The 56,570-nt window shown below is 56.8% G+C and carries 57 protein-coding genes (2 of these 57 cut by a window edge); 45 read left to right on the plus strand and 12 right to left on the minus strand.

Features of this window, described 5'->3' with window-relative positions; all coding sequences use genetic code 11:
* Positions 1-628, minus strand: partial view of a flagella biosynthesis regulator Flk gene (flk, locus tag HWQ14_RS11900; protein ID WP_148419956.1) — the 5' portion only. The gene continues 377 nt to the left of window position 1, outside the view; 628 of the gene's 1,005 nt are visible here — the first part of the coding sequence; it begins with the start codon at positions 626-628; its stop codon lies beyond the left edge, outside the window.
* Positions 629-739: 111 nt separating this feature from the next.
* Between flk and pdxB the strand changes: the two genes are divergently transcribed.
* The 15 genes from pdxB to hisP all read left to right on the plus strand — a co-directional run bounded on the left by pdxB (position 740) and on the right by hisP (position 14,818).
* Positions 740-1,876 (plus strand): 4-phosphoerythronate dehydrogenase PdxB, encoded by a 1,137-nt coding sequence (gene pdxB, locus HWQ14_RS11905; RefSeq protein WP_176609828.1) that lies wholly within the window; start codon positions 740-742, stop codon positions 1,874-1,876.
* 64 nt (positions 1,877-1,940) lie between these two features.
* Positions 1,941-2,954 (plus strand): aspartate-semialdehyde dehydrogenase, encoded by a 1,014-nt coding sequence (locus HWQ14_RS11910; protein ID WP_176609829.1) that lies wholly within the window; start codon positions 1,941-1,943, stop codon positions 2,952-2,954.
* Positions 2,954-3,766, plus strand: coding sequence for a tRNA pseudouridine(38-40) synthase TruA (gene truA, locus HWQ14_RS11915; protein ID WP_148419953.1), 813 nt, complete (start codon positions 2,954-2,956; stop codon positions 3,764-3,766). Before HWQ14_RS11910 ends, truA begins: the two co-directional genes overlap by 1 nt.
* Positions 3,767-3,794: 28 nt before the next feature.
* On the plus strand, positions 3,795-4,454 hold the full coding sequence (locus HWQ14_RS11920) for a DedA family protein (RefSeq protein ID WP_148419952.1): 660 nt from the start codon (positions 3,795-3,797) through the stop codon (positions 4,452-4,454).
* Between the two features lie 154 nt (positions 4,455-4,608).
* On the plus strand, positions 4,609-5,514 hold the full coding sequence (accD, locus tag HWQ14_RS11925) for an acetyl-CoA carboxylase, carboxyltransferase subunit beta (RefSeq protein ID WP_148419951.1): 906 nt from the start codon (positions 4,609-4,611) through the stop codon (positions 5,512-5,514).
* Between the two features lie 70 nt (positions 5,515-5,584).
* Entirely contained in the window at positions 5,585-6,853 is a 1,269-nt protein-coding gene (gene folC, locus HWQ14_RS11930; RefSeq protein WP_148419950.1) for a bifunctional tetrahydrofolate synthase/dihydrofolate synthase, read from the plus strand.
* A complete protein-coding gene (dedD, locus tag HWQ14_RS11935; RefSeq protein WP_148419949.1) occupies positions 6,843-7,538 on the plus strand; it encodes a cell division protein DedD in 696 nt (231 codons plus the stop codon). The genes folC and dedD overlap by 11 nt, the downstream gene beginning before the upstream one ends.
* A 231-nt stretch (positions 7,539-7,769) precedes the next feature.
* Complete coding sequence (gene cvpA, locus HWQ14_RS11940) at positions 7,770-8,258, plus strand: colicin V production protein (RefSeq protein WP_045327894.1); 489 nt, start codon at positions 7,770-7,772, stop codon at positions 8,256-8,258.
* Positions 8,259-8,291: 33 nt separating this feature from the next.
* On the plus strand, positions 8,292-9,809 hold the full coding sequence (gene purF, locus HWQ14_RS11945; RefSeq protein WP_148419948.1) for an amidophosphoribosyltransferase: 1,518 nt from the start codon (positions 8,292-8,294) through the stop codon (positions 9,807-9,809).
* Between the two features lie 89 nt (positions 9,810-9,898).
* Positions 9,899-10,468 (plus strand): UbiX family flavin prenyltransferase, encoded by a 570-nt coding sequence (locus tag HWQ14_RS11950; RefSeq protein WP_148419947.1) that lies wholly within the window; start codon positions 9,899-9,901, stop codon positions 10,466-10,468.
* Positions 10,469-10,759: 291 nt separating this feature from the next.
* Positions 10,760-11,542, plus strand: coding sequence for a lysine/arginine/ornithine ABC transporter substrate-binding protein ArgT (gene argT / locus HWQ14_RS11955; RefSeq protein ID WP_148419946.1), 783 nt, complete (start codon positions 10,760-10,762; stop codon positions 11,540-11,542).
* A 225-nt stretch (positions 11,543-11,767) separates the two neighbouring features.
* Complete coding sequence (hisJ, locus tag HWQ14_RS11960; protein ID WP_148419945.1) at positions 11,768-12,550, plus strand: histidine ABC transporter substrate-binding protein HisJ; 783 nt, start codon at positions 11,768-11,770, stop codon at positions 12,548-12,550.
* 88 nt (positions 12,551-12,638) lie between these two features.
* Positions 12,639-13,325, plus strand: coding sequence for a histidine ABC transporter permease HisQ (locus HWQ14_RS11965; protein WP_148419944.1), 687 nt, complete (start codon positions 12,639-12,641; stop codon positions 13,323-13,325).
* Entirely contained in the window at positions 13,322-14,035 is a 714-nt protein-coding gene (gene hisM / locus HWQ14_RS11970) for a histidine ABC transporter permease HisM (RefSeq protein ID WP_148419943.1), read from the plus strand. The genes HWQ14_RS11965 and hisM overlap by 4 nt, the downstream gene beginning before the upstream one ends.
* A gap of 9 nt (positions 14,036-14,044) precedes the next feature.
* Complete coding sequence (gene hisP / locus HWQ14_RS11975; protein WP_148420012.1) at positions 14,045-14,818, plus strand: histidine ABC transporter ATP-binding protein HisP; 774 nt, start codon at positions 14,045-14,047, stop codon at positions 14,816-14,818.
* 72 nt (positions 14,819-14,890) lie between these two features.
* Here the strand turns inward: hisP and HWQ14_RS11980 are convergent, their stop codons facing one another.
* From HWQ14_RS11980 to yfcG, 4 genes are all read right to left on the minus strand, one after another.
* A complete protein-coding gene (locus HWQ14_RS11980; RefSeq protein WP_176609830.1) occupies positions 14,891-15,400 on the minus strand; it encodes a GNAT family N-acetyltransferase in 510 nt (169 codons plus the stop codon).
* A gap of 44 nt (positions 15,401-15,444) precedes the next feature.
* The gene (locus HWQ14_RS11985) at positions 15,445-16,338 is read right to left on the minus strand and encodes a TIGR01777 family oxidoreductase (RefSeq protein ID WP_176609831.1); all 894 of its coding nucleotides are present in this window, start codon (positions 16,336-16,338) and stop codon (positions 15,445-15,447) included.
* 13 nt (positions 16,339-16,351) lie between these two features.
* Positions 16,352-16,720 carry a dihydroneopterin triphosphate 2'-epimerase gene (gene folX, locus HWQ14_RS11990; protein ID WP_003861432.1) on the minus strand — a complete coding sequence of 123 codons (369 nt, stop codon included), beginning with the start codon at positions 16,718-16,720 and terminating at the stop codon, positions 16,352-16,354.
* Between the two features lie 75 nt (positions 16,721-16,795).
* On the minus strand, positions 16,796-17,425 hold the full coding sequence (yfcG, locus tag HWQ14_RS11995; RefSeq protein WP_176609832.1) for a GSH-dependent disulfide bond oxidoreductase: 630 nt from the start codon (positions 17,423-17,425) through the stop codon (positions 16,796-16,798).
* Positions 17,426-17,565: 140 nt separating this feature from the next.
* Here yfcG and yfcF point away from each other — a divergent pair, with 140 nt between their 5' ends.
* The 3 genes from yfcF to yfcD are packed head-to-tail and all read left to right on the plus strand — an operon-like array spanning position 17,566 to position 19,440.
* Positions 17,566-18,210: a glutathione transferase gene (yfcF, locus tag HWQ14_RS12000; RefSeq protein WP_148419938.1), complete on the plus strand. Its 645-nt coding sequence runs from the start codon at positions 17,566-17,568 to the stop codon at positions 18,208-18,210.
* Between the two features lie 56 nt (positions 18,211-18,266).
* A complete protein-coding gene (yfcE, locus tag HWQ14_RS12005) occupies positions 18,267-18,818 on the plus strand; it encodes a phosphodiesterase (RefSeq protein WP_148419937.1) in 552 nt (183 codons plus the stop codon).
* A 55-nt stretch (positions 18,819-18,873) separates the two neighbouring features.
* Positions 18,874-19,440, plus strand: a complete 567-nt coding sequence (gene yfcD / locus HWQ14_RS12010; protein WP_003861439.1) for an NUDIX hydrolase YfcD — start codon at positions 18,874-18,876, stop codon at positions 19,438-19,440.
* Positions 19,441-19,443: 3 nt separating this feature from the next.
* Here the strand turns inward: yfcD and HWQ14_RS12015 are convergent, their stop codons facing one another.
* Positions 19,444-20,463, minus strand: coding sequence for a LacI family DNA-binding transcriptional regulator (locus tag HWQ14_RS12015; protein ID WP_176609833.1), 1,020 nt, complete (start codon positions 20,461-20,463; stop codon positions 19,444-19,446).
* A gap of 236 nt (positions 20,464-20,699) precedes the next feature.
* Between HWQ14_RS12015 and HWQ14_RS12020 the strand changes: the two genes are divergently transcribed.
* The 5 genes from HWQ14_RS12020 to HWQ14_RS12040 all read left to right on the plus strand — a co-directional run bounded on the left by HWQ14_RS12020 (position 20,700) and on the right by HWQ14_RS12040 (position 24,681).
* A complete protein-coding gene (locus HWQ14_RS12020; protein WP_176609834.1) occupies positions 20,700-21,143 on the plus strand; it encodes a PTS sugar transporter subunit IIA in 444 nt (147 codons plus the stop codon).
* Positions 21,144-21,222: 79 nt separating this feature from the next.
* Entirely contained in the window at positions 21,223-21,495 is a 273-nt protein-coding gene (locus HWQ14_RS12025) for a PTS sugar transporter subunit IIB (protein ID WP_003861447.1), read from the plus strand.
* A gap of 21 nt (positions 21,496-21,516) precedes the next feature.
* Positions 21,517-22,905 carry a PTS ascorbate transporter subunit IIC gene (locus HWQ14_RS12030; protein ID WP_148419933.1) on the plus strand — a complete coding sequence of 463 codons (1,389 nt, stop codon included), beginning with the start codon at positions 21,517-21,519 and terminating at the stop codon, positions 22,903-22,905.
* Entirely contained in the window at positions 22,905-23,735 is an 831-nt protein-coding gene (locus HWQ14_RS12035) for a transketolase (RefSeq protein ID WP_176611188.1), read from the plus strand. The genes HWQ14_RS12030 and HWQ14_RS12035 overlap by 1 nt, the downstream gene beginning before the upstream one ends.
* A complete protein-coding gene (locus HWQ14_RS12040) occupies positions 23,728-24,681 on the plus strand; it encodes a transketolase family protein (RefSeq protein WP_148419932.1) in 954 nt (317 codons plus the stop codon). The genes HWQ14_RS12035 and HWQ14_RS12040 overlap by 8 nt, the downstream gene beginning before the upstream one ends.
* 44 nt (positions 24,682-24,725) lie before the next feature.
* Here the strand turns inward: HWQ14_RS12040 and pta are convergent, their stop codons facing one another.
* The gene (pta, locus tag HWQ14_RS12045; protein ID WP_148419931.1) at positions 24,726-26,867 is read right to left on the minus strand and encodes a phosphate acetyltransferase; all 2,142 of its coding nucleotides are present in this window, start codon (positions 26,865-26,867) and stop codon (positions 24,726-24,728) included.
* Positions 26,868-26,942: 75 nt separating this feature from the next.
* Positions 26,943-28,145, minus strand: coding sequence for an acetate kinase (ackA, locus tag HWQ14_RS12050; protein ID WP_148419930.1), 1,203 nt, complete (start codon positions 28,143-28,145; stop codon positions 26,943-26,945).
* A 337-nt stretch (positions 28,146-28,482) separates the two neighbouring features.
* On the opposite strand from ackA, the gene yfbV reads away from it, so the two are divergent.
* The 4 genes from yfbV to HWQ14_RS12070 all read left to right on the plus strand — a co-directional run bounded on the left by yfbV (position 28,483) and on the right by HWQ14_RS12070 (position 32,103).
* On the plus strand, positions 28,483-28,938 hold the full coding sequence (yfbV, locus tag HWQ14_RS12055; protein ID WP_148419929.1) for a terminus macrodomain insulation protein YfbV: 456 nt from the start codon (positions 28,483-28,485) through the stop codon (positions 28,936-28,938).
* 91 nt (positions 28,939-29,029) lie between these two features.
* The gene (locus tag HWQ14_RS12060) at positions 29,030-29,524 is read left to right on the plus strand and encodes a YfbU family protein (RefSeq protein WP_148419928.1); all 495 of its coding nucleotides are present in this window, start codon (positions 29,030-29,032) and stop codon (positions 29,522-29,524) included.
* Between the two features lie 11 nt (positions 29,525-29,535).
* Positions 29,536-30,195, plus strand: coding sequence for a sugar phosphatase (locus HWQ14_RS12065; protein WP_176609835.1), 660 nt, complete (start codon positions 29,536-29,538; stop codon positions 30,193-30,195).
* A gap of 75 nt (positions 30,196-30,270) precedes the next feature.
* Positions 30,271-32,103 carry an SLC13 family permease gene (locus tag HWQ14_RS12070; RefSeq protein WP_176609836.1) on the plus strand — a complete coding sequence of 611 codons (1,833 nt, stop codon included), beginning with the start codon at positions 30,271-30,273 and terminating at the stop codon, positions 32,101-32,103.
* A gap of 51 nt (positions 32,104-32,154) precedes the next feature.
* Here the strand turns inward: HWQ14_RS12070 and yfbR are convergent, their stop codons facing one another.
* Entirely contained in the window at positions 32,155-32,754 is a 600-nt protein-coding gene (yfbR, locus tag HWQ14_RS12075) for a 5'-deoxynucleotidase (protein ID WP_148419925.1), read from the minus strand.
* A gap of 117 nt (positions 32,755-32,871) precedes the next feature.
* Complete coding sequence (gene alaA / locus HWQ14_RS12080) at positions 32,872-34,086, minus strand: alanine transaminase AlaA (protein WP_176609837.1); 1,215 nt, start codon at positions 34,084-34,086, stop codon at positions 32,872-32,874.
* A 938-nt stretch (positions 34,087-35,024) separates the two neighbouring features.
* Here alaA and lrhA point away from each other — a divergent pair.
* The 14 genes from lrhA to nuoN all read left to right on the plus strand — a co-directional run bounded on the left by lrhA (position 35,025) and on the right by nuoN (position 51,532).
* Entirely contained in the window at positions 35,025-35,963 is a 939-nt protein-coding gene (gene lrhA, locus HWQ14_RS12085; RefSeq protein ID WP_148419924.1) for a transcriptional regulator LrhA, read from the plus strand.
* A gap of 629 nt (positions 35,964-36,592) precedes the next feature.
* The gene (nuoA, locus tag HWQ14_RS12090; protein ID WP_003861475.1) at positions 36,593-37,033 is read left to right on the plus strand and encodes an NADH-quinone oxidoreductase subunit NuoA; all 441 of its coding nucleotides are present in this window, start codon (positions 36,593-36,595) and stop codon (positions 37,031-37,033) included.
* Between the two features lie 15 nt (positions 37,034-37,048).
* Positions 37,049-37,723 (plus strand): NADH-quinone oxidoreductase subunit NuoB, encoded by a 675-nt coding sequence (gene nuoB, locus HWQ14_RS12095; RefSeq protein WP_003861482.1) that lies wholly within the window; start codon positions 37,049-37,051, stop codon positions 37,721-37,723.
* A gap of 89 nt (positions 37,724-37,812) precedes the next feature.
* Positions 37,813-39,615: an NADH-quinone oxidoreductase subunit C/D gene (nuoC, locus tag HWQ14_RS12100; protein ID WP_176609838.1), complete on the plus strand. Its 1,803-nt coding sequence runs from the start codon at positions 37,813-37,815 to the stop codon at positions 39,613-39,615.
* Positions 39,616-39,617: 2 nt separating this feature from the next.
* On the plus strand, positions 39,618-40,118 hold the full coding sequence (gene nuoE, locus HWQ14_RS12105) for an NADH-quinone oxidoreductase subunit NuoE (protein WP_006176513.1): 501 nt from the start codon (positions 39,618-39,620) through the stop codon (positions 40,116-40,118).
* Positions 40,115-41,452: an NADH-quinone oxidoreductase subunit NuoF gene (gene nuoF / locus HWQ14_RS12110; protein ID WP_148419922.1), complete on the plus strand. Its 1,338-nt coding sequence runs from the start codon at positions 40,115-40,117 to the stop codon at positions 41,450-41,452. Before nuoE ends, nuoF begins: the two co-directional genes overlap by 4 nt.
* 54 nt (positions 41,453-41,506) lie before the next feature.
* Positions 41,507-44,230, plus strand: coding sequence for an NADH-quinone oxidoreductase subunit NuoG (nuoG, locus tag HWQ14_RS12115; protein ID WP_176609839.1), 2,724 nt, complete (start codon positions 41,507-41,509; stop codon positions 44,228-44,230).
* Positions 44,227-45,204, plus strand: coding sequence for an NADH-quinone oxidoreductase subunit NuoH (gene nuoH / locus HWQ14_RS12120; RefSeq protein WP_003861490.1), 978 nt, complete (start codon positions 44,227-44,229; stop codon positions 45,202-45,204). The genes nuoG and nuoH overlap by 4 nt, the downstream gene beginning before the upstream one ends.
* Before the next feature lie 13 nt (positions 45,205-45,217).
* Entirely contained in the window at positions 45,218-45,760 is a 543-nt protein-coding gene (gene nuoI / locus HWQ14_RS12125) for an NADH-quinone oxidoreductase subunit NuoI (protein ID WP_003861491.1), read from the plus strand.
* 10 nt (positions 45,761-45,770) lie between these two features.
* Positions 45,771-46,325, plus strand: coding sequence for an NADH-quinone oxidoreductase subunit J (nuoJ, locus tag HWQ14_RS12130; RefSeq protein WP_176609840.1), 555 nt, complete (start codon positions 45,771-45,773; stop codon positions 46,323-46,325).
* On the plus strand, positions 46,322-46,624 hold the full coding sequence (nuoK, locus tag HWQ14_RS12135) for an NADH-quinone oxidoreductase subunit NuoK (protein ID WP_003861496.1): 303 nt from the start codon (positions 46,322-46,324) through the stop codon (positions 46,622-46,624). Before nuoJ ends, nuoK begins: the two co-directional genes overlap by 4 nt.
* Complete coding sequence (nuoL, locus tag HWQ14_RS12140) at positions 46,621-48,462, plus strand: NADH-quinone oxidoreductase subunit L (protein ID WP_176609841.1); 1,842 nt, start codon at positions 46,621-46,623, stop codon at positions 48,460-48,462. Before nuoK ends, nuoL begins: the two co-directional genes overlap by 4 nt.
* 76 nt (positions 48,463-48,538) lie before the next feature.
* On the plus strand, positions 48,539-50,068 hold the full coding sequence (nuoM, locus tag HWQ14_RS12145; RefSeq protein ID WP_148419917.1) for an NADH-quinone oxidoreductase subunit M: 1,530 nt from the start codon (positions 48,539-48,541) through the stop codon (positions 50,066-50,068).
* Positions 50,069-50,074: 6 nt separating this feature from the next.
* Positions 50,075-51,532 carry an NADH-quinone oxidoreductase subunit NuoN gene (gene nuoN / locus HWQ14_RS12150; RefSeq protein ID WP_176609842.1) on the plus strand — a complete coding sequence of 486 codons (1,458 nt, stop codon included), beginning with the start codon at positions 50,075-50,077 and terminating at the stop codon, positions 51,530-51,532.
* A gap of 92 nt (positions 51,533-51,624) precedes the next feature.
* Here nuoN and HWQ14_RS12155 read toward each other — a convergent pair whose 3' ends face one another.
* Positions 51,625-52,629, minus strand: a complete 1,005-nt coding sequence (locus tag HWQ14_RS12155) for a chemotaxis protein (RefSeq protein WP_176609843.1) — start codon at positions 52,627-52,629, stop codon at positions 51,625-51,627.
* A 64-nt stretch (positions 52,630-52,693) separates the two neighbouring features.
* Positions 52,694-53,611, minus strand: coding sequence for a ribonuclease BN (rbn, locus tag HWQ14_RS12160; protein ID WP_176609844.1), 918 nt, complete (start codon positions 53,609-53,611; stop codon positions 52,694-52,696).
* A gap of 71 nt (positions 53,612-53,682) precedes the next feature.
* On the opposite strand from rbn, the gene HWQ14_RS12165 reads away from it, so the two are divergent.
* The 4 genes from HWQ14_RS12165 to menD form a co-directional block, all read left to right on the plus strand.
* Positions 53,683-54,144 carry a GNAT family N-acetyltransferase gene (locus HWQ14_RS12165; RefSeq protein ID WP_176609845.1) on the plus strand — a complete coding sequence of 154 codons (462 nt, stop codon included), beginning with the start codon at positions 53,683-53,685 and terminating at the stop codon, positions 54,142-54,144.
* A 53-nt stretch (positions 54,145-54,197) separates the two neighbouring features.
* Positions 54,198-54,503: a stress response protein ElaB gene (gene elaB, locus HWQ14_RS12170; protein ID WP_148419912.1), complete on the plus strand. Its 306-nt coding sequence runs from the start codon at positions 54,198-54,200 to the stop codon at positions 54,501-54,503.
* 86 nt (positions 54,504-54,589) lie between these two features.
* Positions 54,590-55,885: an isochorismate synthase MenF gene (gene menF, locus HWQ14_RS12175; RefSeq protein ID WP_176609846.1), complete on the plus strand. Its 1,296-nt coding sequence runs from the start codon at positions 54,590-54,592 to the stop codon at positions 55,883-55,885.
* 88 nt (positions 55,886-55,973) lie between these two features.
* Positions 55,974-56,570, plus strand: the 5' end (the start) of a protein-coding gene (gene menD / locus HWQ14_RS12180; RefSeq protein WP_176609847.1) for a 2-succinyl-5-enolpyruvyl-6-hydroxy-3-cyclohexene-1-carboxylic-acid synthase. Its footprint extends 1,074 nt past the window's final position; 597 of the gene's 1,671 nt are visible here — the first part of the coding sequence; its start codon is at positions 55,974-55,976; its stop codon lies beyond the right edge, outside the window.

Here is a 56,570-nt window from a genome sequence, read left to right on the forward strand (position 1 = left end):
TAAACTGTTTTGCCGGGATCGTCTCGCCCGCTTTCACGCCGGAGAGTTCCAGCATGGACTGCCAGATAAGCTTTGTCGGCTCGCCGGTGGCCGCAGCCAGCTTAGTGACCATCTGCTTGAGCGTGTTATGTTCCGCAGGCTGCATTGGCCGTTCCGTAGGCTGGCGCTGTTGCGGCTGCGGGATAGAGAGCTGATTACTTTGCAGCAGGGTCAGCACGGTTTTAAGCTGTTCCGGCGAAAGCTGGCTCAGCGCGGTATGGCCGTACTGTTGACGGATAAAATCACTCACCGCCTGGCGATTGTTCCCCTGGCCCAACAGCTCGGTCAGCTGAGAGACAGTCTGGCGGGTCGTATGCTGCTGCTGCGCGCTGGTGAGACGCTGATTCAGGTTTTGCTCAGCGGCAGGGAAATGGCGCGACTGTAGCGGCGCATCGTTTCTGACGCCCAAATCGTGCTTAACGCCTGCCCATACCTCAGCGTTCTGCTGCGAGGTCAACGCGATAAGGCGCGTGATCAGACGCTCCAGTACGGTGCGCTGTTGCGTGGAGAGCGGCTGGTCGCCTGGCGTGTTGGGCGTTACGGGGCCTTCACCCGGAGGGCGCGGAGGCGTACCTGAAATGGGCTGCATCGTCAAAAATCCTTAAAGTCAAACTCTGCGTAACCGGGCAGAAATATATGCCCGGCGGCGAGATTATGGCACACTTGGCAGGTTTACTTCCTCTCAAACAGGTACTCAGACGTGAAAATCCTCGTTGATGAAAATATGCCTTACGCCCGCGAGCTGTTCAGCCGCCTGGGTGAGGTTAAGGCTGTCCCTGGTCGCCCGATTCCGGTAAGCGAGCTGGACGATGCAGACGCCCTGATGGTGCGCTCGGTGACCAAAGTAAATGAGGCTCTGCTCTGCGGCAAAGGGATTAAATTTGTCGGGACGGCAACGGCCGGGACCGACCATGTGGATGACCAATGGCTTAAGCAGGCGGGGATCGGTTTTTCAGCGGCGCCAGGCTGTAACGCGATCGCCGTCGTGGAATACGTCTTTTCCTCATTGCTGATGCTGGCCGAGCGCGACGGGTTTGCGCTGAAGGACCGCACCGTAGGCATCGTGGGCGTGGGTAACGTGGGCGGACGCCTGCAAAAGCGCCTGGAAGCGTGGGGCATTCGCACGGTATTGTGCGATCCGCCGCGCAAGGATAACGGCGATGACGGTGATTTCCGTACGCTGGATGAGCTGGTTGACGAGTGCGATGTCATTACCTTCCACACGCCGCTCTTTAAAGAGGGGCCTTACAGGTCCCTGCATCTGGCCGACGAAACGCTGATCCGCCGCCTGAAGGCTGGCACTATTCTGATAAATGCCTGCCGTGGTCCGGTGGTAGATAACGCGGCGCTGCTGAAATGCCTCGACGAAGGTCAGGATCTCAGCGTCGTGCTGGACGTCTGGGAGCCCGAGCCGGATCTCAACGTCGCGCTGCTGGATAAGGTGGACGTGGGCACCGCGCATATCGCGGGTTATACCCTCGAAGGCAAAGCGCGCGGCACGACTCAGGTATTTGAGGCCTACAGCGCCTTTATCGGCCATCCGCAGCAGGTGGCGCTGGACACGTTACTTCCCGCGCCCGAGTTCGGCCGGCTCACCCTTCATGGGCCGCTGGATGAGGCAACGCTGAAAAGGCTCGTGCATTTGGTGTATGATGTGCGCCGCGATGACGCGCTGCTGCGTAAAGTGGCGGGTATTCCGGGTGAGTTTGACAAGCTGCGCAAGAATTATCTCGAGCGCCGCGAGTGGTCTTCCCTGTATGTGATGTGCGACGACGCCTCAGCGGCGACGCTGCTGCACAAGCTGGGATTTAACGCCGTTCACCATCCGGCACGTTAATGTCTTTCTGCTCCCTGCCGGAGGCTCCGGCAGGGACGCTTTTTTATTTCTGGAGTAAACCACCATGTCTGAAGGCTGGAACATTGCCATTTTGGGTGCCACTGGCGCCGTGGGCGAAGCCCTGCTCGAAACCCTTGCTGAGCGTCAGTTCCCGGTGGGCGACATTTTTGCGCTGGCGCGTACCGACAGCGCGGGTGAACATCTGCGCTTCGGCGGCAAAACCGTGACGGTGCAGGATGCCGCCGCGTTCGACTGGACGCAGGCTCAGCTGGCATTTTTTGCCGCAGGTGCAGAAGCAACAGCGTCTTATATTGAAGAAGCCACCAACGCCGGATGTCTGGTTATTGACCTGAGCGGCCTGTTCTCCCTGGAGCCGGATGTGCCGCTGGTGGTACCGGACGTTAACCCGTTCGTGCTGGCTGACTACCGTAACCGTAACATCATTGCGGTACCAGACAGCCTCACCAGCCAGCTGCTGACCGCGCTGAAGCCGCTTATCGACGACGGTGGCCTGTCGCGTATTTCCGTGACCAGCCTGCTGTCCGCCTCCGCCAGCGGCAAAAAAGCGGTCGATGCGCTGGCAGGGCAGAGCGCGAAGCTGCTGAACGGTATCCCGATCGACGAAGACGATTTCTTTGGCCGCCAGCTGGCGTTCAACATGCTCCCGCTGCTGCCGGATCGTGAAGGTTCGGTGCGTGAAGAGCGCCGCATCGTCGACGAAGCGCGCAAAATTATGCAGGATGACGGGCTGACGATCTCCGTAAACGTCGTGCAGTCGCCGGTCTTTTACGGCCATGCGCAGATGGTCGGCTTTGAAGCCCTGCGTCCGCTGGCGGCCGAAGAGGCGCGCGACGCGTTTGGTCGTGCCGAAGACATCGTGCTTTCCGAAGATGGCGAGTTCCCGACGCAGGTGGGCGACGCAACCGGCAGCGCGCACCTCTCCGTGGGCTGCGTTCGCAACGACTACGGCATGCCGGAGCAGGTGCAGTTCTGGTCCGTGGCGGACAACGTTCGCTTCGGCGGCGCGCTGATGGCGGTCAAAATCGCCGAGAAGCTGGTACAGGAGTACCTGTACTGATGTCGGAAGTGGAACAAAAGCCGGTCCACAGAATTGCCCTCGGCATCGAGTACGACGGCAGCAAATATTATGGCTGGCAGCGTCAGAATGAGGTGCGCAGCGTCCAGGAAAAGCTGGAGAAAGCGCTCTCTCAGGTGGCGAATGAACCGATAAGCGTCTTCTGCGCGGGACGCACCGATGCGGGCGTTCACGGCACGGGACAGGTGGTGCACTTCGAAACCACCGCCGTGCGCAAAGACGCGGCCTGGACGCTGGGCGTAAATGCGAATTTACCTGGTGACATCGCGGTGCGTTGGGTTAAAGCTGTGCCGGATGATTTTCACGCGCGTTTCAGCGCGACGGCGCGGCGCTACCGTTACGTCATCTACAACCAGCGCCTGCGCCCGGCGGTGTTAAGCCAGGGCGTAACGCATTTTTATGAACCGCTCGATGCAGAACGTATGCAGCGTGCGGCGCAGTGTCTGATTGGTGAAAATGACTTTACGTCGTTCCGTGCGGTGCAGTGTCAGTCCCGTACGCCGTGGCGTAACGTTATGCACATTAGCGTCAGTCGTTATGGCGCGTATGTGGTGGTGGATATCAAAGCCAATGCCTTTGTACATCATATGGTGCGGAATATTGTAGGCAGCCTGATGGAAGTGGGCGCCGGACACCAGCCGGAGAGCTGGATTGCAGAACTGCTGGCAGCGAAGGACAGAACGCTTGCGGCAGCAACGGCGAAAGCGGAAGGGCTGTATCTGGTTTCGGTGGATTATCCGGACCGGTTTGACCTGCCAAAACCGCCAATGGGCCCGCTGTTTTTAGCGGACTAAACAAAGGTGCAATTAAGGCTTAGACAATATGGACGTAATACGTTTTCTGATTGATTTCATCCTGCATATTGATGTTCACCTGGCGGAGCTGGTCGCGCAGTACGGCGTCTGGGTTTACGCCATTCTGTTCCTCATTCTGTTCTGTGAAACCGGTCTGGTCGTCACGCCATTCCTGCCGGGCGATTCACTGCTGTTCGTTGCAGGCGCGTTATCCGCGCTGCCAACCAATGACCTGAACGTTCATCTGATGGTCGCGCTGATGATCGTTGCGGCGATTATTGGTGATGCGGTCAACTACACCATTGGACGGGTATTTGGGGAACGGCTATTCAGTAACCCGGACTCGAAGATTTTCCGCCGCAGCTATTTAGACAAGACCCACGCCTTTTATGAGCGCCACGGCGGTAAGACCATTATTCTTGCCCGCTTTGTGCCTATCGTCCGCACGTTTGCCCCGTTTGTGGCGGGAATGGGCCACATGTCCTATCGTCATTTTGCAATGTACAACGTGGTGGGCGCGCTGCTGTGGGTGCTGCTCTTTACCTATGCGGGCTACCTGTTTGGCGATCTGCCTGTAGTTCAGGAAAACCTTAAGTTACTGATTGTAGCGATTATTGTGCTTTCCGTACTGCCGGGCGTTATCGAAATCATTCGTCACCGACGCGCGGCGGCAAAGCAGGCGAAGTAAGTGCACGCTGGCGGTTCGACCACTTTTTTATCCAAAGTTTCGGGCTGTTATGTTTTAATGTGCAACATTCATGGTCTGTTGGAGGCAAAAATGGCATTATTCGCCTCTTACAGCAAAACTGGCATACGACCAGGTTCAGGCAGAAAGGTTATCAATGAGCTGGATTGAACGAATTAAAAGCAACATTACCCCGACGCGTAAAGCGAGCATTCCTGAAGGGGTATGGACGAAGTGTGATAGCTGCGGCCAGGTTCTGTATCGTGCAGAGCTGGAACGCAATCTTGAGGTGTGTCCGAAGTGTGACCACCACATGCGTATGTCGGCGCGCAACCGCCTGCATAGCCTGCTGGACGAAGGTTCTCTGGTAGAACTGGGCAGCGAACTGGAGCCAAAAGACGTGCTCAAGTTCCGCGACTCCAAAAAATACAAAGATCGTCTGGCCTCTGCACAGAAAGAGACCGGCGAGAAAGACGCGCTGATCGTCATGAAAGGCACCCTGCATGACATGCCGGTTGTTGCCGCCGCGTTCGAGTTCTCCTTCATGGGCGGCTCTATGGGCTCCGTGGTGGGTGCGCGCTTCGTGCGTGCCGTTGAGCAGGCGCTGGAAGACAACTGTCCGCTGATCTGCTTCTCCGCCTCCGGCGGTGCGCGTATGCAGGAAGCGCTGATGTCCCTGATGCAGATGGCAAAAACCTCTGCTGCGCTGGCGAAAATGCAGGAGCGCGGTCTGCCGTACATCTCCGTACTGACCGACCCAACCATGGGTGGCGTCTCTGCAAGCTTCGCGATGCTGGGCGACCTGAACATCGCTGAGCCAAAAGCGCTGATTGGCTTCGCCGGTCCACGCGTTATCGAGCAGACCGTACGTGAGAAACTGCCGCCGGGCTTCCAGCGCAGTGAGTTCCTCATTGAGAAAGGCGCTATCGACATGATCGTCCGCCGCCCGGAAATGCGCCTTAAACTGGCAAGCGTCCTGGCGAAGCTGATGAATCTGCCGTCGCCGAGCCCGGACGAGCCGCGCGAGGGCGTGGTGGTACCGGATCAGGAACCCGAGGCCTGATAACTGAAAAGGGCAGGGCCGGTTGGCGCTGCCCTTTTGCTTTCTAAACCGCTTATGACAACCGGGCATCATGGAAAATAAACGCATTCCTCAAGCCACGTCGCCCCTGGCCGCGTGGCTTTCTTATCTGGAAAACCTGCACAGTAAAACCATCGACATGGGCCTTGAGCGCGTAAGCCAGGTTGCCGCGCGTCTCGACGTGCAGAAACCCGCGCCTTTCGTGTTTACCGTTGCCGGCACTAACGGTAAAGGGACCACCTGCCGCACCCTGGAATCTGTCCTGATGGCGGCGGGTTACAGGGTTGGCGTATACAGCTCTCCGCATCTGGTGCGCTATACCGAGCGCGTGCGGGTGCAGAACGCCGAGCTTGCGGAATCGGCCCATACGGCGTCGTTTGCCGCTATCGAAGCCGCGCGCGGGGATACCTCATTAACCTATTTTGAGTACGGTACCCTGTCGGCGCTGTGGCTGTTTAAGCAGGCGCAGCTGGACGTGGTAATTCTGGAAGTCGGGCTGGGCGGGCGTCTGGATGCCACCAATATGGTGGATGCGGATGTTGCCGTCGTCACCAGCATCGCGCTGGACCACACCGACTGGCTGGGCCCCGACCGTGAAAGCATCGGACGTGAAAAGGCCGGTATTTTCCGGGCGAATAAGCCTGCCGTGGTCGGCGAGCCGGACATGCCCCACACTATCGCTGACGTGGCGAGAGAGAAGGGCGCTCAGCTGCTGCGTCGTGGCGTGGACTGGCACTATGAGGTTCAGGACCAAAGCTGGCGCTTTAGCGATGCACGGGGCGTGCTGGATAACCTGCCGCTGCCGCAGGTACCGCAGCCCAACGCGGCGACCGCGCTGGCGGCACTGCGTGCCAGCGGGTTAACGGTGAGCGAGCAGGCGATCCGTGACGGCATCAGCAACGCGCTGCTGCCGGGGCGTTTTCAGATTGTGAGTGAGTCACCGCGTCTGATTCTGGATGTTGCGCATAACCCGCATGCCGCGGCGTACCTCGCAGGCCGTCTCAAATCCTTACCAAAAACCGGGCGCGTGCTGGCGGTTATCGGTATGCTTCATGATAAAGATATCGGCGGTACGCTGGCCTGCATGGAGAGTGTGGTCGATAGCTGGTATTGTGCACCTCTGGAAGGGCCGCGTGGTGCGACTGCCGAACAGTTGATGGAACATCTCGGCAAAGGCGAAATCTACAGCAGTGTGGTTTCGGCCTGGCGCGCCGCGATGGCGGAGGCTAAACCAGAAGATACCGTGCTGGTGTGTGGATCGTTCCACACGGTGGCACATGTCATGGAAGTGATGGAGGCGGGGAGAACCGGTGGCGAGTAAGTTTCAGAACCGTTTAACAGGAACCATTGTGCTGGTCGCGCTCGGGGTGATTATTCTACCCGGGCTGCTCGACGGGCAGAAAAAGCATTACCAGGATGAATTTGCGGCCATTCCGCTGGTACCGAAACCGGGAGACCGCGACGAGCCCGACATGCTGCCAGCGGCAACGCAGGCGCTGCCTGCCCAGCCGCCTGAAGGCGCAGCGGAAGAGGTGCGTGCAGGCGATGCCGCAGCGCCATCCCTTGACCCGTCGCGTCTGGCTGCGAACAATAACGTTGAAATCGATCCCATACCGGCAGAGCAGCCTAAGCCGGTTGAAAAACCGAAGCCGGTAGAGAAAACGCAGCCTAAACCGCAGCGTGATAAAGCGGCCGAACAGCTGGCTGCGGCATCAGAAGCGCCGCCACCGGCAAAACAGGCCCAGCAGGAGGCAGCCCCGACGGGTAAAGCCTACGTGGTACAGCTGGGTGCGTTGAAGAATGCCGACAAGGTCAATGAGATCGTGAGTAAGCTGCGCGGCGCGGGATACCGCGTTTATACTTCACCAACCACGCCGGTGCAGGGTAAAATTACCCGCATCCTCGTGGGGCCGGATGCGTCCAAAGATAAGCTGAAAGGGTCGCTTGGCGAACTGAAGCAGATCTCCGGGCTGAGCGGTGTGGTGATGAACTACAGCGCGAACTGATATGGCTCCCCTCACCCTAACCCTAACCCTCTCCCCTTTGGGGAGAGGGTTAGGGTTAGGGTGAGGGGGAGAAAGCAGACGTCCACAGAGACGTCAGGCGGAGGGGCGTTGAACATTTTTTCAGCGCCTTTTTTATTTACGCGCGGGAAGGAAATCCCTACGCAAACGTTTTCTTTTTCTGTTAGAATGCGCCCCGAACTGGATGACAGGGCGTTAAATCGTGGGACATATATGGTCTGGATTGATTACGCCATCATTGCGGTGATTGGTTTTTCCTGTCTGGTTAGCCTGATCCGTGGCTTTGTTCGTGAAGCGTTATCGCTGGTAACCTGGGGTTGTGCTTTCTTTGTTGCCAGTCATTACTACACTTACCTGTCTGTCTGGTTCACGGGCTTTGAAGATGAACTGGTCCGAAACGGAATCGCCATCGCGGTGCTGTTTATCGCGACGCTGATTGTCGGCGCTATTGTTAATTTCGTGATAGGTCAGCTGGTCGAGAAAACCGGTCTGTCTGGAACGGACAGGGTGCTCGGCATCTGTTTTGGCGCATTGCGAGGCGTGCTGATTGTGGCCGCGATCCTGTTCTTCCTGGATACCTTTACCGGGTTCTCCAAAAGCGAAGACTGGCAGAAGTCGCAGCTTATTCCGGAGTTCAGCTTCATCATCAGATGGTTCTTTGACTATCTGCAAAGCTCGTCGAGTTTCTTGCCCAGGGCGTAAGCTCTGAGATGTGGCTTAACGAGGAAAAGACGAATGTGCGGTATTGTCGGTATCGCCGGTTTCATGCCGGTAAACCAGTCGATTTATGACGCGTTAACGGTGCTTCAGCACCGTGGGCAGGATGCTGCGGGTATCATCACCATTGATGCAAACAACTGCTTCCGTTTACGCAAGGCGAACGGCCTGGTAAACGATGTGTTTGAAGCCCGCCATATGCAGCGTCTGCAAGGTAATATGGGGATCGGTCACGTTCGTTATCCTACTGCTGGCAGTTCCAGCGCCTCCGAGGCTCAGCCTTTTTACGTTAACTCCCCGTATGGCATCACGCTTGCCCACAACGGCAACCTGACCAACGCTCACGAGCTGCGTAAAAAGCTGTTTGAAGAGAAACGTCGCCACATTAACACCACGTCTGATTCTGAAATCCTGCTCAATATCTTTGCCAGCGAGCTGGATAACTTCCGTCACTATCCGCTGGAAGCCGATAACATCTTTGCCGCCGTTGCTGCGACTAACCGCCTGATCCGCGGCGCGTACGCCTGCGTGGCGATGATTATCGGCCACGGCATGGTGGCCTTCCGCGATCCAAACGGGATTCGCCCGCTGGTGCTCGGCAAGCGCGAGCTCGGCGATGGCCGTACCGAGTACATGGTTGCCTCCGAAAGCGTGGCGCTGGATACGCTGGGCTTCGAATTTCTGCGTGACGTTGCGCCGGGCGAAGCGGTTTACATCACCGAGAAGGGCCAGCTGTTCACACGCCAGTGCGCCGACAGCCCGGTCAGCAACCCGTGCCTGTTTGAATACGTTTACTTCGCGCGTCCTGACTCGTTCATCGACAAGATCTCCGTCTACAGCGCCCGCGTGAACATGGGCACGAAGCTGGGTGAGAAGATTGCCCGCGAGTGGGACGACCTCGATATCGACGTCGTCATTCCTATTCCGGAAACCTCCTGCGACATCGCGCTGGAGATCGCCCGCATTCTGGACAAGCCGTACCGTCAGGGCTTCGTGAAGAACCGCTACGTTGGCCGCACCTTTATCATGCCGGGCCAGCAGCTGCGCCGTAAATCCGTGCGCCGCAAGCTGAACGCCAACCGTGCCGAGTTCCGCGATAAGAACGTGCTGCTGGTGGATGACTCCATCGTGCGTGGCACGACGTCCGAGCAGATTATCGAGATGGCGCGTGAGGCCGGTGCGAAGAAGGTGTATCTCGCCTCTGCGGCACCGGAAATCCGCTTCCCGAACGTGTACGGCATCGATATGCCTACCGCCACCGAGCTGATTGCTCACGGCCGCGAAGTGGACGAAATTCGTCAGATCATCGGGGCCGACGGCCTGATTTTCCAGGATCTGAACGATCTTATCGACGCGGTGCGCGCCGAGAACCCGGATATTCAGCAGTTCGAATGCTCCGTGTTTAACGGGATCTACGTGACCAAAGACGTTGATCAGCAGTATCTCGACTACCTGGATTCGCTGCGTAACGACGACGCGAAAGCTGTCCAGCTGCAAAACGATCTCGAAAGCTTAGAGATGCACAACGAAGGTTGATGCTGACGCAGGTGAGGGCGCTCGCCCTCACTTGCAACTCCCCGTAAAATCCTGCACAGTCTGCCCTGAAATCAGCAAGGGCGAAAATCATGAAACGACTCATTGTAGGGATCAGCGGTGCCAGCGGTGCCATTTATGGCGTCCGGCTGTTACAGGTGCTGCGTGACGTTGCCGACGTGGAAACCCATCTGGTGATGAGCCAGGCGGCGCGCCAGACCCTCTCTCTTGAAACCGACCTTTCGCTGCGCGACGTTCAGGCCCTGGCTGACGTTGTCCACGATGCGCGCGATATCGCTGCCAGCATCTCTTCGGGCTCGTTTAAAACCGCAGGCATGGTCATTTTGCCCTGTTCCATTAAAACCCTTTCCGGGATTGTGAACAGCTATACCGACACGCTGGTGACGCGCGCGGCAGACGTGGTGCTGAAGGAGCGTCGCCCTCTGGTTCTCTGCGTGCGGGAAACCCCGCTGCACCTGGGGCATCTGCGCCTGATGACGCAGGCGGCCGAACTGGGTGCCGTGATTATGCCGCCGGTCCCGGCGTTCTACCATCGCCCGCAAACGCTGGATGACGTCATTAATCAGACCGTTAATCGCGTGCTGGATCAGTTCGATATCGACCTGCCGGAAGATCTCTTTACCCGCTGGCACGGGGCGTAAAGGGGGTGCACCTGCAGGGTGCATGAAATGTTGTTTTGCCCTGTTACAGGGCAAAACTGCAACCGCGATCATATCCTCGACATTTAATTCGCTTTTTCCCTTTTTCTCTTTCCGGTTCGTTCGGCAGACCTGCTATCTTTCACCATTAAGGCAGTATCGCAACGTTTTATTAACATATTTAACGTCGTAGTTTTAGCCCGACGGCAATGTGGCATAAGACCTGCAAGAGCAGCCTGCAACACAACACACAACGCAAACCATAATAAAATCACGGTTCTTGAGGGTAAATGTATGAAGAAGACGGTTCTGGCTCTGTCTTTGCTCGTGGGCTTGAGTGCGGCAGCAGGTAGCTATGCAGCGCTTCCACAGACGGTTCGTATCGGTACGGACGCAACCTACGCGCCATTCTCTTCGAAGGATGCGAAAGGCGATTTCGTTGGGTTTGATATCGACCTGGGAAATGAGATGTGCAAGCGCATGGAAGTGAAATGCACGTGGGTGGGCAGTGACTTTGACGCGCTGATCCCATCGCTGAAAGCCAAGAAAATTGATGCGATTATCTCTTCACTCTCCATCACGGAAAAACGTCAGCAGGAGATCGCCTTCTCCGATAAGCTCTACGCGGCCGATTCACGTCTGATTGCCGCGAAAGGCTCACCGATCCAGCCGACCATCGACTCCCTGAAAGGCAAGCATGTTGGCGTGCTTCAGGGGTCGACTCAGGAAGGCTACGCAAATGCCAACTGGCGCGAGAAGGGCGTTGATGTGGTCGCCTATCAGAACCAGGATCTGATCTACTCTGACCTGGCGGCGGGCCGTCTGGACGCGGCGTTCCAGGATGAGGTTGCCGCAAGCGAAGGCTTCCTGAAGCAGCCAGCGGGGAAAGAGTACGCCTTTGCCGGCCCGTCCGTGAAGGATAAAAAATACTTTGGTGATGGCACCGGTATTGGCCTGCGTAAAGATGATACCGAGCTGAAAGCCGCCTTCGACAAAGCTTTCTCCGAGCTGCGTAAAGACGGAACCTACGACAAACTGGCGAAGAAATATTTCGATTTTAACGTCTACGGTGACTAACGCCCGACGGCAATGCTCTGTTTTGGTGCATTGCGGGTGTTAATGATCCAATATGGTGCATTCGGTGCACCGTATTGGATCGCTTCGTGCATAGTTAAGCATTTAAAATGCAAAAATTCCCGCCCGGCGGCATTAATCTTTGCCTGAATGAGGGGATTAATGGCACATTAACGTCACCCCGTGGTCGTAAAAATCTCGTATTAAGACAGTTTGTTGAGGACAGATATGAAAAAACTGGTGTTGTCACTTTCTCTGGTACTGGCCTTTTCCAGCGCCACCGCGGCATTCGCAGCAATCCCGCAGAAAATTCGTATTGGTACTGACCCCACCTATGCGCCTTTCGAATCCAAGAATGCGAAGGGTGAACTGGTCGGTTTTGACATCGATCTGGCTAACGAGCTGTGCAAACGCATTAAAGCGCAATGTACCTACGTTGAAAACCCGCTTGACGCGCTGATCCCGTCTCTGAAAGCGAAAAAAATCGACGTGATCATGTCCTCCCTCTCCATTACGGAAAAACGCCAGCAGGAGATTGCCTTCACCGACAAACTCTATGCGGCCGATTCACGTCTGGTTGTGGCGAAATCTTCCGACATTCAGCCAACTATCGACTCGCTGAAGGGCAAACGCGTGGGCGTGCTGCAGGGCACCACCCAGGAAACCTACGGCAATGAGCACTGGGCGCCGAAAGGGATCGAAATCGTCTCCTATCAGGGCCAGGAAAATATCTACGCTGACCTGACGGCAGGCCGTATCGATGCGGCGTTCCAGGACGAAGTCGCGGCGAGCGAAGGCTTCCTGAAACAGCCGGTGGGTAAAGATTACAAGTTCGGCGGTCCGTCCATTAAGGATGAAAAACTGTTCGGCGTCGGCACCGGTATGGGCCTGCGTAAAGAAGATAACGAACTGCGTGAAGCCCTGAACAAAGCGTTCGCCGAGATGCGCGCGGACGGCACCTACGACAAGCTGGCGAAAAAGTACTTCGATTTTAATGTTTACGGCGGCTAATCGCCCCGTCTGATAACGTGCGGCCCCTCCCGCTGCGGGAGGGGAAAAGACACGGTTCCACCACTCACGAGACGACAGGGCAGGCGGTATGCTGTACGGATTTTCTGGCGTTATTTTACAGGGCGCGCTTGTCACCCTTGAGCTGGCTATCAGCTCCGTGGTGCTGGCGGTGCTGATAGGCCTGGCGGGCGCGGGGGCAAAGTTATCGGCCAACAGACCGCTGGCGCTGATATTTGAAGGCTATACCACGCTGATTCGCGGCGTTCCTGACCTGGTGCTGATGCTGCTGATCTTCTACGGGCTGCAAATTGCGCTTAACGGCGTGACGGATGCCGTCGGCATGGATCAGATCGATATCGATCCGATGGTGGCCGGCATCATTACCCTGGGCTTTATCTACGGCGCATACTTCACTGAAACCTTCCGCGGCGCGTACATGGCCGTCCCGAAAGGGCACATTGAAGCGGCGACCGCCTACGGTTTTACCTCTTCACAAACGTTCCGTCGGATCATGTTCCCGGCCATGATGCGCTACGCGCTGCCGGGCATCGGCAACAACTGGCAGGTTATTCTCAAAGCGACGGCGCTGGTCTCCCTGCTCGGCCTGGAGGACGTGGTGAAGGCCACGCAGCTGGCGGGTAAGAGCACCTGGGAACCGTTCTACTTTGCGGTGGTCTGCGGCGTGATTTATCTGGTCTTTACGACCGTCTCCAATGGTGTGCTGCTTCTGCTCGAACGTCGCTACTCCGTGGGTGTGAAGAGGGCTGACCTGTGATTGAGATTATTCAGGAGTACTGGAAATCCCTGCTGTGGACGGACGGCTACCGCTTCACCGGCGTGGCGATCACGCTGTGGCTGCTGATCTCCTCCGTGGTGATGGGCGGCATTCTGGCGGTGTTTTTGGCCATCGGGCGCGTGTCGAACAACAAATTTATCCGCTTCCCGATCTGGCTTTTCACCTACGTGTTTCGCGGCACGCCGCTGTACGTGCAGCTGCTGGTGTTCTATTCGGGAATGTACACGCTGGAGATCGTGAAAGGCACCGAGATGCTGAACGCGTTCTTCCGCAGCGGTCTGAACTGTACGGTGCTGGCGTTAACGCTCAACACCTGCGCCTATACCACCGAGATCTTCGCCGGGGCCATCCGTTCCGTGCCGCACGGTGAGATCGAGGCGGCGCGCGCGTACGGTTTCTCCTCCGTGAAGCTTTACCGCTGCATTATTCTGCCTTCGGCGCTGCGAATCGCGCTGCCGGCATACAGCAACGAGGTGATTTTGATGCTGCATTCGACGGCACTGGCGTTTACCGCCACGGTACCGGATCTGTTAAAAATCGCCCGCGATATTAACTCCGCGACCTACCAGCCGTTTACCGCGTTTGGCATTGCGGCGGTGCTCTATTTGATCATTTCTTACGTCCTGATCAGCCTGTTCCGTAAGGCTGAAAAACGCTGGTTGCAGCATATAAAACCGTCGACGCACTGAGAATTTATGATGGCTGAGAACAAATTAAACGTAATTGATTTGCACAAGCGCTACGGCGAACATGAAGTGCTGAAAGGGGTATCGCTGCAGGCGAATGCGGGCGACGTGATCAGTATTATCGGCTCATCCGGTTCCGGTAAGAGTACGTTCCTGCGCTGCATTAACTTCCTCGAAAAGCCGAGTGAAGGTTCGATTGTGGTGAGCGGACAGAATATTAATATGGTCCGCGATAAAGACGGCCAGCTTAAGGTGGCGGATAAAAACCAGCTGCGCCTGCTGCGTACGCGTCTGACGATGGTGTTCCAGCACTTTAACCTCTGGAGCCACATGACGGTGCTGGAGAACGTTATGGAAGCGCCGGTTCAGGTACTCGGCTTAAGCAAGCAGGAGGCCCGCGAGCGTGCGGTGAAATACCTGGCGAAGGTGGGCATCGACGAGCGCCAGCAGATTAAGTATCCGGTGCACCTGTCGGGCGGTCAGCAGCAGCGCGTTTCCATCGCCCGCGCGCTGGCGATGGAGCCTGAAGTGCTGCTGTTTGACGAACCGACCTCCGCCCTTGACCCTGAACTCGTCGGTGAAGTGCTGCGCATTATGCAGAAGCTGGCCGAAGAGGGCAAAACGATGGTAGTGGTGACCCACGAGATGGGCTTTGCCCGTAACGTTTCTAATCACGTTATCTTCCTGCATCAGGGCAAGATTGAGGAGCAGGGGCACCCGGATGAGGTGCTGGCGAATCCGCAAAGCCCGCGTCTGCAGCAGTTCCTTAAGGGATCGTTGAAGTAGTCTTGCGGAACTGGATTGGGCTGAGGGAGACTTATCTCCCTCTCCCCGTGGGAGAGGGCTGGGGTGAGGGCATCAGGTCGCGCCACGCTCCAGCCGGTACGCCCAGTCGTCATACCGCACGCCGTTAATCTCGTACGCCTTCTCCAGCACCTGCGTGCGCACAAAGCCGGCTTTCTCCAGCACGCGCACCGATCCGCCGTTATCCGCCAGTACATACGCATTAATCGCCTTCACGCCGATCTGGTTAAAGGCGTAATCACACACCGCACGCAGCGCCTCGCTGGCAATCCCTTTTCCCTGCGCGGCAGGCACCACGGTATAGCCAATATCCGCCTCTTCACGGTTCGCCGTGCTGATTTGCAGTCCAATATCGCCCAGCGGCGTATCGTCATTATGCAGACGGATCGCGAAGACATGCTCCGCCATCAGACGTGCGGCAAATACGCGGCGCGTCTCCTTTTCCGGGGCGATGGCGGCCATGTAACGCATGATGAGAGGATCTTCACGCAGCGAGCGAAAGAAGGCCCAGTCAGAAGGTTCGAAAGGTGTGAGGTGAAGCCGGGCTGTAGTGATGGTTGCCATAGTTACGCCATATCATCCAGACATGGCTTATAACTGTAACATATTCACCGCACCACATCCCCCAGTGCCTCTTCCAGGTCATACCAGCGGAACGTAAACCCGGCCGCTTCCAGCCGTTTCGGCAGCGCGCGCTGCCCGCCCAGCACCAGCACCGACGATTCACCCATCAACAGCCGAATCGCCGTCGCGGGCACGCGCAGTACCGCCGGGCGGTGCAGGGCATGGCCCAGCGCGTGCGCAAACTGTTCATTACGTACCGGATACGGTGACACCATGTTAAACGGCCCGCGCAGGTCGTTATCCAGCAGCCAGATAATGCCGTTAACCATATCGTCGATGTGGATCCACGCCAGGTACTGACGACCATTGCCGATGGGCCCGCCAAGCCCCATTTTAAACGGCGGCAGCATTTTGCCGAGAATACCGCCCTTCGGGGCGAGCACCACGCCGGTGCGCAGCAGGCAGACGCGGGTATTATCGCTCTGCGCACCGCAGGCGATGCGCTCCCACTGGGCGCAGAGCTTGTGGGTAAACTCGTTATGAGGAGGCTCTTCCTCAGTCACCACCACTTCCCCGAGATCGCCGTAGTATCCCGTGGCAGAGCCGGAAATCAGCACCGACGGCGGCGTTTCGCTGTTGCGTATCAGCTCAACCAGCTTCCCGGTTATGTTCCAGCGGCTGCTGCATAAGCGCTGTTTTTGCTCTTCGGTCCAGCGCTTATCGGCGATGGGTTCGCCTGCGAGGTTGATGACGGCATCAAAGCCGTCCAGATCCTGCCGTTCCCCCAGACCTTTCCAGAACGCCACCCCGCCACCCAGCACCTGACGGGCTTTCTCCGGGCTGCGCGTGACCACGGTGATGTCGTGATGCAACGCCTGCAAGCGTGGAATGAGATGGCGACCAATCAGGCCCGTACCGCCGGTGAGCAGAATCTTCATACTACCTCCAGGTTTACGCCTGGCGCTGCCAGCTTAACGTCATGGAGACGGAGTCGGCGTAGCGCAGGGCGTGAAGTTTATCGATCTCCACTTCAGCATAAGTGACCCAGTGGTGTTCGCGTGCGATATCGAGCACATCCTGAGTTAATTTTTCCAGTAGCGCAAAACGGTTGTTCTCAACGTACTGGATGATGCTTTTGGTGATCGTGCGATAGTTCAGCGCGTCATTGATATCCTCGCTGGCGCGCGCCTTGTCTGCCGGGTAATGGATCACCACATTCACCACGATATCCTGGCGATTAGCGATCTCCTCCTCTTTGATACCGATGAACGTGCGTAAGCGTAAGTTTTTTATACGAATAATAGCGTCATGCTGGGACATTGCAGGTCTTCTCCGTGTCAGTATTTCTGCCTCATCATACATGAGGAGAACACCTGTACCCAACGGGGCGCAGGCTCAAATCTGATGGATTTTTTGCATCGCGCGTTCGGTGGCCGGTCGGGTCCTGATGCGCTCAAACCAGTTGTTCACCGCCGGATAAGAGGCCAGGTCGATCCGGTGGCGTTCATGGGTGTTGATCCACGGCCAGCAGGCGATATCGGCGATGCTGTAATGCTCACCACCGAGCCACGGTGATTTTTCCAGCCGACGATTCAGAACACCGTACAGGCGCTGGGTTTCGACCTGGTATCGCTCAATGGCGTAAGGGATAGTCTGCGGCGCATACGCGGTAAAGTGGTGGTTCTGCCCCAGCATGGGCCCCAGGCCGCTTGGCTGCCAGAACAGCCACTGAAGGGTCTGGTGACGCTCGCGCAGTTCACCGCTCAGGAGCTTGCCGGTTTTCTCCGCCAGATAGAGCAAAATCTCTCCGGACTCAAACAGGCTTAACGGTTTGCCGCCGTCAGAGGGCAGGTTATCAATGATGGCCGGAATTTTATTGTTGGGCGATATGGCCAAAAAAACGGGGCGGAACTGGTCCCCTTTACTGATATCCACGCGAACGATCCGGTACTCCACTTCGGCTTCTTCGAGAAAGAGGGTGATCTTATGGCCATTCGGGGTGGGGGCATAATAGAGATCGATCATTCTCAACTCCTGTCAGTGTGAAGAGTGTTGCCATGAAAAAACAGTATAGGTGTTTGTTGTAAATCGTGAGTTTTCATCAAGTGACAGCGAGGTCAGGAGATTATATCTTGAGTGAAAACCGATCAGCCGATGAGGATGTTATGAGCCAGCCTGTAATAACGTTGTGGTCCGATGCGAACTTCTTTTCTCCTTATGTTTTGAGCGTTTACGTTGCGCTGGCTGAAAAGGGGCTTTCCTTTAGTCTGAAAACCGTCGATCTGGACAGTGGCGAACATCTGAAGCCTCAGTGGCAGGGTTACGCGCTCACCCGCCGGGTGCCCGTGCTGGAGATTGACGGCTTTGAATTAAGTGAATCCTCGGCAATTGACGAGTACCTTGAAGACCGCTTTGCGCCACCAGAGTGGGAGCGCATTTATCCTCACGATCTGCAAAAGCGCGCCCGCGCCCGTCAGATTCAGGCGTGGCTGCGAAGCGATCTGGTGCCGATTCGCACGGAGCGATCGACGGATGTGGTGTTTGCAGGGGTCAAAAAGCCAGCCCTCAGCGAGGAGGGGATAGCCAGCGCTCAGAAGCTGATTGATACCGCTTCATCACTGCTGGCCCACGGTAACCCCAATCTGTTTGGCGAGTGGTGTATTGCCGATACCGACCTTGCGCTGATGCTGAACCGCCTGATCCTTAACGGAGATGCGGTCCCGCAGCTGCTGGTGGATTATGCCGCGTTTCAGTGGCAACGCGCGTCGGTACAGCGCTATCTGGCACTCTCTGCTAAGCGTGCAGGCTGATAAGCCCGGGCGCTTCAGGTATAATATGGGCAGTCTGCATTACCGAGGAGTAACTGATGAAGCTGATGTTTGCATCGGATATTCATGGATCGCTGCCCGCGACCGAGCGCGTGCTTTCTCTGTTTGACCAGAGCGGGGCGCAATGGCTGGCGATCCTGGGCGACGTGTTAAACCACGGCCCACGCAACGCGCTGCCGGAAGGCTATGCACCCGCCCAGGTGGCGGAAAAACTGAATCACTACGCCTCGCGTATTATTGCCGTGCGCGGCAACTGCGACAGCGAAGTGGATCAGATGCTGCTGCAATTTCCCATCACCGCTCCCTGGCAACAGGTGCTGCTGGAAAACTGCCGTCTGTTCCTGACGCATGGGCACCTGTTCGGCCCGGATAAACTCCCGCCGCTCGCGGCTGGCGATGTCCTGGTTTACGGTCATACTCATATTCCGGTAGCGGAAAAACGCGGGGCGATTTATCACTTTAATCCCGGCTCTGTCAGCATTCCTAAAGGCGGCTACCCGGCAAGCTACGGCATGTTTGAAGACGGGACATTAAGCGTTATCGCACTTAATGATCAGCAAGTTATTGCGCAGATAGCGATTAATCCGTAAGTTACACCACAACTGCAAACGCGCCGTAAGAGCGCTTAGACGAGAAGGTTTCCCGATGGTGGAGCAGAATCATTTGGCAAGTACTGAGTGGGTTGACATTGTCAGCGAAGAAAATGAAGTGATCGCGCAGGCCAGCCGCGAACAAATGCGTGCGGAGCGTCTGCGTCACCGCGCTACGTACATCGTTGTTCATGACGGAATGGGCAAGATCCTGGTCCAGCGCCGCACGGACACCAAAGATTTTCTTCCAGGCATGCTGGATGCCACCGCGGGCGGCGTCGTCCAGGCCGATGAAGTTCTGCTGGATTCCGCACGTCGTGAAGCGGAAGAAGAGTTAGGCATTGCCGGCGTGCCGTTTGCCGAGCACGGCCAGTTCTATTTTGAAGACGAACATTGCCGCGTCTGGGGCGGTCTGTTTAGCTGCGTTTCCCACGGGCCTTTTGCCCTGCAGGAAGAGGAAGTTAGCGAAGTTAGCTGGATGACGCCGGAAGAGATCACCGCCCGCTGCGATGAGTTCACGCCGGACTCCTTAAAAGCGCTGGCGCTGTGGATGACCCGCAACGCCAAAAACGAATCCGCTAAGCCGGAAAACAAAGCGGAAAAAGAGGAAGAGGCGGAGTAAGCCTCAACAGCTTTCCCGCAGGCACAGGCTGGACGCGATGGGCTTACGATCGCGCCAGCCTCCGTCATTCAGGCGCTCCAGAAGCGCTTTTCCGGCCTCAATCCCAATCTTACGATGCGGCACCGCCATCGTCGTCAGCGGCGGCTGACAGACGCGGCTGACGTCGCTGTCGCCAAAGCCCACCACCGCTAAATCGTCCGGCACTTTGATGCGCCGACGCTGGCACTCATACAGCGCGCCGCAGGCGAGCTCATCGGATACGCACACCAGTGCGTCCAGCTCCGGCCACGCCAGCAGGAACTCGGGCAGCTGCGCCGCGCCGGTAGAGAAGTTCGGCGGCATGGCGGCATTAATCACCCTGTTCGGCGACATATGGTGGCGCAGCATCGCCTTGTACCAGCCCTGCAAATGCTGCTGAAAAATCCACTGCTCCTGGTTGGCGCACAGCAGGCCGATATTCTGGTAGCCGCGCTGGATCACCATTTCTGTGAGTTCATACATGGCGGCGACATTATCAATCCCGATATTCATATCAATCGGATCGGCACGCATCGCACCCATTTCCATCACCGGAATGGAGGCATTTTTCAGCCAGTGGCGGACCGTGTCGGAGTGCTCAACGCTGAGCAAAATCGCGGCGGCGATATTCGACGCCAGCAGCGTTTCAAGCAGTTTCTCTTCCTGTTCGACTCGATGCTGAGACTCCGCCAGCATGATCTGGTAACCGGCGGGCTGAAGCACCTGCTGAAGCCCGGCAAACATCTCTGAACACCCGGCTTCGGAAAGGTTGGGAACGACCATCGCAATCGTCCACGATGACGCCGATGCCAGTGCGCTGGCGGCCAGGTTGGGCATATATCCCAGCTCCTGCACCGCAGCTTCAATTTTTTCACGCAGTTTATCGGAAACCTGTTCGGGCGTGCGGAGCGCGCGTGAGACGGTCATTGTGCCGACGCCGGCAAGCTGCGCGACATCTGCGAGGGTTACTTTTCCGGTGCTGCGCCGTTTTCGGGTTAAAGACATACATCTTCCTGCTGACAGGACGCGATTGAATTTCATCCTTCATTTTACGTGACTGGCAGTATACGCCTTAAATCCCTTTTTTTGCTGTGATTTCATACCGTGCGGGTAATTTGATAGCGCTATCACACTTCTGCATGTTAGTTTTTGGTAGCGCTATCTTTGTGATCCCGATCGCAGTCATTGGCTGACGGGTTGAATAAAGTTCGACCATGTCAGGCGTTACGCGGGAGTGAAAAATGCTCAAAAAATGGATATATGATACAACCATTACGCTACAGGATAGCGTCGATAACTGGCCGCAGGCGCTGGAGACTTGTGCGAAACCGCTGCTGGAAATGCAGGTTATTTCGCCGGAATACGTTACGGCCATCGTTGCGCAGCACCACACGCTAGGGCCTTACTACGTACTGGCGCCAGGGCTCGCAATGCCGCATGCGCGCCCGGAAGAAGGGGCGAAAGGTCTCGGCCTCTCATTATTAAAGCTGAAGCAGGGCGTTTCGTTTGGCGCCGGTGAGTTTGACCCCGTCGATGTGATTATTATGCTGGCGGCGCCGGACAAACACAGCCATATCGAAACAATCTCCGCGCTCGCAGAACTTTTTTCCAGCGACGAGGATATGGCGAAATTGCATCAGGCAAATACCCTGGAGGAGATAAAAGCCATTATCGACCGCTTCTGATTTAATTATTTCATCCGATTTATCTCAACATTACGCATCAGCGTGATGGGGCGTGCTCTACTCAAAAAAGGGGTTAACAATGAAAATCATGGCTATTTGCGGCTCCGGCCTGGGCAGCAGTTTTATGGTCGAAATGAATATTAAAAAAGTGCTCAAAAAGCTGGAAATAGAGGCCGAGGTTGAACACTCCGATCTCTCCTCCGCCACGCCGGGTGCGGCCGATCTGTTTGTAATGGCGAAAGACATTGCAGCCAGCGCCAGCGTGCCGGAAAGCCAGCTGGTGGTGATCAACAACATCATCGATATCAACGAACTCGAAGCGCAGCTGCGCGCCTGGTTCGAAAGACAATAATCCTGATAAGGCGAGGTGGATATGTTTATCCTTGAAACGCTGAATTTCGTTGTTGATATTTTAAAAGTCCCTTCGGTGCTGGTGGGGTTAATTGCCTTAATTGGTCTGGTTGCGCAGAAAAAAGCGTTTTCAGATGTCGTAAAAGGCACAATTAAAACGATCCTCGGCTTTATTGTGCTGGGCGGCGGCGCCACGGTGCTGGTAGGTTCATTAAATCCCCTTGGCGGCATGTTTGAGCACGCCTTTAATATCCAGGGTATTATTCCAAACAATGAAGCGATTGTATCGATTGCCCTGGAAAAATACGGTGCTTCCACCGCGCTCATTATGGCCTTCGGGATGGTGGCGAATATTATCGTCGCGCGCTTTACCCGCCTGAAGTACATCTTCCTGACCGGACACCACACCTTCTACATGGCGTGCATGATTGGCGTGATCCTGACGGTGGCGGGCTTTGAGGGGGTAGGGCTGGTCTTCACCGGCTCGCTGATCCTCGGCCTGATCATGGCCTTCTTCCCGGCAATTGCGCAGCGCTATATGAAGCGCATCACCGGCAACGATGAGATCGCCTTCGGCCACTTCGGTACGCTGGGCTACGTGCTGTCCGGCTGGATCGGCGGCAAAGTCGGCAAAGGCTCGCGCTCTACCGAAGAGATGAACCTGCCGAAAAACCTCAGCTTCCTGCGCGACAGCTCGATCTCCATCTCCCTCACCATGATGATTATCTATCTGATCATGGCGGTGAGCGCCGGGCGCGAGTATGTGGAAGCGACCTTCAGCGGCGGCCAGAACTACCTGGTGTACGCCATCATCATGGCAATCACCTTTGCGGCGGGCGTTTTCATCATCCTCCAGGGCGTGCGCCTGATTCTGGCGGAAATCGTCCCGGCCTTTACCGGCTTCTCTGAAAAACTGGTCCCCAACGCGCGTCCCGCGCTGGACTGTCCGGTTGTCTATCCCTACGCGCCAAATGCGGTGCTGATTGGTTTCCTGTTCAGCTTCCTGGGCGGGATTGTGGGGCTGGTCATCTGCGGACAGCTTAACTGGGTGCTGATCCTGCCGGGCGTTGTTCCGCACTTCTTCACCGGCGCGACCGCAGGCGTGTTTGGTAACGCCACCGGCGGACGTCGCGGGGCGATGATTGGCGCATTTGCCAACGGCCTGCTGATCACCTTCCTGCCGGTTCTGCTGCTGCCGGTGCTGGGCGCGATTGGCTTTGCCAATACCACCTTCTCGGATGCCGATTTTGGCGCGGTCGGGATTGTGCTGGGCAACCTGGCGCGCTTCCTGTCGCCGCTTGCCATCACCGGGCTGGTTGTTGCGTTGTTCGCGCTGCTGGTGGCCTACAACGTATTCGCTAAAAACAAACCTGCGGGCGGTGACGCGCAGGAAAATACCGGAGCCAAATGATGAATGAGAATGAAATAACCGAACTGGCGCGTCAGATCCGCCTTGAGACGCTGAAATCCCTGACGCAGCTGGGTTTTGGCCACTACGGCGGCAGCATGTCGGTCGTCGAAACGCTGGCGGTGCTGTACGGCGCGGTAATGAAGATTGACCCGGCCGATCCGGACTGGCCTGAGCGGGACTACTTTGTGCTGTCGAAAGGCCATGCGGGCCCGGCGCTCTACAGCACGCTGGCGATTAAAGGCTACTTCCCGATTGAAGAGCTGAGCACGCTGAATCAGAACGGAACGCGTCTTCCCAGCCACCCGGACCGCCTGAAAACCCGCGGCGTGGACGCCACCACCGGTTCGCTTGGGCAGGGGATCTCTATCGCCGGCGGCATGGCGCTGTCGCACAGGCTGGCAGGAAGGCCAAACCGGGTGTTCTGCATCGTTGGCGACGGGGAGCTGAACGAGGGGCAGTGCTGGGAAGCGTTCCAGTTTATTGCCCACCATCGCCTGAATAACCTGACGGTGTTCGTGGACTGGAACAAACAGCAGCTCGACGGCGAGCTGGACGAGATCGTCTGCGCGTTCGACCTGGAAGAGAAGTTCCGCGCCTTTGGCTTTGACGCGGTGACGGTGAAGGGGGACGACATTCCGGCGCTGCTGGAGGTAACGTCGCCGATGCCCAGGGCCGATGCGCGCCCGCGGGTAGTGATCCTCGACAGCATCAAAGGGCAGGGGGTGCCGTACCTGGAACAGCTCGGCAACTCGCACCATCTGCGGTTAACCCCGGAGAGCAAAGCGGCCCTCAACGAGACGATTCGCCAACTGGAGGCTTCACATGATTAAGCTTGCACCGCCACAACAGAAAGATGCCGTTGAGATGCGTAAGGTCTACGCGGGCTTTGTGGCAAAACAGATTGAGGCCGGGAGCGAGATTATTGCCCTCGAAGCGGATCTGATGAGTTCGATGGCGATGGATGGCGTGGCGCGCGATTATCCGCAGCACGTTATCAACTGCGGCATTATGGAGGCTAACGTGATTGGAACGGCGGCGGGGCTGTCGCTTACCGGACGTAAGCCGTTCGTGCACACCTTCACCGCCTTTGCCAGCCGCCGCTGCTTCGACCAGCTGTTTATGTCCCTCGACTACCAGCGCAACAACGTGAAGGTGATTGCCTCGGACGCGGGGGTAACGGCCTGTCACAACGGCGGCACGCATATGTCGTTTGAGGATATGGGCATTGTGCGCGGCCTGGCGCACTCGGTGGTGCTGGAGGTGACCGACGCGGTGATGTTCGAAGACGTGCTGCGCCAGCTGATGGACCTGGAAGGCTTCTACTGGGTGCGCACGATACGCAAGCAGGCGCCGAGCGTGTATGCGCCGGGCTCAACGTTCACCATTGGCAAAGGCAACGTGCTGCGTGAAGGGAGTGACATCACCCTGATAGCCAACGGCATCATGGTGGCGGAGGCGCTGGAGGCAGCGCGCCAGCTAGAGCAGGAGGGCGTAAGCGCGGCGGTTATCGACATGTTTACCCTGAAGCCCATCGACAGGATGCTGGTGAAAAACTATGCCGAGAAAACCGGGCGTATTGTGACCTGCGAAAACCACAGCATCCATAACGGGCTGGGCTCGGCGGTGGCGGAAGTGCTGGTGGAAACCTGCCCGGTGCCGATGCGTCGCGTTGGCGTTAAGGAACGCTATGGCCAGGTGGGGACGCAGGACTTTCTTCAGAAGGAGTATGGCCTGACGGCACACGATATTGTGTCGGCGGCGAGAGAGCTGCTGTAAAAAAAAGGCGACCGTCGGGTCGCCTTTTTAATGCAGTTAAAGCATTACTGCTGCTGTGAAGACTGGATCGCCGTCAGCGCGATGGTGTAGACGATATCGTCAACCAGCGCGCCGCGGGAGAGGTCGTTCACAGGCTTGCGCATGCCCTGCAGCATTGGCCCGATGGAGATCAGGTCTGCTGAACGCTGTACCGCTTTATAGGTGGTGTTACCGGTGTTCAGATCCGGGAAGATGAACACGGTCGCACGGCCTGCAACCGGCGAGTTTGGCGCTTTGGATTTCGCCACGTCAGCCATAACCGCAGCATCGTACTGGAGCGGGCCGTCGATCATCAGATCCGGACGTTTTTCCTGCGCAATGCGGGTTGCTTCACGGACTTTCTCTACGTCGCTACCTGCACCAGAGGTGCCGGTAGAGTAGGAGAGCATTGCCACGCGCGGTTCGATACCGAATGCCGTTGCGGAGTCCGCAGACTGGATTGCTATTTCTGCCAGCTGCTCTGCGGTTGGATCCGGGTTGATCGCGCAGTCGCCGTAAACGTAAACCTGTTCAGGCAGTAGCATGAAGAACACGGAGGAAACCAGAGAGCTGCCCGGTGCCGTTTTAATCAGCTGCAGCGGCGGACGGATGGTGTTCGCGGTGGTGTGTACCGCACCGGAAACCAGGCCGTCAACTTCATCCTGCTCCAGCATCAGCGTACCCAGTACCACGTTGTCTTCCAGCTGCTCGCGCGCAACGGCTTCGGTCATGCCTTTGTTCTTACGCAACTCAACCAGACGGGCAACGTAGCTTTCGCGAACCACTTCTGGATCGACGATTTCGATGCCTGCGCCCAGCTCAACGCCCTGGGACGCCGCAACGCGGTTAATCTCATCCGGGTTACCCAGCAGCACGCAGGTCGCGATGCCGCGCTCTGCACAGATAGCGGCCGCCTTAACGGTGCGTGGTTCGTCGCCTTCTGGCAGAACAACGCGTTTGCCCGCTTTACGCGCCAGCTCGGTCAGCTGGTAACGGAAGGCTGGAGGCGACAGACGGCGGCTGCGCTCGGAGGTCGCGGTCAGGGATTCGATCCAGTCTGCGTTGATATAGCCAGCAACGTATTCCTGAACCTTCTCGATACGCTCGTGGTCATCAACCGGTACTTCCAGGTTGAAGCTCTGCAGGCTCAGGGAGGTCTGCCAGGTGTTGGTGTTCACCATAAACACCGGCAGGCCGGTGGCGAACGCGCGTTCGCACAGCTTGCTTACGCGTGGGTCCATCTCATACGCGCCGGTCAGCAGGATCGCACCGATTTCCACGCCGTTCATCGCGGCCAGGCAGGCTGCAACCAGCACGTCCGGACGGTCTGCGGAGGTCACCAGCAGAGAACCAGCGCGGAAGTGCTCCAGCATGTGTGGTATGCTGCGCGCGCAGAAGGTCACGGACTTCACGCGGCGGGTATTGATGTCGCCTTCGTTGATCACGGTAGCGTTCAGGTGGCGCGCCATATCGATTGCACGGGTAGCAATCAGATCGAAGCTCCACGGCACCGCGCCCAGAACGGGCAGCGGGCTGGAATCCTGAAGTTTAGCCGGGTCAACTTTGATGACTTTCGCTTTAGAAGAGTCGTCGAAGATTTCGGACAGGTCAGGACGCGTACGGCCCTGTTCATCAACCGGTGCGTTCAGTTTGTTAACGATAACGCCGGTGATGCTGGTGTTTTTCGCACCGCCAAAGCTGCTGCGCGTCAGTTCGATACGCTCTTTCAGCTGCTCCGGGGTATCGGTGCCCTGAGACATCACGAAAACGATCTCTGCGTTCAGGGTTTTCGCGATTTCAAAGTTCAGGGACTGGGCAAACTGGTGTTTACGGGTCGGGACCAGGCCTTCAACCAGCACCACTTCAGCGTCCTGCGCGTTAGCGTGATAGTTGGCGATGATCTCTTCCATCAGCACGTCTTTCTGGTTGCTGGAGAGCAGAGACTCAACGTGGCTCATCTTCAGCGGTTCAGCCGCCGGCAGATTGGAATTTTTGCGAACGATGGTGGTGGTCTGGTCTGGCGCATCGCCACCGGCGCGAGGCTGGGCGATTGGCTTAAAGACGCTCAGACGAACGCCTTTGCGTTCCATAGCACGGATCACGCCGAGGCTGACGCTGGTCAGGCCGACGCTGGTTCCGGTAGGGATCAGCATAATTGTACGGGACACGGTTTATCCTCTTTCGTTACCGCCGCGTTGGGCGGGCTACAAAACAGCACCGCCAGCATTGCTGGCGGTGTGGAATCAGGCGGTCAGACGGCACGCGTCTTGCGCGATGACCAGCTCTTCGTTAGTTGGGATAACGATAGCCGGGCGGGTGCCTTCTTTGTTGATGAAGCCAGACTTGCCGAAGCGGGCAGCCAGGTTACGCTCGTGATCAACCTCGAAGCCCAGAACGCCCAGTTTGCCCAGGGACAGTTCGCGAACCATTGCCGCGTTCTCACCGATACCACCGGTGAAGATAACTGCGTCAAGGCGGCCTTCCATCAGCGCGGTGTAAGAACCGATGTACTTCGCCAGACGGTGGCAGTAAACGTCCATTGCACGTTTAGCGTCTGCTTTGGTTTCGTAGTTATCTTCAACGTAACGGCAGTCGCTGGTAACTTCGGTCAGACCCAGCAGGCCAGACTCTTTGGTCAGCATTTTGTTGATGTCGTCAACGCTCATGCCCAGGGTGTCGTGCAGGTGGAAGATGATCGCCGGGTCGATGTCACCGGAACGGGTACCCATCACCAGACCTTCCAGCGGGGTCAGACCCATGGAGGTATCAACACATTTACCGTTGCGGATAGCAGAAACAGAACCACCGTTGCCCAGGTGGCAGGTGATGATGTTCACTTCTTCAACCGGCTTGTTCAGCACTTTTGCGGCTTCCTGAGTCACATAGAAGTGGCTGGTGCCGTGTGCGCCGTAACGACGGACGCCGTGCTCTTTGTACAGGCTGTATGGCAGGGCATAGAGGTAAGACTCTTCCGGCATGGTCTGATGGAACGCGGTATCGAACACGGCCACGTTTTTGTCTTTCAGATTCGGGAAGGATTTCAGTGCTTCAGCGATACCGATCAGGTGAGCCGGGTTATGCAGCGGTGCGAAAGACGCAGAGTCTTTGATGCCCTGGATCACAGAGTCGTCAATCACCACGGAACTGGTGTATTTTTCGCCGCCGTGGACGATACGGTGACCAATTGCAGTCAGCTGAGCAGACAGTTCTGGTTTTTGTGCCAGAATAGTGTTAACGATAAAGTTCAGCGCTTCACTGTGAGCGGCGCCTGCACCTAAAGCCGCTTCTTGTTTGCTGCCGTCCATCTTCCACTTGATACGTGCTTCAGGCAGATGGAAACATTCGGCCAAACCAGAGAGGTACTCGTCACCGTTGAGCGCATCGATGATGGCGAATTTCAGTGAAGAGCTACCGCAGTTCAGAACCAGTACTAACTTACTCGACATGGAAGTACCTATAATTGATACGTGGCTAAAAAAACGTCAATGAGTCTAAAAGCGTAACGCATGCTGACCCAGACATTTATGATTAACATCATGCCAAACGAACATTCTGGCAGGATGGAAGAAATACCTATGATTTTAAGCCATTTTGAACATTTTTCAGACAATGGCATAATATGCGATAATTTGACGAGTTAACGCTTCTCGTCTACGGCCCTATCAGGCTGGCACAGGATACCCGATACGGGGTAGCGATGACAAAATATTTTGAACGTTGTCATAGCCTGTTGTGGTTTTGCACGAAAATTTTAATTTTTATATGTGAAGTTGAGGTACAGCCATGTCGACACCCGAAAACCCGTCCGTTAACTTTTTCAGCCTGTTTCGTCGGGGACAGCATTATGCAAAGACATGGCCGATGGAAAAGCGCCTCGCGCCCATGTTCATTGAAAACCGCACCATTCGCGCCACGCGCTACGCGATCCGCTTTATGCCCCCGATCGCCGTCTTTACCCTGTGCTGGCAAATTGCGCTGGGTGGACAGCTTGGCCCGGCCGTTGCGACAGCACTCTTTGCCTTAAGCCTGCCGATGCAGGGGCTATGGTGGTTAGGTAAACGCTCCATTACGCCGCTTCCGCCTTCTATTTTACACTGGTTTTATGAAGTGCGTGGAAAACTGGAGGAAGCCGGCCAGGCGCTGGCACCGGTGGAAGGCAAGCCGGACTATCAGGCGCTGGCAGATACGCTCAAGCGAGCGTTTAAACAACTTGATAAAACATTCCTCGATGACTTGTGATTGATCATCGAAACGACGACCAAAAGAAGGCACAGTAACACACCGTTACCGTGTCTTTTTTTACAGTGCAATGCGCTACAGGAGTCGAAAGATGGAAATGACCCATGCTCAACGTCTGATTTTGTCTAACCAGTACAAGATGATGACTATGCTTGATCCCGATAACGCTGCGCGCTACAGCCGCCTGCAGACCATCGTCGAACGTGGTTTTGGTTTGCAGATGCGCGAACTGGATCGCGAGTTTGGCGAGCTGAAAGAGGAAACCTGCCGCATCGTTATCGACATCATGGAGATGTACCATGCGCTGCATGTGTCCTGGACCAACCTTAAAGACCAGCAGGCCATTGACGAGCGCCGGGTGACGTTCCTGGGCTTTGATGCGGCGACGGAAGCGCGCTATCTGAGCTATGTGCGCTTTATGGTGAACACCGAAGGACGCTACACCCACTTTGACGCGGGCACGCACGGCTTTAACGCCCAGACCCCAATGTGGGACAAATATCAGCGTATGCTGAGCGCGTGGCATGCCTGCCCGCGCCAGTACCACTTAAGCAGCAACGAAATTCAACAAATCATTAATGCCTGACGGAGGTGCGTGTGCAGTGTAAAGGTTTTCTGTTTGATCTGGACGGTACGCTGGTGGATTCGCTGCCGGTGGTTGAACGCTCGTGGTGCCACTGGGCCGACCGGCACGGCATCGACCATCAGGACGTACTGAATTTCATCCATGGCAAACAGGCCATTACCTCATTGCGGCACTTCCTGGCGGGACGATCTGAGGAAGAGATCCAGGCGGAGTTTACCTATCTTGAGCAGATTGAGGCCACCGATACCGACGGCATTACCGCGCTGCCCGGCGCGCGCGAATTGCTTGAGCACCTGAATGAAGCGCAGATCCCCTGGGCTATCGTCACCTCCGGCTCGGTTCCCGTCGCTCACGCCCGCCACAAGGCGGCAGGTTTACCGACGCCGGACGTGTTCATTACCGCTGAACGCGTGAAGCGCGGCAAGCCGGAACCGGATGCGTTTCTGCTCGGCGCCGAGCTGCTTGGCCTTGCGCCTGCGGAGTGCGTGGTTGTGGAAGATGCGGCGGCTGGCGTGCTGGCCGGGCTGAACGCCGGAAGCCACGTCATCGCCGTTAACGTTCCGGCGGGATCGCCCCGGCTGGATGAGGCAGACTTTGTGCTCAACACGCTGACTGCCATCGACGTCTCGAAGACGCCGGACGGCATTGTAACCGTCTCGCTAAAAATGTAATCCCATGATATAGCCCCACGCTGCTGGGGCTTTTTTATGGCAAAATTGCTTCTCCTCCACTGACAAGGACATGTTGTGAACGGTGAACTGATTTGGGTCCTGAGCCTGCTGTTAATCGCCATCATTCTTTTTGCCACGGGCAAGGTGCGCATGGATGCCATCGCCCTGTTCGTGATTGTCGCCTTCGTGCTGAGCGGTACGCTCTCGCTGCCGGAAGCCTTTTCCGGGTTTAGCGATCCCAACGTTATTTTGATTGCCGCCTTGTTTATCATCGGCGACGGGCTGGTTCGCACCGGCGTGGCGACGATGATGGGCGTGTGGCTGGTCAAGGTAGCGGGCAGCAGCGAAACCAAAATGCTGATTTACCTGATGCTGACGGTGGCCGGGCTGGGCGCGTTTATGAGCTCAACGGGCGTCGTCGCTATCTTTATTCCGGCGGTGCTGAGCGTCTGCATGCGAATGCAGATCTCCCCGTCGCGCCTGATGATGCCGCTAAGCTTTGCCGGACTTATCAGCGGCATGATGACGCTGGTGGCGACGCCGCCGAACCTGGTCGTTAACAGCGAACTGATCCGTGAGGGGCTTGAGGGGTTTAGCTTTTTTAGCGTTACGCCGATCGGGCTGGTCGTGCTGGTGATGGGCATTATCTATATGCTGCTCACCCGTTTTGCCCTGAAAGGGGAGAAGCAGGATAACGCCAGAGAGGGCTGGAAGCGGCGCTCCTTTCGCGATTTGATTAAAGAGTACCGCCTGACCGGTCGCGCCCGGCGTCTGGCCATCCGACCGGGTTCGCCCATGGTGGGGCAGCGGCTGGACGATCTCCGGCTGCGCGAACGCTACGGCGCAAACGTGATCGGCGTGGAGCGCTGGCGTCGCTTTCGTCGGGTGATTGTCAACGTGAACGGGGTATCCGAATTCCGGGCGCGGGATGTCCTGCTGATTGATATGTCCACGGCGGACGTGGACCTGCGTGAATTCTGTAGCGAACAGCTGCTGGAGCCGATGGTGCTGCGCGGCGAATATTTTTCTGACCAGGCGCTGGATGTCGGCATGGCCGAGGTGTCACTCATTCCGGAATCGGAGCTGTTGGGTAAAACGGTGCGCGAAATCGGCTTTCGCACCCGCTATGGCCTGAACGTGGTGGGCCTGAAGCGCGATGGCGTGGCCCTTGAAGGAGCGGTAGTGGATGAGCCACTCCTGCTGGGGGATATCTTCCTGGTAGTCGGCAACTGGAAACTGATTAGCCAGCTCGGGCAGAAAGGCCGCGACTTTGTGGTGCTGAATATGCCGATTGAGGAGAGCGACGCGTCGCCGGCGCACAGCCAGGCACCCCACGCGATATTCTGCCTGGTGCTGATGGTCTCCCTGATGCTGACGGACGAGATACCTAATCCCATAGCGGCGATAATTGCCTGCCTGCTAATGGGCAAATTTCGCTGTATCGATGCCGAAAGCGCTTACAAGGCGATTCACTGGCCGAGCATCATTCTTATTGTCGGGATGATGCCTTTCGCCCTGGCGCTACAGAAAACCGGCGGGGTGGATTTGATCGTTAAAGGCTTAATGGACGCGGGCGGCGGTTATGGTCCCTATCTGATGATGGTCTGCCTGTTTGTCATGTGCGCCACCATCGGACTGTTTATCTCCAACACCGCCACCGCCGTGCTGATGGCACCTATTGCGCTGGCGATGGCGAAATCGATGGGCGTTTCGCCGTATCCGTTTGCGATGATGGTTGCGATGGCGGCGTCCGCGGCGTTTATGACGCCGGTCTCTTCGCCGGTCAATACGCTGGTGCTGGGGCCGGGGAACTATAAATTCAGCGACTTCGTGAAGATTGGCGTGCCGTTCACCGTGCTGGTGATGCTGGTGTGCGTGGTGTTAATTCCGGTCTTATTCCCGTTTTAAGCAGGGGCACGCGCTTCAGGCCGGGCAGGCGATGCCGCCTCCCGGCAAACGTTATAGCGGGGAGTCCTGGCTAATCTCATCCAGCGACAGATGGAAGCTCGGCACAAATACCTGCATAAAGTAGTCCATCTCCTCGCTGCGGCGGGATGCCAGGGTTTTTTCCAGGCGCGTTTTCGCCAGCAGGAACTCGTTATTCCCCGCGGATAGCTCTTCCAGACATTTCAGGTACGCGCACAGCGCATCGGCCTGTTTCACCAGGGACTTTTCTTCTTCCGTATACTGATGTTCGTCGATAAGCGGCTCGAAGATATCACGCAGCTCCTCGGGCACCATTTCAATCAGCTTCTGCTGCGCAATCTTTTCGATGGCCTTATATTCCTGCGCAATCTGCGAGTTGAAATATTTCACCGGCGTCGGCAGATCCCCGGTCAGCACTTCCGAAGCATCGTGATACATCGCCAGCAGGGCGATACGCTCGGCATTCACCTGTCCGTTGAATTTGCGGTTCTTAATGGCGGCCAGCGCGTGAGCGACCATGGCAACCTGCAAACTGTGCTCTGACACGTTTTCCGTGCGCACGTTGCGCATCAGCGGCCAGCGGTTGATGAGCTTCAGGCGGGAGAGGTGGGCAAAAAAATGACTCTGACTCATAGGTTACCTTACGTCTTAACAGCGACAGACTTCATTGTGCGGGGAGGGGAGGGAAGATGCAAATTAGCGGATGCTGAAAGCCGGGCAGGCGAAGCGCCACCCGGCAGGCGGGAAAGTTTACTGATGATACCCGGACAGGAAGCGTCCGAAGCGGCTGATGGCCATTTCGAGATCGTCTTCGCGCGGCAGCGTCACGATACGCACGTGGTCCGGCCACGGCCAGTTAAACGCCGTTCCCTGCACCAGCAGCACTTTTTCCTGTAGCAGGAAGTCGAGCACCATTTTCTGATCGTCGTGAATGTTGAAGCGCTTCGCGTCAATTTTCGGGAACATATACAGCGCGCCGTTTGGCTTGACGCAAGAGACGCCCGGGATATCGTTGATCAGTTCCCACGCGCGGTTGCGCTGTTCATACAGACGGCCGCCAAGCACGATGAACTCGCTGATGCTCTGATAGCCACCGAGCGCCGTCTGGATCGCATGCTGCGCCGGCACGTTGGCGCAAAGACGCATGGATGCCAGCATCTCCAGCCCTTCTATATAGCCCTTCGCATGTTTCTTCGGACCGTTCAGCACCATCCAGCCCTGACGGAAACCGGCCACGCGGTAGGTTTTAGACAGGCCGTTAAAGGTGACGGTCAGCAGGTCGGGGGCCAGCGCGGCGATAGAGTGGTGCTGCGCCGCGTCGTACAGGATCTTGTCGTAAATCTCGTCGGCAAAGATGATCAGGTTGTGCTGGCGGGCGATCTCCACGATCTCCATCAGCAACTCTTTTGAGTAGACGGCGCCCGTCGGGTTATTCGGGTTAATGATGACGATACCGCGGGTGCGTGGCGTAATTTTGGCGCGAATATCATCCAGATCCGGGAACCAGTCAGAGGATTCGTCGCACAGGTAGTGGACCGCCTTACCGCTGGACAGCGACACCGCAGCCGTCCACAGCGGGTAATCCGGCGCGGGAACCAGCATTTCGTCGCCGCTGTTCAGCAGCGCCTGCATCGCCTGGACGATCAGCTCCGAAACGCCGTTGCCAATGTAGATATCTTCCACGGTAACGTCGCGCATACCGCGCGCCTGATAGTGCTGCATGATGGCTTTACGGGCGGAGTAAAGCCCTTTTGAATCGCAGTAACCCTGGGCGGTTGGCAGGTTGCGGATCACATCCACCAGGATCTCATCCGGCGCTTCAAAACCAAATGGCGCGGGGTTACCGATGTTGAGTTTCAGAACCTTATTGCCTTCCTCTTCGAGACGTTTAGCCTCTTTAAGAACCGGGCCACGGATGTCGTAACAGACGTTGTCGAGCTTGCTGGATTTTTCGATAGGGGACATGAACCTTTAACCTTTTCGCTATTGTTGCTACTCCCTGCCGTGGAAGCTAGCACGGAACAATGTACTCCCACCGCGCTTCGTTTTGAAGGGCGCACAGAAGAAGATTTTGTACAACAGGACGGAGCCGTTGCGATCTCTTAAACTGAATGCGGACCGATCGGGTTCCTGAATTTATCGCTATACAGGCAAATGTTAGGATTTTTATGCTGAAAATTTAAAATAAATGTGAATATTATGCTGACGTAAATTAAAAGACGATTGGCGAGGAGGCGTTAGTCGCCGGGCGTGACCTTTCGTAAAACCTGAATGCTAAGATACGCATTGCCTTATTAGCAAAGCCAGGTTAGAAGTTACTCATGTGAAATTAATGTTAAGCGATATTAATGATTGAACTGAATCTAAATTAAACTTTATTTATTATTAACGACGAAAATGCAACTTTCGTTAATTTTAATAAAAAGAGTTTAGCGGCTTATCGGTGGCGGTAAATCTGTAATATTGCAATAAGACTTATAAATATAGTGGATTTGGGTTAAGATGTGTTTCGGGAAAGCGGTTGCGCGATACGCCTGTTACGTATATCGGATTCTGCTTTCTTATATTAATCGATTGTTATTGTTGAAGTTATCTCTGGCTGAATTGGGTGAGTTACATCTTGCTGCGCTGACAACGCTGCGATATAGATAGCAGAAAACCTGTCTTACCCTATATGGAATTTACATCTACCTTCAGACAGCGAAATATCCTGAGCGCAAGAGAATAAAAATAACGTCATGAAACGTGATTTCTGACCGTTGATATACCGCAGTACAATAACTATCTGTCAGGCAGTCTGCCGGGCCGGGACGCGAGGGAAACTCTTCAGAAGGAATTGCTTAACTGTTACACACAGCTTAAACCCGGGCAGCTCCGTACGAGCAACCTGAAAGTGAAAAGATATGATAAATGCAAATCGTCCGATAATGAATCTCGACCTCGATCTGCTGAGAACGTTTGTTGCGGTCGCCGATCTCAACACTTTTGCAGCAGCTGCTGCCGCAGTTTGCCGTACCCAGTCCGCCGTGAGCCAGCAAATGCAGCGGCTGGAACAACTGGTTGGTAAAGAGCTTTTTGCGCGCCATGGGCGTAATAAGCTTTTAACGGAACATGGTATACAGCTTCTGGGTTATGCCAGAAAGATACTGCGCTTTAATGATGAAGCTTGTATGTCTTTAATGTTTAGCAACCTTCAGGGAGTGTTAACATTAGGGGCATCGGATGAATCAGCGGATACCATTTTACCTTTCCTTCTCAATCGTATTAGCTCGGTTTATCCGAAGCTTGCGTTGGACGTTAGCGTTAAACGTAATGCTTTTATCGTTGAGATGCTGAAAGAGAACGAGGTTGACCTGGTGGTCACCACGCATCGGCCCGGTCAGTTTGACTGCCTGACGCTGCGTACCTCTCCCACGCACTGGTACTGTGCGGCGGAGTATGTACTGCAACAGGGTGAGCCAATACCCCTGGTCCTGCTGGACGATCCCAGCCCGTTCCGCGATATGGTGCTGGCCGCGCTTAACGAAGCCAATATTCCCTGGCGTCTGGCGTACGTGGCATCCACGCTTCCCGCCGTGCGGGCCGCGGTGAAGGCTGGACTTGGCGTAACGGCCCGTCCGGTTGAGATGATGAGCCCGGATCTGCGCGTTCTGGGTAAATCCGATGGCCTGCCATCGTTACCGGATACGGAGTACCTGCTTTGCCATAACGCCGCCAGCAACAACGAGCTGGCGAAAGTGGTGTTCGAGGCGATGGAAAACTACCATAATCCGTGGCAATACGCGCATGTTACTCCCGAAGGAGGGGGCAACCCCCTGATCGTGGAAGGGGATTTTGAGTGATCGTTCCCTCAAAATTCTCGTAACAAAATGTAAGTGCAAAAAAGAGCCACTCGCATGATTTTTTCATGGAGTGGTTTTTTTTTGCTAATCATAACCGCGAGCGCAGTGTGGATAAGTGAAATACCCGTTATTTATCAACGCAGCATATGCTTCTGGTTAAGATGTAAACGATGGCCGTTCTAACTTCCCTCAACCCCCGTCGATGTTAAAAAAACAGGAAATATGTTGCTGTTTTTTTGATTGAATTAACAAAAGCGTGTCTCAGATCAAGAAAATACTCCTATTTGGGGGGAGGAATCGTTGGCAAATCCTGTCAAAATAGGAGGGTTATTTTTTTACTTCCAAAACGGACACGATTCAACAAGATGCATTTGACGTAAAGTCACCTGGCCACCAGGGTTAAAGGGCATGTTTTGTTAATGAGAATCGCACGATGTAATTTAATGTGAAGAAACCTTTGTTAAAGTTGACAAAAGGTTATAGAAAGGAGTAAAAAACCCCATCATTTTGCTGTCTATGTCTCATTTCAGACAGTTAGTGTAAGGTTATTTGTTCCTCCCCATGAATCGATGTGATGCCCATCTGCCAGCAAGAGCAGTGTCGTCGGTATCACTTTTGATGAGTAAGCAATGAGTATGTCAACATCCACAGAAGTCATCGCTCATCACTGGGCATTCGCAATCTTTCTTATTGTAGCCATTGGCCTGTGCTGCCTGATGTTAGTCGGCGGCTGGTTCCTGGGCGGTCGCGCCCGCGCAAGGCACAAAAACACACCTTTCGAATCAGGTATTGATTCTGTAGGTACCGCTCGCTTACGCCTGTCTGCCAAGTTCTACCTGGTAGCCATGTTCTTCGTCATCTTCGACGTGGAAGCGCTTTACCTCTTCGCGTGGTCTACCTCGATTCGCGAAAGTGGTTGGGTGGGCTTTGTCGAGGCCGCAATTTTCATTTTAGTGTTACTGGCCGGTCTGGTTTATCTGGTGCGTATTGGCGCGCTGGACTGGACACCTGTGCGTTCACGCCGTGAACACATCAACCCGGAAAACAGTATCTCTAATCGTCAGCAGTAACAGCGAGGCAATAAGATGGATTATACGCTCACCCGCATAGATCCTAACGGTGAGAATGACCGTTACCCCCTGCAAAAACAGGAGATCGTAACCGACCCCCTGGAGCAAGAAGTCAACAAAAGCGTGTACATGGGCAAGCTCGAGCATGCCATGCACGACATGGTCAACTGGGGTCGTAAGAACTCCATCTGGCCATACAACTTTGGCCTTTCTTGCTGCTACGTTGAAATGGTGACGTCATTCACTGCGGTGCATGACGTTGCGCGTTTTGGGGCCGAGGTACTGCGTGCTTCCCCGCGTCAGGCTGACCTGATGGTGGTCGCCGGCACCTGCTTTACCAAGATGGCGCCTGTTATACAGCGTCTGTATGACCAGATGCTGGAGCCAAAATGGGTTATCTCCATGGGGGCATGTGCAAACTCGGGCGGTATGTACGACATTTATTCCGTTGTGCAGGGCGTTGATAAGTTCATTCCGGTGGATGTTTACATTCCTGGCTGCCCGCCGCGTCCGGAAGCCTATATGCAGGCGCTGATGCTGCTCCAGGAGTCCATTGGTAAAGAACGCCGCCCGCTCTCATGGGTTGTTGGCGATCAGGGTGTCTATCGCGCGAACATGCAGTCTGAGCGCGAGCGTAAACGTGGTGAACGTATTGCCGTCACCAACCTGCGTACGCCTGACGAAATTTAATTTGCGCCTGTGGGCCTGGAGAACACCTTCGCATATCACTACTCAAATAGCGCGAAGCCAGGCTTAACAGTCACCACGGACCATTTGCAATGGTGAACAATATGACCGACTTAACCGCGCAAGAAGCCGCCTGGCAGACCCGGGATCATCTCGATGACCCCGTCATTGGCGAACTGCGCAACCGTTTTGGGCCGGATGCCTTTACTGTTCAGGCCACCCGCACCGGGGTACCCGTTGTTTGGGTGAAGCGTGAGCAATTACTGGAAGTGGTCGATTTCCTCAAGAAATTGCCAAAACCTTACGTCATGCTGTTTGACTTACACGGCATGGACGAACGTCTCAGAACGCACCGCCAGGGCCTCCCTGCTGCGGATTTTTCCGTTTTCTACCACCTGATCTCAATAGACCGCAACACGGATATCATGCTCAAGGTGGCATTGTCTGAAAACGACATGCATCTGCCGACGATCACCAAACTTTTCCCGAACGCCAACTGGTACGAGCGTGAAACCTGGGAAATGTTCGGCATGACCTTTGACGGTCACCCCCATCTGACGCGCATCATGATGCCGCAGACCTGGACCGGCCACCCGCTGCGTAAAGACTATCCGGCCCGTGCAACCGAATTCGATCCGTTTGAGCTGACTAAAGCCAAGCAGGATCTGGAAATGGAAGCGCTGACCTTCAAGCCGGAAGACTGGGGCATGAAGCGCGGTACCGAAAACGAGGACTTCATGTTCCTCAACCTCGGTCCAAACCACCCGTCCGCGCACGGTGCGTTCCGTATTATTCTTCAGCTTGACGGCGAAGAGATTGTCGACTGCGTTCCTGACATCGGCTACCACCACCGTGGTGCCGAGAAGATGGGCGAGCGTCAGTCCTGGCACAGCTACATTCCGTATACCGACCGTATCGAGTACCTCGGCGGCTGCGTAAACGAAATGCCGTACGTGCTGGCCGTTGAGAAACTGGCAGGCATTACCGTGCCGGATCGCGTTAACGTGATCCGCGTCATGCTGTCTGAACTGTTCCGTATTAACAGCCACCTGCTGTACATCTCCACGTTCATTCAGGACGTCGGCGCGATGACCCCGGTCTTCTTCGCCTTTACCGATCGTCAGAAAATCTACGATCTGGTGGAAGCGATTACTGGTTTCCGTATGCACCCGGCCTGGTTCCGTATCGGCGGTGTGGCACACGACCTGCCGCGCGGCTGGGACCGCCTGCTGCGTGAGTTCCTCGACTGGATGCCGAAGCGTCTGGCCTCTTACGAGAAAGCCGCGCTGCGTAACTCCATCCTGAAGGGCCGTTCCCAGGGCGTTGCTGCCTACGGCGCGAAAGAGGCGCTGGAGTGGGGGACCACAGGTGCTGGCCTGCGTGCGACCGGTATTGATTTCGACGTGCGTAAAGCCCGTCCTTACTCTGGCTACGAGAGCTTCGACTTTGAAGTCCCGGTTGGCGGCGGCGTTTCCGACTGCTACACCCGCGTGATGCTGAAAGTGGAAGAGCTGCGCCAGAGTCTGCGCATCCTCGAGCAGTGCCTCAACAACATGCCGGAAGGCCCGTTCAAGGCGGATCACCCGCTGACGACGCCGCCGCCGAAAGAGCGCACGCTGCAACATATCGAAACCCTGATCACCCACTTCCTGCAGGTTTCCTGGGGCCCGGTCATGCCGGCACAAGAATCCTTCCAGATGATCGAAGCGACCAAGGGTATTAACAGTTACTACCTGACCAGCGACGGCAGCACCATGAGCTACCGTACCCGCGTGCGTACGCCGAGCTTTGCGCACCTTCAGCAGATCCCGTCTGCCATCCGCGGCAGCCTGGTCTCTGACCTGATTGTGTATCTGGGTAGTATCGATTTTGTTATGTCAGATGTGGACCGCTAATTATGCACGAGAATCAACAACCACAAACCGAGGCTTTTGAGCTGAGTGAAGCAGAGCGTGCCGCCATTGAGCACGAGATGCACCACTACGAAGACCCGCGTGCGGCGTCCATTGAAGCGCTGAAAATCGTACAGAAACAGCGTGGCTGGGTGCCGGATGGGGCGATCTACGAGATCGCAAAAGTGCTGGGTATTCCGGCGAGTGACGTAGAAGGCGTAGCCACGTTCTACAGCCAGATCTTCCGTCAGCCGGTAGGCCGCCATGTGATCCGCTACTGTGACAGCGTCGTCTGCCACATTACCGGCTATCAGGGCATTCAGGCTGCAATTGAGAAGAAGCTCAATATCAAGCCGGGCCAGACCACGTTCGATGGTCGCTTTACTCTGCTGCCAACCTGCTGCCTGGGTAACTGCGACAAGGGGCCGACCATGATGATTGATGAGGACACTCACAGCCATCTGACGCCGGAAGCGATTCCTGACCTGCTGGAGCAGTACAAATGAAAACTGTAATTCGTACTGCTGAGACGCATCCGCTGACCTGGCGTCTGCGCGATGACAAACAGCCGGTATGGCTCGACGAATACCAGAGCAAAAACGGTTATGCCGGGGCGCGTAAAGCCCTCGGCGGCATGGCGCCGGACGAGATCGTCAACGCGGTCAAAGAGTCTGGTCTGAAAGGCCGCGGCGGCGCGGGCTTCTCCACCGGTCTGAAGTGGAGCCTGATGCCAAAAGATGAATCCATGAACATCCGTTACCTGCTGTGTAACGCCGATGAAATGGAGCCGGGCACCTATAAAGACCGTCTGCTGATGGAGCAGCTGCCGCACCTGCTGGTGGAAGGCATGCTAATCTCCGCGTTCGCGCTGAAAGCGTACCGTGGCTACATCTTCCTGCGCGGTGAGTACATCGAAGCGGCAGAAAACCTGCGTCGCGCGATTGCCGAAGCCACCGAAGCCGGCCTGCTGGGTAAAAACATCCTGGGCACCGGGTTTGACTTCGAGCTGTTCGTGCACACCGGCGCAGGGCGCTATATCTGCGGTGAAGAAACCGCGCTGATTAACTCCCTGGAAGGCCGCCGTGCGAACCCGCGCTCCAAGCCGCCGTTCCCGGCAAGCTCCGGCGTGTGGGGTAAACCGACCTGTGTGAACAACGTCGAAACCCTGTGCAACGTTCCGGCGATCCTCGCCAACGGCGTGGAGTGGTATCAGGGCATCTCTTCAAGTAAAGATGCCGGCACCAAGCTGATGGGCTTCTCCGGCCGCGTGAAAAACCCTGGCGTCTGGGAACTGCCGTTTGGCACCACCGCACGCGAAATTCTTGAAGACTACGCGGGCGGCATGCGCGATGGTCTGAAATTCAAAGCCTGGCAGCCGGGTGGGGCAGGGACCGACTTCCTGACCGAAGCCCACCTTGACCTGCCAATGGAATTCGAAAGCATTGGTAAAGCAGGCAGCCGTCTGGGTACGGCGCTGGCGATGGCCGTCGACCACGAGATCGGCATGGTGTCGCTGGTGCGTAACCTGGAAGAGTTCTTCGCCCGCGAGTCCTGCGGCTGGTGTACACCATGCCGTGACGGTCTGCCGTGGAGCGTGAAGATCCTGCGCGCAATCGAACGCGGCGAAGGCCAGCCTGGCGATATCGAGACGCTTGAGCAACTGTGTCGATTCTTAGGCCCAGGCAAAACCTTCTGTGCCCACGCACCGGGTGCCGTCGAGCCGCTGCAGAGCGCGATTAAATATTTCCGCGACGAATTCGAAGCAGGCATCAAGCAGCCGTTCAGCAATACCCATTCAATTAATGGTATTCAGCCGAACCTGCTGAAAGCGCGCTGGTAAAAACAGAATTTTGATTAACGCTCGGTTTCGACCGAGACAACTGGAAGCATGCTAATGGCTACGATTCATGTAGACGGCAAAGAATACGAAGTCAACGGGGCGGACAACCTGCTGGAAGCTTGTCTGTCTCTTGGCCTCGATATTCCGTACTTTTGCTGGCATCCGGCGCTGGGCAGCGTCGGTGCTTGCCGCCAGTGTGCGGTGAAGCAATATCAAAACGCGGAAGACACGCGTGGTCGCCTGGTGATGTCCTGTATGACGCCAGCCGCCGAAGGCACCTTTATTTCGATTGATGACGAAGAAGCCAAACAGTTCCGCGAAAGCGTGGTGGAATGGCTGATGACCAACCACCCGCACGACTGTCCGGTTTGTGAAGAGGGCGGTAACTGCCACCTTCAGGATATGACCGTCATGACCGGTCACAGCTTCCGTCGCTATCGCTTTACCAAGCGTACCCACCGTAACCAGGATCTGGGGCCGTTCATCTCTCACGAAATGAACCGCTGCATCGCCTGCTACCGCTGCGTGCGTTACTACAAAGATTACGCAGACGGTCAGGATCTGGGCGTGTATGGCGCGCATGACAACGTCTACTTTGGTCGTCCGGAAGACGGTACGCTTGAGAGCGAATTCTCCGGTAACCTGGTAGAAATCTGTCCGACCGGCGTATTCACCGATAAAACCCACTCCGAGCGCTACAACCGTAAGTGGGACATGCAGTTTGCACCAAGCATCTGCCAGCAGTGTTCCCTCGGCTGTAACACCAGCCCGGGCGAGCGCTACGGCGAACTGCGTCGTATCGAAAACCGCTACAACGGTACCGTTAACCACTACTTCCTGTGCGACCGCGGTCGTTTCGGCTATGGCTATGTGAACCTGAAGGACCGTCCGCGTCAGCCGGTTCAGCGCCGTGGCGACGACGTCATTACCCTCAACGCCGAGCAGGCGATGCAGGGCGCTGCGGATATTCTGCGCCAGTCGAAGAAAGTGATCGGTATCGGCTCCCCGCGCGCCAGCATCGAAAGCAACTTCGCGCTGCGCGAGCTGGTTGGGGCGGAAAACTTCTATACCGGTATCGCCCAGGGCGAACAGGAGCGCCTCCAGCTGGTGCTGAAGGTGCTGCGTGAAGGCGGTATTCACACTCCTGCGCTGCGCGAAATCGAATCCTACGATGCGGTTCTGGTGCTGGGTGAAGACCTGACTCAGACCGGCGCTCGCGCGGCTCTGGCGGTTCGCCAGGCTGTGAAGGGTAAAGCGCGTGAAATGGCAGCGGCGCAGAAAGTGGCCGACTGGCAGATTGCGGCAATCCTGAACATCGGCCAGCGCGCGAAGCATCCTCTGTTTGTGACTAACGTTGACAATACCCGTCTGGACGACATCGCCGCGTGGACCTACTGCGCGCCGGTTGAAGATCAGGCGCGCCTTGGCTTTGCCATTGCCCACGCGCTGGACGGCAACTCTCCGGCCGTTGAGCTGGATCGCGACCTGCAAAACAAGGTCGACGTGATTGTTCAGGCGCTGGCGGGGGCGAAAAAGCCGCTGATTATCTCCGGGACCAACGCCGGAAGCGCCGAGATCATTCAGGCCGCAGCGAACGTTGCCAAAGCCCTGAAGGGCCGCGGTGCGGACGTCGGTGTGACCATGATTGCCCGTGCCGTGAACAGCATCGGTCTGGGCATGATTGGCGGCGGATCGCTGGAAGAAGCGTTAAGCGAACTGGAATCCGGTGCCGCTGACGCCGTTGTGGTGCTGGAAAACGATCTGCATCGCCATGCGTCTGCCGCACGCGTTGACGCCGCGCTCTCCAAAGCGCCGCTGGTGATGGTGATTGACCATCAGCGCACCGCGATTATGGACAAAGCGCACCTGGTGCTCTCTGCGGCAAGCTTCGCAGAAAGCGACGGTACGGTGATCAACAACGAAGGCCGCGCGCAGCGTTTCTTCCAGGTTTATGACCCGGCGTACTACGACAGCAACACCATCATGCTGGAAAGCTGGCGCTGGCTGCACTCCCTGCACAGCACCGTGCAGAGCCGCGAGGTGGACTGGACGCAGCTCGACCACGTTATCGATGCGGTAGTCGAAAAACTGCCTCAGCTGGCGGGCATTAAAGATGCCGCGCCTGAAGCAAGCTTCCGCATTCGCGGCCAGAAGCTGGCGCGTGAACCGCACCGTTACAGCGGCCGTACCGCAATGCGCGCCAACATCAGCGTGCACGAACCGCGTCAGCCGCAGGATAAAGACACCATGTTCGCCTTCTCCATGGAAGGGAACAACCAGCCGTCCGCGCCGCGTTCGCAAATCCCGTTTGCCTGGGCGCCGGGCTGGAACTCCCCGCAGGCATGGAACAAGTTCCAGGCTGAAGTGGGTGGTTCATTGCGCCACGGCGATCCGGGCGTGCGTCTGATTGAAGCCACCGAAACCGGTCTGGACTTCTTCACCACCGTTCCGGCGAGCTTCCAGGCGCAGGAAGGGCACTGGCGTATTGCGCCGTACTACCACCTGTTTGGTAGCGACGAAATGTCCCAGCGTTCACCGGTATTCCAGCAGCGCATGCCGCAGCCGTACATCAAGCTCAACCCGGCGGATGCCGCTAAGCTTGGCGTTAACGCGGGCGCGAACGTTGCCTTTAGCTACGACGGCCAGACAATCAGCCTGCCGCTGATTATCTCTGAAAGCCTGACAGCAGGGCAGGTTGGTCTGCCGATGGGTATGCCAGGCATCGCGCCGGTACTGGCGGGTGCGCACCTTGATAACCTGCAGGAGGCACAAGCATGAGTTGGTTAACGCCGGATCTTATCGACATCCTGCTGAGCATTCTGAAAGCGGTTGTGATTCTGCTGGTGGTGGTCACCTGCGGTGCGTTCATGAGCTTTGGTGAACGTCGTCTTCTCGGTCTGTTCCAGAACCGTTACGGACCGAACCGCGTGGGCTGGGGTGGTTCACTCCAGCTGGTCGCGGACATGATCAAGATGTTCTTTAAAGAGGACTGGGTTCCGCGCTTCTCGGATCGCGTGATCTTTACTCTGGCACCGATGATCGCCTTCACCTCGCTGCTGCTGGCGTTTGCTATCGTTCCGGTCAGCCCGACATGGGTGGTGGCTGACCTGAACATCGGCATTCTGTTCTTCCTGATGATGGCAGGCCTCGCGGTTTACGCGGTGCTGTTCGCAGGCTGGTCCAGTAACAACAAATACTCGCTGCTGGGTGCGATGCGTGCTTCCGCGCAGACCCTGAGCTACGAGGTGTTCCTGGGGCTCTCCCTGATGGGCGTGGTGGCGCAGGCCGGTTCATTTAACATGACCGACATCGTCAACAACCAGGCCGACATCTGGAACGTTATCCCGCAGTTCTTTGGGTTTATTACCTTTGCTATCGCGGGCGTGGCGGTGTGTCACCGTCACCCGTTTGACCAGCCAGAAGCCGAACAGGAACTGGCCGACGGTTACCACATTGAATATTCCGGCATGAAGTTCGGCCTGTTCTTCGTGGGCGAGTACATCGGTATCGTCACCATTTCCGCGTTGATGGTAACGCTGTTCTTTGGTGGCTGGCATGGCCCGTTCTTACCGCCGTTCATCTGGTTCGCGCTGAAAACCGCGTTCTTCATGATGATGTTCATTTTGATTCGCGCAGCGTTACCGCGTCCGCGTTATGACCAGGTAATGTCCTTCGGCTGGAAAGTGTGCCTGCCGCTGACGCTCGTCAACTTGTTGGTAACGGCGGCTGTCATTCTCTGGCAGCAGCCATAAGGGGCTATAGACCATGACCTTAAAAGAATTATTGGTAGGTTTCGGCACCCAGGTACGCAGTATCTGGATGATCGGCCTGCACGCGTTTGCCAAACGCGAAACCCGGATGTACCCGGAAGAGCCGGTATATCTGCCGCCGCGCTACCGTGGCCGTATCGTGCTGACGCGCGACCCGGACGGTTCCGAGCGCTGCGTTGCCTGTAACCTGTGTGCGGTAGCGTGTCCGGTCGGCTGTATCTCTCTGCAAAAAGCAGAGACGGTAGACGGCCGCTGGTATCCTGAGTTCTTCCGCATCAACTTCTCACGCTGCATCTTCTGCGGCCTGTGCGAAGAAGCGTGCCCAACCACGGCGATTCAGCTGACTCCAGACTTCGAGCTGGGTGAGTACAAGCGTCAGGATCTGGTGTACGAGAAAGAGGATCTGCTGATTTCCGGTCCGGGCAAATACCCGGAATATAACTTCTACCGGATGGCGGGTATGGCAATCGACGGCAAAGATAAGGGCGAAGCAGAGAACGAAGCTAAGCCTATCGACGTCAAGAGCCTGTTACCGTAAGGAGAGGGCAATGGAATTCGCTTTTTATATCTGTGGCCTTATCGCCATCCTGGCTACGCTACGAGTGATTACGCACACCAATCCGGTGCATGCGCTGCTGTATTTAATCATCTCGCTGCTGGCCATTTCCGGGGTGTTCTTCGCGCTGGGCGCGCACTTTGCGGGCGCGCTGGAAATCATCGTCTACGCCGGGGTCATTATGGTGCTGTTCGTGTTCGTGGTGATGATGCTGAACCTGGGCGGCTCTGAGATTGAGCAGGAACGTCAGTGGTTAAAACCGCAGGTGTGGATTGGCCCGGCAATTTTGTCGGCCATTATGCTGGCGGTGATTGTTTACGCCATTCTCGGCGTCAACGACCAGGGCATCGACGGTACGCCGATCGGCGCTAAAGAGGTCGGTATCACGCTCTTTGGCCCATACGTTCTGGCGGTTGAACTGGCTTCAATGCTGCTGCTGGCGGGTCTGGTTGTCGCCTTCCACGTCGGACGTGAAGAGCGTGCTGGCGAGGTGCTGAGCAACCGCACCGACGACCGCGCGAAAAGAAAAACGGAGGAGCGCGCATGATCCCCTTAACACATGGACTGATCCTCGCTGCGATTTTATTCGTTCTGGGCTTAACCGGTCTGGTTATCCGCCGCAATCTGCTGTTTATGCTGATTGGTCTGGAAATCATGATTAACGCTTCCGCGCTGGCCTTTGTGGTCGCCGGTAGCTACTGGGGCCAGACCGATGGTCAGGTGATGTACATTCTCGCCATCAGCCTCGCGGCTGCCGAAGCGAGTATTGGCCTGGCGCTGTTGCTGCAGCTCCATCGTCGCCGCCAGAACCTGAACATCGATTCAGTAAGTGAGTTGCGTGGATGAACATGCTTGCCTTAACCATTATTTTTCCGCTAATTGGCTTCCTGCTGCTGTCGTTCTCGCGCGGCCGCTGGTCTGAAAATCTGTCTGCCACCGTCGGCATGGGCTCTGTTGGCCTGGCTGCGCTGGTAACGGCATACGCGGGCGTCGACTTCTTTAACAACGGGCGTCAGGCCTTCAGCGTGCCGCTGTGGAACTGGATGTCGGTCGGTAACTTCAACATCGGTTTTAACCTGGTGCTGGATGGTCTGTCTCTGACCATGCTCTCCGTGGTCACCGGCGTGGGCTTTCTGATCCACATGTTCGCCTCCTGGTATATGCGCGGTGAAGAGGGGTACTCCCGCTTCTTCGCCTACACCAACCTGTTTATCGCCAGCATGGTGGTTCTGGTCCTGGCCGATAACCTGCTGCTGATGTATCTGGGCTGGGAAGGCGTGGGCCTGTGCTCTTACCTGCTGATCGGCTTCTACTACACCGATCCGAAGAATGGCGCAGCGGCCATGAAAGCGTTCGTCGTGACCCGCGTGGGTGACGTCTTCCTCGCGTTCGCGCTGTTCATTCTTTACAACGAACTGGGCACGCTGAACTTCCGCGAAATGGTGGAACTGGCGCCGGCGCAATTCGAAGCAGGCAATAACATGCTGTGGTGGGCGACGCTGATGCTGCTGGGTGGTGCCGTGGGTAAATCCGCGCAGCTGCCGCTTCAGACATGGCTGGCCGACGCGATGGCGGGTCCAACCCCGGTCTCCGCGCTGATCCACGCCGCAACCATGGTGACCGCCGGTGTTTACCTGATTGCGCGTACCCATGGCCTGTTCCTGATGACGCCTGAAATTCTGCATCTGGTGGGTATCGTTGGTGCGGTGACGCTGGTGCTGGCAGGCTTTGCCGCGCTGGTTCAGACCGACATCAAGCGCGTTCTCGCGTACTCCACCATGAGCCAGATTGGCTACATGTTCCTGGCGCTGGGCGTTCAGGCGTGGGACGCGGCCATTTTCCACCTGATGACGCACGCGTTCTTTAAAGCGCTGCTGTTCCTCTCATCCGGTTCGGTGATCCTGGCCTGCCACCACGAGCAGAATATCTTCAGGATGGGCGGACTGCGTAAGTCCATCCCGCTGGTTTATGTCTGCTTCCTGGTGGGCGGCGCGGCGCTGGCGGCACTGCCGCTGATTACCGCGGGCTTCTTCAGTAAGGACGAAATCCTTGCGGGTGCCATGGCGAATGGTCATATCAATCTGATGGTTGCGGGTCTGGTCGGTGCGTTCATGACCTCCCTGTATACCTTCCGTATGATTTTCATCGTATTCCACGGTAAAGAACAAATTCACGCTCACGCAGGGAAGGGGATTACTCATCACCTGCCGCTGATTGTGCTGCTGGTACTGTCCACCTTCGTTGGCGCGATGATTGTGCCACCGCTGCAGGGCGTACTGCCGGCGACAACCGAGCTTGAGCACGGTCGCGTTCTGACGCTTGAAATTACCTCCGGCGTGGTCGCAATTGCGGGCATCCTGATTGCTGCATGGCTGTGGCTGGGTAAACGCACGCTGGTGACTGCCGTTGCCAACAGTGCGCCAGGCCGTCTGCTGAGCACCTGGTGGTACAACGCGTGGGGCTTCGACTGGCTGTACGACATGATCTTCGTTAAGCCGTTCCTGGGCATTGCGTGGCTGCTGAAGCGCGACCCGCTGAACAGCCTGATGAACATCCCGGCGATCCTCTCTCGCTTCGCAGGTAAAGGCCTGCTGTTCAGCGAGAACGGTTATCTGCGCTGGTATGTGGCGTCCATGAGCATCGGTGCGGTTGTCGTGCTGGCGCTGCTGATGGTGTTGCGTTGATCGTTAAGTGAATTTTATTCGAATTCGTTGAAAATCAGGCCCCTGTTGGGAGCCTTAAAAAGGAATATAAATCGCCATGTTACTACCCTGGCTAATATTAATTCCCTTCATCGGCGGCTTCCTGTGCTGGCAGACTGAACGCTTTGGCGTGAAGATGCCGCGCTGGATCGCGCTGATCACCATGGGATTGACGCTCGCGCTTGGCCTGCAACTCTGGTTGCAGGGTGGCTACTCACTGACCCAGTCTGCGGGGCTTCCGCAGTGGCAGTCTGAGTTCATTTTGCCGTGGATCCCGCGTTTCGGCATCACGATCCACCTGGCCATTGACGGTCTGTCGCTGCTGATGGTGGTGCTGACCGGCCTGCTCGGCGTTCTGGCGGTACTGTGTTCCTGGCGTGAAATCGAAAAATACCAGGGCTTCTTCCACCTGAACCTGATGTGGATCCTGGGCGGCGTTATCGGCGTGTTCCTGGCCATCGACATGTTCCTGTTCTTCTTCTTCTGGGAGATGATGCTGGTGCCGATGTACTTCCTGATCGCGCTGTGGGGCCACAAGGCCTCCGACGGTAAAACGCGTATCACGGCGGCAACCAAGTTCTTCATCTACACCCAGGCGAGCGGTCTGGTGATGCTGATTGCTATCCTGGCGCTGGTGTTCGTGCACTACAACGCGACCGGCGTCTGGACCTTCAACTATGAAGACCTGCTGAAGACGCCAATGTCCCACGGCGTGGAATACCTGCTGATGCTGGGCTTCTTCATCGCCTTCGCGGTGAAAATGCCGGTGGTACCGCTGCACGGCTGGCTGCCGGACGCGCACTCCCAGGCGCCAACGGCGGGTTCCGTTGACCTCGCGGGTATCTTGCTGAAAACCGCGGCCTACGGTCTGCTGCGTTTCTCCCTGCCGCTGTTCCCGAACGCCTCCGCGGAGTTCGCACCGATTGCCATGTGGCTGGGTGTGATCGGTATCTTCTACGGCGCATGGATGGCCTTCACGCAGTACGACATCAAACGTCTGATTGCTTACACCTCCGTTTCCCACATGGGCTTCGTGCTGATTGCTATTTACACCGGCAGCCAGCTGGCGTACCAGGGCGCGGTCATTCAGATGATTGCGCACGGTCTCTCCGCTGCGGGTCTCTTCATCCTGTGCGGTCAGCTGTACGAACGTCTGCATACCCGCGACATGCGTATGATGGGCGGCCTGTGGGGCAAAATGAAGTGGCTGCCAGCGCTTTCCATGTTCTTCGCGGTTGCCACCCTGGGGATGCCGGGTACCGGTAACTTCGTCGGCGAATTTATGATCCTGTTCGGCAGCTTCAAAGTGGTTCCGATGATTACCGTCATCTCCACCTTTGGTCTGGTGTTCGCTTCCGTGTACTCGCTGGCGATGCTGCATCGCGCTTACTTCGGTAAAGCGAAGAGCGAAATTGCTGCAAAAGAACTGCCGGGGATGTCGCTGCGCGAGCTGTTCATCATCCTGCTGCTGGTCGTACTGCTGGTGCTGCTGGGCTTCTATCCGCAGCCGATTCTGGATACCTCGCACTCCGCGATGGGTAATATCCAGCAGTGGTTTGTTAATTCTGCTTCTACTACAAGGCCGTAATTCGCCATGACAATAACTCCACAACAACTGATCGCGCTGCTACCGCTGCTGATCGTCGGATTGACGGTGGTGGTTGTGATGCTCTCCATTGCGTGGCGACGCAATCACTTCCTGAATGCGACCCTGTCCGTTCTGGGTCTGAACGCTGCGTTAGTCTCCCTCTGGTTTGTTGGCCAGGCGGGAGCGATGGACGTCACGCCGCTGATGCGCGTTGACGGCTACGCCATGCTCTACACCGGTCTGGTGCTGCTGGCGAGCCTGGCAACCTGTACCTTTGCGTACCCGTGGCTCGAAGGCTACAACGACAACAAAGAAGAGTTTTACCTGCTGGTACTGATTGCCGCACTGGGCGGCATTCTGCTGGCGAATGCGAACCATCTGGCCGCGCTGTTCCTCGGTATTGAGCTGATCTCTCTGCCGCTGTTCGGCCTGATAGGCTACGCCTTCCGCCAGAAGCGTTCTCTGGAAGCGGCAATCAAGTACACCATTCTGTCCGCTGCCGCGTCGTCGTTCCTGCTGTTCGGTATCGCGCTGCTGTACGCACAGACGGGTAACCTCTCCTTCATGGCGCTCGGCAAGAGCCTCGGAGACGACATGCTGCACGAGCCGCTGCTGCTGGCGGGTCTGGGCATGATGATTGTTGGCCTTGGCTTCAAGCTGTCTCTGGTTCCGTTCCACCTGTGGACGCCAGACGTATACCAGGGCGCACCCGCGCCGGTCTCTACCTTCCTGGCGACGGCGAGCAAAATCGCTATCTTCGGCGTGGTGATGCGTCTGTTCCTGTACGCGCCGGTGGGCGACAGCGAAGCGGTTCGCGTGGTGCTGGGCATTATCGCCTTCGTTTCCATCATCTTCGGTAACCTGATGGCGCTGAGCCAGACCAACATCAAGCGTCTGCTGGGCTACTCCTCTATCTCTCATCTGGGTTACCTGCTGGTGGCGCTGATTGCGCTGCAAAGCGGCGAGATGTCGATGGAAACCGTGGGCGTATATCTGGCCGGCTACCTGTTCAGCAGCCTCGGCGCGTTCGGCGTGGTGAGCCTGATGTCCAGCCCGTACCGTGGTCCGGATGCAGATTCTCTGTTTTCCTACCGTGGTCTGTTCTGGCACTGTCCAATCCTGTCCGCGGTGATGACCGTAATGATGCTCTCGCTGGCGGGTATTCCGATGACGCTGGGCTTTATCGGTAAGTTCTACGTGCTGGCCGTCGGCGTGCAGGCGGGTCTGTGGTGGCTGACTGCGGGCGTCGTTATAGGCTCCGCTATTGGTCTCTACTACTACCTGCGCGTAGCGGTGAGCCTGTACCTGAGCGCGCCTCAGCAGCTTAACCGCGATGCACCGTCCAACTGGCAGTACAGCGCCGGGGGTATCGTGGTGCTGATCTCTGCGCTGCTGGTGCTAATCTTCGGTATCTATCCGCAGCCGCTGATTGATATCGTGCAGCGAGCAATGCCGTTGATGTAAAAGCAAAAAACCCGCCTCGGCGGGTTTTTTTATGGTTTTCGCCCTCTCCCGGTGGGAGAGGGACGGGGTGAGGGCACCAGCCCGCACCAGACTTAAGCCAGCTGCTTCCTGCTAATCAACGGCCCGTCAATTTTCTTCATCGAACGATCCAGCACCTCTTCAATCACCGACGACAGCTCGTTCAGCTCAAACTTTGCCACGTAGCCGTCGGCCTTCACTTTGCGAATATGGTCTTCGTTGGCGTTGCCGGAGAGCGACGAGTGGATCACCACCGGAATATCTTTCAGTACCGGGTCGGTTTTGATTTTGCGCGTCAGCGTGAAGCCGTCCATCTCCGGCATTTCGAGGTCGGTCAGCACCAGGGCAATTTTATCGGTGATCGGCACCCCTTCAGCCTGCGCCTGCGCGGCTAGCTGGGTAATTTTCTCCCATGCGTCTTTGCCGGTGATGTGCAGCTGGGCCGGGATCTCCATCGCCTGCAACCCCTTCTCCAGCATCGAGCGCGCCACCTTCGAGTCTTCCGCAACAATCGCGACAGAGCCCGGCTTGATGTTGAATTTGGTGGTCTTCAGGTTAGTGGCGTGCAGATCGTGGTTGGCCGGGGTGATATCGTAGAGGATCTGCTCCACGTCCAGCACCATCGCCAGATCGTTGGTATCGGTCTTCTCGTCCAGACAGGCGATGCTGGTGATATAGCGCCCGCTGACGGCGGTTTCGGCCGCGTGAACCTGCTTCCAGTCCAGACGCATGATGTTCTCCACCGATTCCACGGCAAACGCCTGCACGCTGCGGGCATATTCGGTGATCAGCAGTATGTTCAGCCCGGTTGCTGGCCTGCAGCCCGCGACGGCGGCAAGATCGATCACCGGGATAACCTGGTCGCGAATATTCACCATCCCCATCAGCGGAGACTTCATCCCCGCGGGTTTGGTGAACGTCGGCATCGGCACAATTTCGCGCAGCTTGAATACGTTGATGCCGAACAGCTCGGATTTGTTTTCGTTCAGAGAGGTGCCAAGACGGAACAGCAACAGTTCAAAACGGTTGGACAGGGTCAGATTCGCCCTGTCATCAATATCTTTCTGGAAATTATCCATTCTACCCTCAAGAGAAATGCTGGCCTTTTAATCGTTATCGGCATCCTGAGGGAAAAGTGAAGGACTAAACGCTGACCTTAGCGAAATCTACCGCCAGCTCACACGCCGGGAAGACCTCCCGACACTCCGCCAGCAGGCTTTGGCAGCCGCGGGCGTCGTAGCGCGAGCTGACGTGAGTGACAATCAGCTTCCCGACGCCTGCTTCACGGGCAAGCCGTGCCGCCTGACGCGTTGAGCTATGGCCCCGGCCGTTGGCCTTTTCCTCCATCGCAGCGTCCAGCGTCGCCTCATGCACCATCACGTCCACGCCTTGCGCAAGCCTCAGCGCTGAAGGGCAGGGGGCGGTGTCGCCGAATATCGCCAGTTTTTTGCCCGGCTGCGGCGGCGCAAGATAATCCTGGCCGTTGATAACGCGGCCGTCTTCCAGCGTGACGGTCTCTCCGTGCTTCAGGCGCTGAAACAGCGGGCCGGGTTTAACGCCATCGGCCTGCAGCGCGGCGGCGTTGAGCGCGCCGGGTTTATCATGCTCTTCCACGCGATAGCCATAGCACTCCACCGGATGGTTAAGCGGGTAGGCGCGCACCTGATAGTCGCCGTCGTCGAAGACCAGACCTTCGCCAATCTCCACCACCTCCAGCGGATAATCGGTCCATGAACCGCTCAGGCGCAGCGTGGTCTCAACAAATTCCTGAATACCCGCCGGCCCGTAAATCGTCAGCGGGTTGGCGTTGCCCGCCATTGAACGGCTGCACAGCAGGCCCGGCAGGCCAAACAGGTGATCGCCATGCAGATGCGTGATAAAGATCTTATCCAGCTTGCCGGGATGATATGAGGTATGCAGCAGCTGATGCTGCGTGCCCTCTCCGCAGTCAAACAGCCACAGCCCGCCGCGGGTAGGATGCTTAAGATCCAGCAGAATTGCCGTCACGTTTCGTGAGCGGGTTGGCACCCCGGCGGACGTACCCAGAAAAATCAGTTCCATAACGCAATCAGCCCTTTGCCGAATGGGAAGGGGTTTAGTATAACGTGATGAACCCCAGGAAGGAGAAACACATGATCCAGTGGCAAGATTTACACCACGGCGAACTGACCGTTCAGTCACTATACGCCCTGCTCAGGCTGCGCTGTGAAGTCTTTATTGTTGAACAAACCTGCCCGTATCAGGATATCGACGGCGACGATCTGGTGGGTGAGAACCGGCATATCCTCGGCTGGCGGGGTGATGACCTGGTGGCGTATGCGAGGATTCTGAAAAGCGAGGACGATTTCGACCCCGTCGTTATTGGCCGGGTTATTGTCAGCGGCAGCGCCCGCGGTGAAAAGCTGGGCTATCAGCTGATGGAAAAAACGCTGGAAGCGTGCAGAAAACGATGGCCTGACAAGGCGTTATACCTTGGCGCCCAGGCGCATCTGCAGCCTTTCTACGCCCATTTCGGTTTTGCCCCGGTGACGGAAATCTATGACGAAGACGGCATCCCGCACGTCGGCATGGCGCGCGAAGCGAAACAGGCGTAATGGCGAGACGTTGTCTATAGTTACCGGACTGGTGTACTAACATGGAGAACATTATGTCATTTCAATCCTGGGATTCCCGAGCAGACGACGACCTGACGCTGCTGAGCGAAACGCTGGAAGAGGTGCTTCGTTCGTCAGGCGATCCTGCCGATCAGAAGTACATTGAGCTTAAAGCGCGTGCCGAACAGGCGCTGCATGATGTGAAAAACCGCGTCAGCAACGCCTCCGACAATTACTACTACCGCGCAAAGCAGGCGGTGTATCGTGCCGATGATTACGTCCATGAAAAACCGTGGCAGGGCATTGGCGTCGGGGCAGCCGTAGGGCTGGTGCTGGGCCTGCTGTTAGCCCGCCGTTAAGCCGCTAAACCCCTCCCTAAACGTGGGTACTGCTATTTATCGTCAGTACCCCGTATAATAGTAGGTTTTAACAGGGAGAGGTTCGCGTGCATTCGATTTTCCTCGCGCTGGAACGCCTGCGCACTCAGCTTGCGCAAGCGTTACCCGCTACGCCCGGCTTACGTCATTTCGACGTTTCATTCCCGTTAAACGATGCCTTCGATCCCCTGGCATGGCTGGGCGCGCAGCGGAGCTATCCTCAGTTCTACTGGCAGCAGCGCAGCGGCGATGAGGAGCTTGCCGCGCTGGGAAGCCTCGTCCACTTTGATTCTCTGGCCTCGGCCTCACGGTTTTTGCATGCCCATGATGCGGCAGATGATACCCGCATCTGCGGCCTGAACGCCTTCAACCCGGCGCAGGGAAACCTGTTTTTGCCGCGCCTGCTCTGGCGACGGTCTGCCGGCGTCGCCACGCTGCGCCTGCAGCTCTGGAGCGAAACGTCCCTGCGTGAAGATGCCCGTCAGGCGCTGAGCGTTATAGACAGCCTGCGCGATGCCGCCCCAATTCGCCCGCTGTCCGTTCAGGTTGCGCAGGAAACGCATCATCCACAAAAGCCGGAGTGGCTGCGGCTGATCCGTCTGGCGACGGATACCATCGCGCTCGGCGATGTCGAAAAAGTGGTGCTGGCGCGAGCGACGGATTTGCAGTGCAGGCAGCCCGTAGACGCGATTGCGCTGATGGCCGCCAGCCGCGCGCTGAACCTCAACTGCTACCATTTTTGTATGGTTTTCGATGCCGGCAACGCGTTTCTCGGTTCGACCCCAGAGCGCCTGTGGCGGCGGCGCGGCACGCTGCTGCGCACCGAAGCGCTGGCAGGCACCGTTGCCAGCCATACCGACGACAGGCAGGCCAGGCATTTAGGCGACTGGCTGATGAACGACGACAAAAATCAGCGTGAAAATATGCTGGTGGTGGAAGATATCTGCCAGCGTCTTCAGCACCATACCCGGACGCTTGAGGTACTGCCCCCGCAGGTGCTGCGTCTGCGCAAGGTACAGCACCTGCGCCGCTGCATCTGGACCGAGCTTAAACAGCCTGACGACGAGCAGTGTCTGCACGCCCTGCAACCGACGGCTGCGGTGGCCGGGCTGCCGCGTCAGGCCGCGCGTGAGTTTATTGAGAAAGTGGAGCCGTTTGATCGGGAGTGGTACGCCGGCTCGGCGGGCTATCTGTCGGTCGAACAAAGTGAATTCTGCGTGGCATTACGCTCCGCCCGCGTCCACGACGACGCGCTGCGCCTTTATGCCGGGGCGGGCATCGTCAGCGGCTCCGATCCGGAGCAGGAGTGGCAGGAGATAGAAAACAAAGCCGCCGGGCTGCGCTCCCTTCTCCTTAGGGATTAATACTGATTCGCGCAATCCCGATTCACATCAAAATTCTGATTTTTTCTATTATTTATACTGTGTCGCATTCTTGATACTGGACAACCTCATGTCAGTAAGTTCTTTTAACCGACGCTGGGCGACGGTGATCCTTGAAGCCCTGACCCGCCATGGCGTCAGGCACGTGTGTATTGCCCCGGGCTCTCGCTCCACGCCGCTCACCCTTGCAGCGGCGGAAAACCGGGCTTTTATTCATCACACCCATTTTGACGAGCGCGGCCTGGGCCATCTGGCACTCGGGCTGGCGAAGGTCAGCAAGGCGCCCGTGGCGGTGATCGTCACGTCCGGTACGGCGGTGGCGAACCTCTACCCGGCGCTGATTGAAGCGGGCTTAACCGGTGAGAAGCTGATTTTACTGACTGCCGATCGCCCCCCTGAACTTATTGACTGCGGCGCTAACCAGGCGATTCGCCAGCCCGGCATCTTTGCTTCGCATCCTTCTCAGACGGTTTCGCTGCCGCGCCCCACTCAGGATATTCCCGCCAGCTGGCTGGTCTCCACCCTTGACCACGCCATGAACGCGCTGCGCAGCGGCGGGCTGCACATCAACTGCCCGTTTGCCGAGCCGCTGTACGGCGAAATGAACGATACCGGCCTCGCCTGGCAGCAGCAGCTCGGAGAGTGGTGGGAGAGCGAAAAGCCGTGG

This window comes from Enterobacter cloacae (assembly GCF_013375935.1).
In the GTDB taxonomy this organism is placed as follows: Bacteria; Pseudomonadota; Gammaproteobacteria; order Enterobacterales; family Enterobacteriaceae; genus Enterobacter; species Enterobacter pasteurii.

What these genes read in the sequence shown, in the direction of transcription:
- folC (WP_148419950.1), top strand. Translation starts at nt 5,585, where the DNA reads ATGGAAAATAAACGCATTCCTCAAGCCACGTCGCCCCTGGCCGCGTGG.
- HWQ14_RS12155 (WP_176609843.1), bottom strand. Translation starts at nt 52,629, where the DNA reads ATGGATAATTTCCAGAAAGATATTGATGACAGGGCGAATCTGACCCTG.
- accD (WP_148419951.1), top strand. Translation starts at nt 4,609, where the DNA reads ATGAGCTGGATTGAACGAATTAAAAGCAACATTACCCCGACGCGTAAA.
- nuoG (WP_176609839.1), top strand. Translation starts at nt 41,507, where the DNA reads ATGGCTACGATTCATGTAGACGGCAAAGAATACGAAGTCAACGGGGCG.
- nuoM (WP_148419917.1), top strand. Translation starts at nt 48,539, where the DNA reads ATGTTACTACCCTGGCTAATATTAATTCCCTTCATCGGCGGCTTCCTG.
- nuoI (WP_003861491.1), top strand. Translation starts at nt 45,218, where the DNA reads ATGACCTTAAAAGAATTATTGGTAGGTTTCGGCACCCAGGTACGCAGT.
- HWQ14_RS12165 (WP_176609845.1), top strand. Translation starts at nt 53,683, where the DNA reads ATGATCCAGTGGCAAGATTTACACCACGGCGAACTGACCGTTCAGTCA.
- nuoJ (WP_176609840.1), top strand. Translation starts at nt 45,771, where the DNA reads ATGGAATTCGCTTTTTATATCTGTGGCCTTATCGCCATCCTGGCTACG.
- yfbR (WP_148419925.1), bottom strand. Translation starts at nt 32,754, where the DNA reads ATGAGTCAGAGTCATTTTTTTGCCCACCTCTCCCGCCTGAAGCTCATC.
- HWQ14_RS12030 (WP_148419933.1), top strand. Translation starts at nt 21,517, where the DNA reads ATGTTTATCCTTGAAACGCTGAATTTCGTTGTTGATATTTTAAAAGTC.
- yfcF (WP_148419938.1), top strand. Translation starts at nt 17,566, where the DNA reads ATGAGCCAGCCTGTAATAACGTTGTGGTCCGATGCGAACTTCTTTTCT.
- folX (WP_003861432.1), bottom strand. Translation starts at nt 16,720, where the DNA reads ATGTCCCAGCATGACGCTATTATTCGTATAAAAAACTTACGCTTACGC.
- nuoB (WP_003861482.1), top strand. Translation starts at nt 37,049, where the DNA reads ATGGATTATACGCTCACCCGCATAGATCCTAACGGTGAGAATGACCGT.
- HWQ14_RS11910 (WP_176609829.1), top strand. Translation starts at nt 1,941, where the DNA reads ATGTCTGAAGGCTGGAACATTGCCATTTTGGGTGCCACTGGCGCCGTG.
- nuoN (WP_176609842.1), top strand. Translation starts at nt 50,075, where the DNA reads ATGACAATAACTCCACAACAACTGATCGCGCTGCTACCGCTGCTGATC.
- purF (WP_148419948.1), top strand. Translation starts at nt 8,292, where the DNA reads ATGTGCGGTATTGTCGGTATCGCCGGTTTCATGCCGGTAAACCAGTCG.
- hisJ (WP_148419945.1), top strand. Translation starts at nt 11,768, where the DNA reads ATGAAAAAACTGGTGTTGTCACTTTCTCTGGTACTGGCCTTTTCCAGC.
- HWQ14_RS12040 (WP_148419932.1), top strand. Translation starts at nt 23,728, where the DNA reads ATGATTAAGCTTGCACCGCCACAACAGAAAGATGCCGTTGAGATGCGT.
- HWQ14_RS12020 (WP_176609834.1), top strand. Translation starts at nt 20,700, where the DNA reads ATGCTCAAAAAATGGATATATGATACAACCATTACGCTACAGGATAGC.
- yfcG (WP_176609832.1), bottom strand. Translation starts at nt 17,425, where the DNA reads ATGATCGATCTCTATTATGCCCCCACCCCGAATGGCCATAAGATCACC.
- nuoC (WP_176609838.1), top strand. Translation starts at nt 37,813, where the DNA reads ATGGTGAACAATATGACCGACTTAACCGCGCAAGAAGCCGCCTGGCAG.
- argT (WP_148419946.1), top strand. Translation starts at nt 10,760, where the DNA reads ATGAAGAAGACGGTTCTGGCTCTGTCTTTGCTCGTGGGCTTGAGTGCG.
- yfbV (WP_148419929.1), top strand. Translation starts at nt 28,483, where the DNA reads ATGTCGACACCCGAAAACCCGTCCGTTAACTTTTTCAGCCTGTTTCGT.
- HWQ14_RS12035 (WP_176611188.1), top strand. Translation starts at nt 22,905, where the DNA reads ATGAATGAGAATGAAATAACCGAACTGGCGCGTCAGATCCGCCTTGAG.
- rbn (WP_176609844.1), bottom strand. Translation starts at nt 53,611, where the DNA reads ATGGAACTGATTTTTCTGGGTACGTCCGCCGGGGTGCCAACCCGCTCA.
- HWQ14_RS12060 (WP_148419928.1), top strand. Translation starts at nt 29,030, where the DNA reads ATGGAAATGACCCATGCTCAACGTCTGATTTTGTCTAACCAGTACAAG.
- nuoL (WP_176609841.1), top strand. Translation starts at nt 46,621, where the DNA reads ATGAACATGCTTGCCTTAACCATTATTTTTCCGCTAATTGGCTTCCTG.
- HWQ14_RS11950 (WP_148419947.1), top strand. Translation starts at nt 9,899, where the DNA reads ATGAAACGACTCATTGTAGGGATCAGCGGTGCCAGCGGTGCCATTTAT.
- nuoA (WP_003861475.1), top strand. Translation starts at nt 36,593, where the DNA reads ATGAGTATGTCAACATCCACAGAAGTCATCGCTCATCACTGGGCATTC.
- ackA (WP_148419930.1), bottom strand. Translation starts at nt 28,145, where the DNA reads ATGTCGAGTAAGTTAGTACTGGTTCTGAACTGCGGTAGCTCTTCACTG.
- truA (WP_148419953.1), top strand. Translation starts at nt 2,954, where the DNA reads ATGTCGGAAGTGGAACAAAAGCCGGTCCACAGAATTGCCCTCGGCATC.
- cvpA (WP_045327894.1), top strand. Translation starts at nt 7,770, where the DNA reads ATGGTCTGGATTGATTACGCCATCATTGCGGTGATTGGTTTTTCCTGT.
- nuoH (WP_003861490.1), top strand. Translation starts at nt 44,227, where the DNA reads ATGAGTTGGTTAACGCCGGATCTTATCGACATCCTGCTGAGCATTCTG.
- nuoF (WP_148419922.1), top strand. Translation starts at nt 40,115, where the DNA reads ATGAAAACTGTAATTCGTACTGCTGAGACGCATCCGCTGACCTGGCGT.
- HWQ14_RS11985 (WP_176609831.1), bottom strand. Translation starts at nt 16,338, where the DNA reads ATGAAGATTCTGCTCACCGGCGGTACGGGCCTGATTGGTCGCCATCTC.
- HWQ14_RS11965 (WP_148419944.1), top strand. Translation starts at nt 12,639, where the DNA reads ATGCTGTACGGATTTTCTGGCGTTATTTTACAGGGCGCGCTTGTCACC.
- HWQ14_RS12015 (WP_176609833.1), bottom strand. Translation starts at nt 20,463, where the DNA reads ATGTCTTTAACCCGAAAACGGCGCAGCACCGGAAAAGTAACCCTCGCA.
- nuoK (WP_003861496.1), top strand. Translation starts at nt 46,322, where the DNA reads ATGATCCCCTTAACACATGGACTGATCCTCGCTGCGATTTTATTCGTT.
- yfcE (WP_148419937.1), top strand. Translation starts at nt 18,267, where the DNA reads ATGAAGCTGATGTTTGCATCGGATATTCATGGATCGCTGCCCGCGACC.
- HWQ14_RS11980 (WP_176609830.1), bottom strand. Translation starts at nt 15,400, where the DNA reads ATGGCAACCATCACTACAGCCCGGCTTCACCTCACACCTTTCGAACCT.
- hisP (WP_148420012.1), top strand. Translation starts at nt 14,045, where the DNA reads ATGGCTGAGAACAAATTAAACGTAATTGATTTGCACAAGCGCTACGGC.
- yfcD (WP_003861439.1), top strand. Translation starts at nt 18,874, where the DNA reads ATGGTGGAGCAGAATCATTTGGCAAGTACTGAGTGGGTTGACATTGTC.
- lrhA (WP_148419924.1), top strand. Translation starts at nt 35,025, where the DNA reads ATGATAAATGCAAATCGTCCGATAATGAATCTCGACCTCGATCTGCTG.
- HWQ14_RS12025 (WP_003861447.1), top strand. Translation starts at nt 21,223, where the DNA reads ATGAAAATCATGGCTATTTGCGGCTCCGGCCTGGGCAGCAGTTTTATG.
- nuoE (WP_006176513.1), top strand. Translation starts at nt 39,618, where the DNA reads ATGCACGAGAATCAACAACCACAAACCGAGGCTTTTGAGCTGAGTGAA.
- HWQ14_RS11920 (WP_148419952.1), top strand. Translation starts at nt 3,795, where the DNA reads ATGGACGTAATACGTTTTCTGATTGATTTCATCCTGCATATTGATGTT.
- alaA (WP_176609837.1), bottom strand. Translation starts at nt 34,086, where the DNA reads ATGTCCCCTATCGAAAAATCCAGCAAGCTCGACAACGTCTGTTACGAC.
- elaB (WP_148419912.1), top strand. Translation starts at nt 54,198, where the DNA reads ATGTCATTTCAATCCTGGGATTCCCGAGCAGACGACGACCTGACGCTG.